Annotated in this window: 44 protein-coding genes (1 of these 44 cut by a window edge); 23 read left to right on the forward strand and 21 right to left on the reverse strand. The window is 70.8% G+C overall.

Going from position 1 to position 42,816, the window contains the following annotated elements:
- The 9 genes in view from A37W_RS0108110 to A37W_RS0108150 are tightly spaced (at most 26 nt apart) and all read right to left on the reverse strand, a layout consistent with a single transcriptional unit that may run on beyond the window.
- A protein-coding gene (locus A37W_RS0108110) for a cytochrome P450 (protein ID WP_018302533.1) crosses the window boundary here: on the reverse strand, nt 1–889 show its 5' portion. It extends 332 nt beyond the left edge of the window; the window shows 889 of its 1,221 coding nt (coding positions 1–889); it begins with the start codon at nt 887–889; the stop codon falls past the left edge of the window.
- Between the two features lie 26 nt (nt 890–915).
- Nucleotides 916–1,656, reverse strand: coding sequence for a TIGR04290 family methyltransferase (locus A37W_RS0108115; protein ID WP_018302534.1), 741 nt, complete (start codon nt 1,654–1,656; stop codon nt 916–918).
- Nucleotides 1,653–2,663, reverse strand: coding sequence for a UDP-glucuronic acid decarboxylase family protein (locus A37W_RS0108120; RefSeq protein ID WP_018302535.1), 1,011 nt, complete (start codon nt 2,661–2,663; stop codon nt 1,653–1,655). Before A37W_RS0108120 ends, A37W_RS0108115 begins: the two co-directional genes overlap by 4 nt.
- A gap of 11 nt (nt 2,664–2,674) precedes the next feature.
- A complete protein-coding gene (locus tag A37W_RS0108125) occupies nt 2,675–3,760 on the reverse strand; it encodes a CgeB family protein (RefSeq protein ID WP_018302536.1) in 1,086 nt (361 codons plus the stop codon).
- Nucleotides 3,757–4,839, reverse strand: coding sequence for a CgeB family protein (locus A37W_RS0108130; protein ID WP_018302537.1), 1,083 nt, complete (start codon nt 4,837–4,839; stop codon nt 3,757–3,759). The genes A37W_RS0108125 and A37W_RS0108130 overlap by 4 nt, the downstream gene beginning before the upstream one ends.
- A complete protein-coding gene (locus A37W_RS0108135) occupies nt 4,836–5,936 on the reverse strand; it encodes a CgeB family protein (RefSeq protein WP_018302538.1) in 1,101 nt (366 codons plus the stop codon). Before A37W_RS0108135 ends, A37W_RS0108130 begins: the two co-directional genes overlap by 4 nt.
- Nucleotides 5,936–7,054: a glycosyltransferase family 4 protein gene (locus A37W_RS21240; protein WP_018302539.1), complete on the reverse strand. Its 1,119-nt coding sequence runs from the start codon at nt 7,052–7,054 to the stop codon at nt 5,936–5,938. Before A37W_RS21240 ends, A37W_RS0108135 begins: the two co-directional genes overlap by 1 nt.
- Nucleotides 7,051–9,045: an SDR family NAD(P)-dependent oxidoreductase gene (locus tag A37W_RS0108145; protein WP_018302540.1), complete on the reverse strand. Its 1,995-nt coding sequence runs from the start codon at nt 9,043–9,045 to the stop codon at nt 7,051–7,053. Before A37W_RS0108145 ends, A37W_RS21240 begins: the two co-directional genes overlap by 4 nt.
- On the reverse strand, nt 9,042–10,142 hold the full coding sequence (locus A37W_RS0108150; protein ID WP_018302541.1) for an NAD-dependent epimerase/dehydratase family protein: 1,101 nt from the start codon (nt 10,140–10,142) through the stop codon (nt 9,042–9,044). The genes A37W_RS0108145 and A37W_RS0108150 overlap by 4 nt, the downstream gene beginning before the upstream one ends.
- Nucleotides 10,143–10,351: 209 nt before the next feature.
- On the opposite strand from A37W_RS0108150, the gene A37W_RS0108155 reads away from it, so the two are divergent.
- The 4 genes from A37W_RS0108155 to A37W_RS0108170 all read left to right on the forward strand — a co-directional run bounded on the left by A37W_RS0108155 (nt 10,352) and on the right by A37W_RS0108170 (nt 13,901).
- Nucleotides 10,352–11,329: an MDR/zinc-dependent alcohol dehydrogenase-like family protein gene (locus A37W_RS0108155; RefSeq protein ID WP_018302542.1), complete on the forward strand. Its 978-nt coding sequence runs from the start codon at nt 10,352–10,354 to the stop codon at nt 11,327–11,329.
- Nucleotides 11,323–12,330 carry a Gfo/Idh/MocA family protein gene (locus A37W_RS0108160; protein WP_040753700.1) on the forward strand — a complete coding sequence of 336 codons (1,008 nt, stop codon included), beginning with the start codon at nt 11,323–11,325 and terminating at the stop codon, nt 12,328–12,330. Before A37W_RS0108155 ends, A37W_RS0108160 begins: the two co-directional genes overlap by 7 nt.
- Nucleotides 12,331–12,669: 339 nt before the next feature.
- Nucleotides 12,670–12,954, forward strand: a complete 285-nt coding sequence (locus A37W_RS21245; RefSeq protein WP_018302544.1) for a DUF2934 domain-containing protein — start codon at nt 12,670–12,672, stop codon at nt 12,952–12,954.
- A gap of 416 nt (nt 12,955–13,370) precedes the next feature.
- Nucleotides 13,371–13,901, forward strand: a complete 531-nt coding sequence (locus A37W_RS0108170; protein ID WP_018302545.1) for a sigma-70 family RNA polymerase sigma factor — start codon at nt 13,371–13,373, stop codon at nt 13,899–13,901.
- Nucleotides 13,902–13,998: 97 nt separating this feature from the next.
- Here A37W_RS0108170 and A37W_RS0108175 read toward each other — a convergent pair whose 3' ends face one another.
- The 5 genes from A37W_RS0108175 to A37W_RS23685 all read right to left on the reverse strand — a co-directional run bounded on the left by A37W_RS0108175 (nt 13,999) and on the right by A37W_RS23685 (nt 17,614).
- Nucleotides 13,999–14,772, reverse strand: a complete 774-nt coding sequence (locus A37W_RS0108175) for an SDR family NAD(P)-dependent oxidoreductase (protein ID WP_018302546.1) — start codon at nt 14,770–14,772, stop codon at nt 13,999–14,001.
- On the reverse strand, nt 14,765–15,547 hold the full coding sequence (locus A37W_RS0108180) for an SDR family NAD(P)-dependent oxidoreductase (protein ID WP_018302547.1): 783 nt from the start codon (nt 15,545–15,547) through the stop codon (nt 14,765–14,767). Before A37W_RS0108180 ends, A37W_RS0108175 begins: the two co-directional genes overlap by 8 nt.
- A complete protein-coding gene (locus tag A37W_RS0108185; RefSeq protein WP_018302548.1) occupies nt 15,544–16,731 on the reverse strand; it encodes a zinc-dependent alcohol dehydrogenase in 1,188 nt (395 codons plus the stop codon). The genes A37W_RS0108180 and A37W_RS0108185 overlap by 4 nt, the downstream gene beginning before the upstream one ends.
- Nucleotides 16,732–16,742: 11 nt before the next feature.
- Nucleotides 16,743–17,381 (reverse strand): SRPBCC family protein, encoded by a 639-nt coding sequence (locus A37W_RS21250; protein ID WP_018302549.1) that lies wholly within the window; start codon nt 17,379–17,381, stop codon nt 16,743–16,745.
- 80 nt (nt 17,382–17,461) lie between these two features.
- Nucleotides 17,462–17,614, reverse strand: coding sequence for a hypothetical protein (locus A37W_RS23685; protein WP_018302550.1), 153 nt, complete (start codon nt 17,612–17,614; stop codon nt 17,462–17,464).
- A gap of 244 nt (nt 17,615–17,858) precedes the next feature.
- On the opposite strand from A37W_RS23685, the gene A37W_RS0108200 reads away from it, so the two are divergent.
- From A37W_RS0108200 to A37W_RS0108245, 10 genes are all read left to right on the forward strand, one after another.
- The gene (locus A37W_RS0108200) at nt 17,859–18,560 is read left to right on the forward strand and encodes a GntR family transcriptional regulator (protein ID WP_211206625.1); all 702 of its coding nucleotides are present in this window, start codon (nt 17,859–17,861) and stop codon (nt 18,558–18,560) included.
- Nucleotides 18,560–19,330, forward strand: coding sequence for a sugar phosphate isomerase/epimerase family protein (locus A37W_RS0108205; protein WP_018302552.1), 771 nt, complete (start codon nt 18,560–18,562; stop codon nt 19,328–19,330). Before A37W_RS0108200 ends, A37W_RS0108205 begins: the two co-directional genes overlap by 1 nt.
- Nucleotides 19,327–20,184, forward strand: a complete 858-nt coding sequence (locus A37W_RS21255) for an NAD(P)-dependent oxidoreductase (RefSeq protein ID WP_018302553.1) — start codon at nt 19,327–19,329, stop codon at nt 20,182–20,184. The genes A37W_RS0108205 and A37W_RS21255 overlap by 4 nt, the downstream gene beginning before the upstream one ends.
- Before the next feature lie 37 nt (nt 20,185–20,221).
- Nucleotides 20,222–21,496, forward strand: a complete 1,275-nt coding sequence (locus A37W_RS0108215) for an ABC transporter substrate-binding protein (RefSeq protein ID WP_018302554.1) — start codon at nt 20,222–20,224, stop codon at nt 21,494–21,496.
- 68 nt (nt 21,497–21,564) lie between these two features.
- Entirely contained in the window at nt 21,565–22,545 is a 981-nt protein-coding gene (locus A37W_RS0108220) for a carbohydrate ABC transporter permease (protein WP_018302555.1), read from the forward strand.
- Nucleotides 22,545–23,387: a carbohydrate ABC transporter permease gene (locus tag A37W_RS0108225; protein ID WP_018302556.1), complete on the forward strand. Its 843-nt coding sequence runs from the start codon at nt 22,545–22,547 to the stop codon at nt 23,385–23,387. The genes A37W_RS0108220 and A37W_RS0108225 overlap by 1 nt, the downstream gene beginning before the upstream one ends.
- A gap of 33 nt (nt 23,388–23,420) precedes the next feature.
- The gene (locus tag A37W_RS0108230; protein WP_018302557.1) at nt 23,421–23,813 is read left to right on the forward strand and encodes a cupin domain-containing protein; all 393 of its coding nucleotides are present in this window, start codon (nt 23,421–23,423) and stop codon (nt 23,811–23,813) included.
- Nucleotides 23,814–23,860: 47 nt separating this feature from the next.
- A complete protein-coding gene (locus A37W_RS0108235; protein ID WP_018302558.1) occupies nt 23,861–25,084 on the forward strand; it encodes a Tm-1-like ATP-binding domain-containing protein in 1,224 nt (407 codons plus the stop codon).
- A complete protein-coding gene (locus tag A37W_RS0108240; protein WP_018302559.1) occupies nt 25,071–25,901 on the forward strand; it encodes a phosphoenolpyruvate hydrolase family protein in 831 nt (276 codons plus the stop codon). The genes A37W_RS0108235 and A37W_RS0108240 overlap by 14 nt, the downstream gene beginning before the upstream one ends.
- A gap of 10 nt (nt 25,902–25,911) precedes the next feature.
- On the forward strand, nt 25,912–26,982 hold the full coding sequence (locus A37W_RS0108245; RefSeq protein WP_018302560.1) for an ABC transporter ATP-binding protein: 1,071 nt from the start codon (nt 25,912–25,914) through the stop codon (nt 26,980–26,982).
- 106 nt (nt 26,983–27,088) lie between these two features.
- Here the strand turns inward: A37W_RS0108245 and A37W_RS0108250 are convergent, their stop codons facing one another.
- Both A37W_RS0108250 and A37W_RS0108255 read right to left on the reverse strand, forming a co-directional pair.
- Complete coding sequence (locus tag A37W_RS0108250; protein WP_018302561.1) at nt 27,089–27,811, reverse strand: response regulator transcription factor; 723 nt, start codon at nt 27,809–27,811, stop codon at nt 27,089–27,091.
- Nucleotides 27,808–29,010 carry a sensor histidine kinase gene (locus A37W_RS0108255; RefSeq protein WP_018302562.1) on the reverse strand — a complete coding sequence of 401 codons (1,203 nt, stop codon included), beginning with the start codon at nt 29,008–29,010 and terminating at the stop codon, nt 27,808–27,810. The genes A37W_RS0108250 and A37W_RS0108255 overlap by 4 nt, the downstream gene beginning before the upstream one ends.
- 220 nt (nt 29,011–29,230) lie before the next feature.
- Between A37W_RS0108255 and A37W_RS0108260 the strand changes: the two genes are divergently transcribed.
- From A37W_RS0108260 to A37W_RS0108280, 5 genes are read left to right on the forward strand one after another with little or no spacing between them, the layout of a single operon-like run.
- Entirely contained in the window at nt 29,231–30,262 is a 1,032-nt protein-coding gene (locus A37W_RS0108260) for an ABC transporter substrate-binding protein (protein ID WP_018302563.1), read from the forward strand.
- Nucleotides 30,263–30,268: 6 nt separating this feature from the next.
- Nucleotides 30,269–31,708 carry a sugar ABC transporter ATP-binding protein gene (locus A37W_RS0108265; RefSeq protein WP_018302564.1) on the forward strand — a complete coding sequence of 480 codons (1,440 nt, stop codon included), beginning with the start codon at nt 30,269–30,271 and terminating at the stop codon, nt 31,706–31,708.
- Complete coding sequence (locus A37W_RS0108270) at nt 31,705–32,634, forward strand: ABC transporter permease (RefSeq protein WP_018302565.1); 930 nt, start codon at nt 31,705–31,707, stop codon at nt 32,632–32,634. The genes A37W_RS0108265 and A37W_RS0108270 overlap by 4 nt, the downstream gene beginning before the upstream one ends.
- Complete coding sequence (locus A37W_RS0108275) at nt 32,631–33,569, forward strand: ABC transporter permease (protein ID WP_018302566.1); 939 nt, start codon at nt 32,631–32,633, stop codon at nt 33,567–33,569. Before A37W_RS0108270 ends, A37W_RS0108275 begins: the two co-directional genes overlap by 4 nt.
- Nucleotides 33,566–34,471 (forward strand): SMP-30/gluconolactonase/LRE family protein, encoded by a 906-nt coding sequence (locus A37W_RS0108280; RefSeq protein ID WP_018302567.1) that lies wholly within the window; start codon nt 33,566–33,568, stop codon nt 34,469–34,471. Before A37W_RS0108275 ends, A37W_RS0108280 begins: the two co-directional genes overlap by 4 nt.
- A gap of 218 nt (nt 34,472–34,689) precedes the next feature.
- Here A37W_RS0108280 and A37W_RS0108285 read toward each other — a convergent pair whose 3' ends face one another.
- Complete coding sequence (locus A37W_RS0108285; RefSeq protein WP_018302568.1) at nt 34,690–35,868, reverse strand: LysR family transcriptional regulator; 1,179 nt, start codon at nt 35,866–35,868, stop codon at nt 34,690–34,692.
- A gap of 113 nt (nt 35,869–35,981) precedes the next feature.
- On the opposite strand from A37W_RS0108285, the gene A37W_RS0108290 reads away from it, so the two are divergent.
- The 3 genes from A37W_RS0108290 (at nt 35,982) to A37W_RS0108300 (ending at nt 39,200) form a co-directional block, all read left to right on the forward strand.
- Nucleotides 35,982–36,710, forward strand: a complete 729-nt coding sequence (locus A37W_RS0108290; RefSeq protein WP_018302569.1) for a PIG-L deacetylase family protein — start codon at nt 35,982–35,984, stop codon at nt 36,708–36,710.
- 31 nt (nt 36,711–36,741) lie between these two features.
- Nucleotides 36,742–37,707, forward strand: a complete 966-nt coding sequence (locus A37W_RS0108295) for a VOC family protein (protein WP_018302570.1) — start codon at nt 36,742–36,744, stop codon at nt 37,705–37,707.
- A gap of 113 nt (nt 37,708–37,820) precedes the next feature.
- Nucleotides 37,821–39,200: a hypothetical protein gene (locus tag A37W_RS0108300; RefSeq protein WP_018302571.1), complete on the forward strand. Its 1,380-nt coding sequence runs from the start codon at nt 37,821–37,823 to the stop codon at nt 39,198–39,200.
- On the opposite strand, the gene A37W_RS0108305 is transcribed toward A37W_RS0108300, so the two are convergent.
- Entirely contained in the window at nt 39,197–40,006 is an 810-nt protein-coding gene (locus A37W_RS0108305) for a division plane positioning ATPase MipZ (RefSeq protein WP_018302572.1), read from the reverse strand. The two genes, A37W_RS0108300 and A37W_RS0108305, sit on opposite strands and share 4 nt — an antisense overlap.
- Nucleotides 40,007–40,149: 143 nt before the next feature.
- On the opposite strand from A37W_RS0108305, the gene A37W_RS0108310 reads away from it, so the two are divergent.
- A complete protein-coding gene (locus tag A37W_RS0108310) occupies nt 40,150–40,830 on the forward strand; it encodes a DUF4386 family protein (protein ID WP_018302573.1) in 681 nt (226 codons plus the stop codon).
- Here the strand turns inward: A37W_RS0108310 and A37W_RS21260 are convergent.
- From A37W_RS21260 to rplS, 3 genes are all read right to left on the reverse strand, one after another.
- On the reverse strand, nt 40,827–41,459 hold the full coding sequence (locus A37W_RS21260; RefSeq protein WP_018302574.1) for a hypothetical protein: 633 nt from the start codon (nt 41,457–41,459) through the stop codon (nt 40,827–40,829). The two genes, A37W_RS0108310 and A37W_RS21260, sit on opposite strands and share 4 nt — an antisense overlap.
- 109 nt (nt 41,460–41,568) lie before the next feature.
- Complete coding sequence (gene rpmE / locus A37W_RS0108320) at nt 41,569–41,790, reverse strand: 50S ribosomal protein L31 (protein WP_018302575.1); 222 nt, start codon at nt 41,788–41,790, stop codon at nt 41,569–41,571.
- A gap of 11 nt (nt 41,791–41,801) precedes the next feature.
- Nucleotides 41,802–42,185, reverse strand: a complete 384-nt coding sequence (rplS, locus tag A37W_RS0108325; RefSeq protein WP_018302576.1) for a 50S ribosomal protein L19 — start codon at nt 42,183–42,185, stop codon at nt 41,802–41,804.
- Nucleotides 42,186–42,816: the final 631 nt, after the last annotated feature.

The raw sequence follows: 42,816 nt of genomic DNA on the forward strand, positions 1-42,816 counted from the left end.
GGCCCTCGTGCGACAGCGCGCGGGTGGTGACGCCGGCCACGAAGGGGAAGAACGGCGAGTGCCGTCGCACTTCCTCGGCGAAGGTGCGGCGTGCTTCGGGGTCGGCGAGAGACGCCCCGGAGGCGGGATCGGCGGCGAGGTGCGCGGCGGCGAAGGCGACGTAGCGGCCGACGGCGACGATGGGGCGGAGCAGGTTCAGCAACTCCACCGCCGCCTCGGCATCGTCCAGCGGCCGCCCGTCGGGGTGCGTCGCGTGGGCGAGCCGGCCGAGCGGCGTCTCCGCCGAGCCGCCCCGCGCCTCGGCGACTTCGCGCCGCAGCCGCGCCTCGGCGCCCCGCCGCCGCAGCAGGCTTGCCGCCGTCGCGGGGGTGAAGCGGCCGGCCTTCGCGCTCATCAGGAACAGCGTGCGGCGGAACCGCGCGTCCTGCGTCAGCCCTTCGGGCAGGCCGGCCCAGCGGCACGCGACGCGGGCGAGGCTGTCGGAGGCCGAATCGATGACAATCGCCTCGTCCTCCCCGGCGAGGGTCGCCCGCCAGTCGGCGGCGAAGGCGCGGGACAGATCCACCGCCGCCGGTCCTTCGATCAGCAGGTCGGTGAACAGCCGCTTCCGGTGATGGTGCGCCGTCCCTTCCATCTGCTGCACGCTGCCCTTGTCCTGCAGCAGGTGCAGCGCCGTCGGCGGCAGGGCGCCCTGCCGCGTCAGTCCCTCGGCACCGTACAGCAGCCGCACGCCGCGCGGCCCGCGGAGACAGATGGCGGAGCGCAGCATCAGGCGCGTGCGGAACACGTCGCTCCCCAGCCGCTCGCACCGGTTGGAGATGAAGCGGTAGCCCTCGCGCAGGAGGGCGAGCGTCGCGTCGGGCGACGGGTCGCGGGGGATCTCTCTCATCGGCTCCCCTTTCGTCGGAGCGATCGTCAGGCGGGCGCGATCCGTGGCGGCGGCTCCACCGCCTCGCCCCTTTCGGCACGGCGGCAGAGGTACACCTCCGGCTCGGGGTGCGCCTCGATCGCGAAACCGGAGGAGCGCAGCATCGCCTCGGCCGCGGCGCGGTTCGGCACGAACCAGTTCGTCGGATCGGCCGCATAGCGCCGCTCCACGAAGCTGAGCCGCGGCCAGCCCGGCTGCAGGAACGGCGCCTCGTCCTCGAACGGGTAGTCCGGGGCGGGGACGGCAGGCTCGGCGCTTCCGCGCTGCATCGACTGGAACAGCATCCGCTCGCCCACCGCGTGCTCCCACAGAAGGTCGAGCGCGAGCAGAGGGTGGCGCAGGTGGTAGAGCACGCCCATGAAGATCACCAGGTCGAACCGCCGGCCGAGCCGGGCGACGTCGTAGACCGACATCAGGTGCAGGTCGATCCTCGCGCCCTCCACCTCGGCGGCGAGCGTCGCCTGGGCGAGGTAGCGCGGGTCGCTGTCGATCGCCGTCACCTCGGCGCCGCGGCGGGCCATCTCCAGCGCGTAGAAGCCGGCATTGCAGCCGACGTCGAGGACGGTCCGGCCGCTCAGGTCATCCGGCACCACCTCGGCGAAGCCCCGCCACTTGAAGCGGGGATAGTCCCCCAGGGGGTGGTCCGGCGCGGTCTCGATCCCGTCCAGCGTCAGGTTGTGGAACCACGGACCGAGGCGGTCGATGCGCTCTTTCAGGGCGACGGTCATCGCAGCCGCGCCCCGATCGCGCTGCCCGTCTCCGCCCGTGCGGCGGGCGGCGGCGCCTTCTTCATGTCGAGCGCGAACCAGCTGACGGTCAGGGGCAGCCCCTGGGCCAGCGGCACCGTCGGCTCCCAGCCGAGCAGCTCCTTCGCGCGCGAGATGTCCGGCCGGCGGCGGCGCGGGTCGTCGACGGGCAGGGGGCGGAACTCGAGGGGCGAGACGGTCGGAACGATGCGTCGCACCTCCTCCGCCAGCTGCAGGATGGTGAACTCGCCGGGATTTCCGAGGTTCACCGCGCCCTCCGGCGGCTCCGCCCGCTCCATCAGCGCGATGAAGCCTGCGACGAGGTCCGAGACGTAGCAGAACGACCTCGTCTGGCTGCCGTCGCCGTAGATCGTCATGGGAGTGTCCGTCAGCGCCTGCACCACGAAGTTCGACACGATGCGCCCGTCGTCGGCCCGCATCCGCGGCCCGTAGGTGTTGAACACCCGCGCCACCCGGACGTCTGCGCGGCCCGCGCGCAGGTAGTCGAAGCACAGCGTCTCGGCCGCACGCTTGCCCTCGTCATAGCAGGCGCGGGGGCCGGTGCAGCTGACGTTGCCGTGGTAGTCCTCGGTCTGGGGGTGGGTCTCCGGGTCGCCGTAGACCTCGGAGGTGGAGGCCTGCATCAGCCGCGCGCGGTGCCGCTCGGCCAGGGCGAGCAGGCGGCCGGTGCCGACGACGTTCGTCATCATCGTCTTCACCGGGTCGGCCTGGTAGTGCGGCGGCGAGGCGGGGCTGGCGAGGTTGTAGATCCGGTCGATCGGCCCCGGCAGGTCCTTCACCTCGGTGACGTCCGCCTCGATCAGCGTGAACCGGGGGTGGTTCTCGAGCGCCGCGACGTTCGACCGGCGGCCGGTGTGGAAATTGTCGATGCAGGTCACCCGCTCGCCGCGGGCGAGTAGCGCGTCGCACAGGTGCGATCCGACGAAGCCGGCGCCGCCGGCGACGAGAGTTTGGACGGGACGTCCCATGGCAGTCTCCTTCACGGGCGGGCCGCCTCGGCGGCCATCGGGGTGAGGGCATCGGCCAGCTCGGCCGCCCGGGCCGCGCCGGTGTGGGCGGCGAGGATGCGGCCGCGGGCGGCGGCGGCGAGAGCGTCGCGGTGGGACACCGGCATCTCGAGCGCGCGCAACACGTCGCGGGGCCCATCGGCGATCACGATCGCCTCGCCCTCGGGCAGAAGCTCGGACAACCCTTCCCACCGGTCCGAGATCACCGGCGTTCCGCAGGCTGCCGCCTCGAACAGCCGCACCGACGGCGAGTGGCCGAGCTGCCGCATCGGCGCCCGCGTCAGGTTCAGCGTGAAGCGCTGCGAGGTGTAGAAGGCGACGTGCCGCTCGGGCGGGATGTGGTCGAACCGCTCGACATTGGGCGGCCAGTCGATGTCGTCGGGGTATTGCGGCCCGGCGACCACGAAGGACAGGTCCGGCCGCGCCCTCGCCGGCGCCAGCAGCAGCCGCTCCAGCCCCGCCCGCCGGTCGTCGGAATGGGTGCCGAGATAGCCCAGATCCCACACCGGCGCCCCGCCTCCGGGGCGGTAGGCGTCCGCGTCGACAGAGCAGTAGAGCGGCCGCGCCTCCCGCGCGCCGTGCTCGCGCTGCAGGATGTCGAGGGCGCGGCCTCCGGCGAACGAGAAGATCGTGCGGAACAGCGGCACCTGCCGGCGGGCGAGGTAGGGTGCGTCGCCGCGGGACAGGTGGTCCAGCGTGACCGGCGTGTCGATGTCGTAGAAGTGCAGCGACGGCAGATTCATCGCGGCGAGCGCGTCGATCAGCTCCACCGCTTCGGGAACGTACGAGCCGACGATCACCGCGTCCGCCCGGTCCAGCCGCTCGCGGTGCCGGGCGAGCACGGCAGCGGTGTCGTCGTACAGCTCCAGCGTGCAGAAGCCGGGGTCCGGCAGGTCGCGGTGGGGCGCGTACCAGGGCTGGTCCTTCTCAAGGAACAGAACCCGATGGCCGAGCGCATCCAGGCCGCGCAGGAGCGACCGGTAGGTCGTGGCATGACCGTTGCCCCAGGACGAGGACAGGGTCAGGCCGAAGATGACGATGTCGAGGGGCCGGCTCATGCCGCCGTCTCCGCCGCCGCGCGGGCGAACAGCGCGTCCACCTCCCGCGCGCGGTGGGTGTAGAGATGCTCGGCCCGCACCCGCGCCAGCGCCGCGGCGCCGATGCTGGCGGCGTCGACGGTCGGGTCGGAGATCAGGTCGGCCACGTCCTGCCCGTCGCGGGCGACCAGCACCTCGCGGCCCGGCGTCAGGAAGGTCTCGACCCCCTCCCACGCGTCGGTGACGAGGCAGGCACCCGCGCCCGCCGCCTCGAAGACGCGGGTCGCGGGCGAGAAGCCGGTCTCGGCCATCGAGTCGCGGGCGACGTTCAGCACCATCCGCGGCGAGCAGTTGAAGGCATTGTGGTCCCTCGTTCCGACATGGCCGAGCGCCGTCACGTTGTCCGGCAACGCCCCCTGGTCCCACCCGGATCCGCCGAGGAGGAACCGCGCCTGCGGCCGCAGCGCGGCGGGGCGCAGGAAGAACTCCGCCACCCGCGCCTCGCGGTCGGGCAGGCGGTTGGCGAGGAACGACAGGTCCGAGAAGAACTTCTCCTCGGTCGGGGCGGGATGGTGGATGTCGGCGTCGAGGGCGTTGTAGATCGGCACGCACTCGCGCGCGCCGAGGGTCCGGTAGGCGCGGACGACGGCGTCGCCGCCGCCGTAGGTCAGGACCATGTCGATCCGCTCCAGCCAGCGGTGCAGCGGATGATCGGCGTCGGTGCGCAGCATCGCCAGGGTTGCCGGCGCATCGACGTCCCAGAACACGCGCACCGCGTCCGGCCTCGCGGCCGAGAAGGCGCCGTCGATCACTCTCTCGTCCTCGTAGCCGATGCCGGAGGCGACGATGACCACGTCGGCGTCCGCCGCCCGCGTCACCTCGGCCGCGAGCCCCTCGAGGCTGCCCTCCCAGACCCGGACCCGGGCCCAGTCGGGCGGGTCGATGTCGCGGTGGGCCGCGCGGTCCCAGACGTCGGGCTCATGAAAGGTGACGTCCCAGCCGAGCGCGTCGAGCGCGCGGACGATGCCACGGTAGTAGGTCGCCGCTCCGTTCCAGTAGGACGACAGCAGCGACGAGCCGTAGAACGCGATCCGCTTCATTCGGCGGCCTCCCCGTAGGTTCCGAGCCGGGCGACGATGCCCAGCAGTTCGTCCGCGCGGTGGCGGCAGGTGTGGCGGGCGCGGATCGTCTCGAGCCCGCGGCGCGCCGTCTCGGCTCTGAGGCCCTCGTCCTCGAGCAGCAGGCGCAGCTGCGTCTCCATCTCGTCGCCGTCGCGGGCGGTGAGGTAGTCGCCGGGCCGGAACAGGCCTTCGGCGTCGGACCACGGAGCGGAGACGAGGGGGATGCCGCAGGCGAGCGCCTCGAAGACCCGTATCGTGGGGATGCCGGGCAGCGACTCGACATACGGCCGCCGCGGGACGTGGACGGTGAGACGGGCGCGGGCGAAGGCCTCGGGCACCGCAGCGTTGGCGATGGAGCCGCGGAAGTCGATGCCCGCGTCGCGCAGCCGCTCCAGCGCCTCGTCCGGGTAGCGCACGCCGTGGATGCGGGCGCTCAGACCGAGGCGCCGGACCGGCTCCACCAGGAACTCCGTCAGCTCGGCAGAGCGCTCGCCGTCGCCCCAGTTGCCGATCCAGACGAGGTCGCGATCGGTGGGGCGGTCCAGCGGCCGGAACAGGCTGTCGTCGGCCGCCTCGTGCCAGACATGCACCTGCCGGCCCCAGCCGGCGGCGAGGTAGCGCTCGCGCAGCGCGGCGCCGAAGGCCAGGACGCCGTCGTATCCGGACAGGTCCATGCCCGCGATCTTGCCCTCCGCGCTGACGGCCCGGTGGTGGGTGTCGTGGAACAGCAGGGCAAAGCGTCCGCCGCCGGAGCGGGCCCGGCCGATGTGGGCGACGAGGGCGGGGTCGGTCCATTCGTGGACGACGACCACGTCCGCGCCCGCCAGCTCCGCCTCGTGGTCATGGTCTGCCTCGTAGACGTCAGAGCGAAGGTCGGGAAAGGCGGCGAGGAAGTCCACCTCGGCCGCCGGGCCGCGGTCGGCGAGGAGTTGCTGGCGGCTCCACCCGTCCGCCGGCTCCAGCGCGCGCGCGTCGTGACCCGCCCGGATCAGAGCGCGCATGACGCCGCGCAGGAAGTGCGCGTTGCCGTGGTTCCAGTCGGAGACCAGTGAATGCGTGTAGAAGAGGAACTTCATCAGGCACGCACCTCCCGGGGCGGCGTGGCGTCTGCGGGCGGGGCAGGGGCAGGGGCAGCGGAGTCCCGCGCCGCCTGCCACACCGCCGTCATCGCCTTGCGATGCTCGGCCGGCGTGTACCGCGCCGCTCGCTCGCGGGCCGCCTCGCCCAGCTTGCGGCGCCAGTTCGGCGCATGGACGAGGTCGGACAGGGTGCGCGACAGCGTGTCGGGATCATCGGGCGGAAAGAACACGGCCGCGTCGTCCCAGAGCTCGCGGTAGGTCGGGATGTCGGCGAGGACGAGCGGCCGGGACGCGCGCGCCGCCTCGAGCGCGGCGAGGCCGAACGGCTCGTACCGCGAGGGAGAGACGAAGACCGCCGCGCGACCGACCCGCCCCAGCGCCTCGTCGTGCGGCATCGACCCGGCGGCCCGGGCGTGGTGCAGGGGGACGCTGCGGAAGTCGGGGCCGATCCGGTCGCCGATCATCGTCACGTCGAGGGCGCGCAGGCCCGCCGCTTCGTCCAGCACGGCGGCATTCTTGCCCTCGTCCCACCAACGGCCCACCGCGAGGATGCCCTCGCCCTCGGACCACTCCCGCTCGGGCGCGTGGCTGGCGTTGTGGACGACGCGGACGCCCGTGGTGCCGTAGACCCGCGCCATCAGCCGGGCATGGCTTCCCGAGGGCGAGATCACGGTCCCCGCGGCGGCGCAGCCTTCGGCCGTCACCGTCCGGTGCCAGCCAAGGTCCGGCGGCAGCGGCAGGTTGCGCATGACCGAGAACCAGGTGGCGAGGCACGAGTGGCAGGCGGCGACGACTGGCCGGCCCCCGGTCAGCCCGCGCGCCTGCGACGGCAGGTTGAGGTGCAGGAGAGCGACCTCGTGCCGGTCCGCGATCCGGTCGATCCAGCCGGCCACCGGGGCCAGCGCGTCCAGCCCGTCGGCCATCCAGTCGAGGGGGGCGTCACCCCACTCGAGCGGCCCGAGCGCCCGCGCTTCGGCCGCCTGCGCCGCCGACGGCGCCGGACCCAGGCCCGCAAAGACCGGCCGATATCCGGCCTCTGCCGCAATCCGGCCGAGGTCGAGCGCGTAGCGCCAGATGCCGCCCACGGCGTCGAGGGTGATGAGCAGTCCGCTCACGCCGACAGCCTCGCCGGTTGCGCACCCGTGACCCGGTGCGCCCGCAGCCAACCGTGCAGCCGCCCGACACCCTCGCGCCAGCCGGTGCGGGGCATCCAGCCGGTGACGTCGGCCAGTGCCGTCGTGTCGGCCACGAACCACGGCTGGTCGCCCGCCCGCGTCGCTTCGTGGGCGAGCGCCATGGGGCGGCCGGTCAGCCGCTCGATCTCGGCCACCAGGCGGTTCAGGCTGATGGCGTTCGCCGGCCCGCCGCCCAGGTTGAAGGCGCGGCCGGAAAAACGCTCGATCCCATCCAGCACCGCCCGGTAGGCGGCCACCGCATCGCCCACCTCCAGCACGTCGCGGACCTGCCGTCCGTCGCCGAAGATCGTGACCGGCCGCCCCTCGAGCGCCCGGATCAGGAAGTGCGCGACCCAGCCCTGGTCCTCGGTCCCGAACTGGCGGGGGCCGTAGATGCAGGACATCCGCAGCACCGCCGCCGGAAGTCCGTAGCTGTGCGCGTAGTCCAGCACGTACTGGTCGGCCACCCCCTTGGAGCAGCCGTAGGGCGTGCGGAACTGCAGCGGCCGATCCTCGTCCACGCCGCGGTCGCGCAGGGCGGCGTCCAGCGGCAGACTGGCGTCTCCCGTCCCGCTCACCTCGACGTCGGCGAGGTCGCCGTAAACCTTGTTGGTCGAGGCGAAGACGAGCGGCGTGCGGTCGCCGAGGGCGCGCAGCGCCTCGAGCAGGTTCAGCGTGCCTCTCGCGTTCACGTCGAAGTCGTCCACCGGCGCATCGAGACTCGTCGTCACCGCGGTCTGCGCGGCGAGGTGGATCACCGCCTCGGGCCGCGCCTCGGCGACGGCGCTGCGCACCGACCGCCCGTCCCGCAGGTCCAGCGGCAGGGTCTGCGCCTTCGCGCCGAAGCGCGACGTCAGATCCTCGAGGTTCTCCTCGACGCCTGCGCGGGAGAGGTTGTCGAGAAGGACCACCTCGCGCCCGTCGTTCAGGAAGCTCTCCGCCAGGTTGGCGCCGATGAAACCGGCGCCGCCGGTGATCAGGACCGGCCGCCGCGCCCGCCGCACGGCGGGCGCGCCGAGGCCCGCGATCGCCCGCAGCCGCGCCTCGCCCCCCTCGGCCAGCAGCCGGGCGGCGAGCTTGGGCCTACCGTCCGCCCGCGCGATCCCGAGGTGGTAGTGGCGGGGGTCGAACCACAGCCCCTCCTGCACCGCGATGTCGGCCGCGAGATCGCTGTAGCCATACCAGTAGAGCCGGTCTGCCGGAGCGTCGATCGCGTCCACCAGGCGCCGGGCCTGCTCCAACTCGTCGCCGCACCAGGTGGAATAGCCGGCCTCTGTGATCCAGATCTCCGCGGCCGGGTTGTAGCGGTCCAGCTCGCGCCGCATCTCGCCGACGTGGTCGGCCCAGCCGGTCCAGTGCGCCGCCTCGCTGTCCCAGGTGCCGGGGAAGCCGTGGAAGCCGACGGCGTGCATCATCTGCAGAAGGCCACGCTGGCCCATCAGGTCGAGCCAGGCGGGATCGAAGGGGCTCGGCCCGCCGAGGACCGGCTTCCAGCCGCGCTCGCGCACCCAGTGCGCCGCGTCGCCGATCATCTCGCTGAACCACAACCACTCGGCGTCGGCCCGCCAGTCCCAGTCGAGGAGGTTGTTCGGCTCGTTCCACAGCTCCACCGCCTCGAAATGCTGCCCGTGGCGGGTCAGCAGCATGTCGATGAAGTCGGCGTAGTCGCGCAGGCGCTTCGGCGCCCCGGTGGTGCGGCCGTTCCGCGAGAGGGACGGCGGCGTGTAGTGGACGCAGGGCAGCAGCTCGACCGCCTCGCCGAGGCGGGGGATCAGCCAGTCGTACCACTCCCCCCCGCCGTCCGCGTGCCAGTCGGCCCAGGAGACGTGGGTGCGTAGGCGCCGCAGGCCGGTGGCCTGCAGACCGGCGAGGACCTTCTCCACCCGGTCGTGCTCGCCCGGGCGGAACCATTCGACGACGCCGAGGCTCATGATACGAGGCCCCGTGCTTCCAGCTCGGCCCGCATCCGGCCGCCATTGTCGGTGAAGGTCTCGGCCTCCACCCATTGCGCGAACTCGGTCAGCGAGTCCTCCAGCCGTCGCGTCGGCCGGAAGCCGAGCGCCGCCTCGGCCGCGGAGATGTCGGCAAAGCAGTTGCGGATGTCGCCGGCCCGGAACCGCCCCGTCACCTCGGGCTCTAGGTCGGGGCGACCGAGCGCCTCGCTCACCATCCGGGCTACGTCGAGGATGGAATAGGATCGGCCGGAACCGATGTTGAGCGCCCGGCCGCTTTCGTCCGCCTCCAGCGCCTGGGCGAAGGCCGTGGCGACGTCGCGGACGTGGACGAAGTCGCGCCGCTGCCGCCCGTCCTCGAACACCGTCGGCCGCTCGCCCTTGGCCACGCGCGAGGCGAAGTTGGCAAGCACGCCGGTATAGGGGTTCGACAGCGCCTGGCCGGCGCCGAAGACGTTGAACAGGCGGAGCGCAGTGGCGTTCATCCCGTAGGCGTCGGCGAAGATCAGCACCGCCCGCTCCTGCGCGTACTTGGTCAGCGCGTAGATCGAGGCGAGGTCGGGCTGCTTGTCCTCGGCCGTCGGCTCGGGCGTCAGGGGCTGGCCGTCCGGGCCCCGCACCTCCCAATCGCCGCGCTTGAGGTCGGCGCTGCGGCGCAGCCCGGCCGCGACGGGGGCGCCCTGCGCGTCGCGGTAGCGCCCCTCGCCGTATATCGACATCGACGACGCGACGACGATCCGGCCCACGTCCGCAGCCGCGATCGCTTCAAGCAGCACCGCCGTGCCGAGGTCGTTGGCGCCGACGTAGCGCGCCACTTCGTACATCGACTGGCCGACGCCCACCTCGGCGGCGAGGTGGATCACGCCGTCCACGCCCTTGAGTGCGCCGTCGAGCGCATCTCGATCACGCACGTCGCCGCGCACCAGCTGTGCCCCGTCCGGCAGGCGGACCGGATCGCCGTGCACCTGCGGGACGAACGCGTCGAACAGCCGGACGTCGTGGCCCCTCGACAGCAACTCCTCCGCGACATGGCGGCCGATGAATCCGGCTCCTCCGGTGATCAGGGTCGTGGGCATGGGCGTCTCCGTTGCAGTCGTCGTCCGACCACTTAGGAACAAGGTTCCTCGGAGAATGTTCCTGCAAAATCCGCCGCTTGCCGGCGGGCCATAAAAAAAGGTGCTTCTTCAGAGGCTTGTATGACATCTTCCATGACTTCTTCCGGGGCGATGGAACATGCTGCCGCTGCAGCGGTTTTGCCCGTTCCAGACTGAAGCGGGAGGCGGGGATGCCCGACGGGACGAGACAGGCGGTGCTGCGCGCGGCGGAAGCGACGGCGCCGGGCGAGGTGCGGATCGTGGAGCGGCCGCTGTCCGGGCCCGGGCCGGGCGAGATCCGGGTGCGCCTCGAAGGATGCGGCGTCTGCGCGTCGAACCTCGAGCCCTGGGCGGGCCAGCCGTGGATGTCCTGGCCGCTCGCCCCGGGGGAGCTGGGCCACGAAGGCTGGGGTCGCGTCGAGGCAGTGGGCGACGGGGTAGGGACTTTCGTTCCGGGCGACCGCGTCGCGATCCTCGGCTACCGCTCCTACGCCAGCCACGATACCGTACCCGTCGATCGCGCGGTGCCGCTGCCGCAGGCGCTGGACGGACAGCCGGTGCCGGGAGAGGCGCTGGGCTGTGCCGTGTCGATCTTCCGCAAGTCCGGGATCGGGGCCGGTGACACCGTCGCCATCGTCGGAACCGGCTTCATCGGCCTCCTCCTCGTCCAGCTCGCCACCGCCGCCGGTGCCAGGGTGATCGCGCTGGCCCGCCGTGACGCGGCCCTGGACCTCGCCCGCGAGATGGGTGCGGTCGAGACGGTCCGGACGGACGACCACGGCGCGACCATCGCGCGGGTGCGCGAGCTGACCGGGGGCAAGATGGCCGACGTCGCCATCGAGGCCGCGGGTCACCAGTGGCCGCTCGACCTCGCCGCCGAGCTGACGCGGATGGGTGGCCGCCTGGTGATCGCCGGCTTCCACCAGGGGCCGCGGCAGGTGAACATGCTCGACTGGAACTGGCGCGCGCTGGAGATCGTGAACGCCCACGAGCGCGACGAGGCGAAGGTCGTGGATGCGATGCGTGAGGGGATCGCGCAGCTGGCGGAGGGCGCCCTCACCCTCACGCCGCTGCTGACCCACGATTATCCGCTGGCCGAGGTCGGCCGCGCGCTCGACGCGACGCGGGACAAGCCCGATGGCTTCGTGAAGGCGTGGGTCCGGTGTTGAAGCGGGTGGAGGCGCGGACGCCGCGGCTGGGTTTCCTCGGCCTCGGCTGGATCGGCCGGCACCGGATGGAGGCCCTCGCCAGCAGCGGCGCGGCCGAGGTGGCGGCGCTGGCCGACGCCGACGACGCCGCGCTCGAGGCCGCGGCCCGGATCGCACCGGACGCCGCCCCCTGCGCGGGCCTGGACGAGATGCTCGCGGCGGGTCTCGATGGCATCGTCATCGCCACCCCCTCGGCCCTGCACGCGCCGCAGGCGATCGCGGCCCTCGAGGCGGGGCTCGCCGTGTTCTGCCAGAAGCCGCTCGGCCGGACCGGGGACGAAGCGGAGCAGGTGGTGGAGGCCGCGCGCCGCGCCGACCGCCTGCTCGCGGTGGATCTGTCCTACCGCCATACAGCCGCTTTCCGGGCGCTCAAGGCCGAGATCGACGGCGGGGGTCTCGGCCGGCCGCACGCGCTCGACCTGACGTTCCACAACGCCTACGGGCCGGACAAGCCGTGGTTCCGCGACCGGACGCTGTCGGGCGGCGGGTGCCTGATCGACCTCGGCGTGCACCTCGTCGACGCCGCCCTGTGGCTGACGGGATCCGAGGGCGCCACCTGCCGGTCGGCCGCCATGTTCCACCAGGGACGGCGCCTCGGTCCGGGGGAGGAGGATGTCGAGGACCTCGTCTATGCCACGCTCGACCTTCCGGGCGGAGCGGTGGCCCGCATCGCCTGTTCGTGGAACCTGTCCGCCGGAAACGACGCGGTGATCGGAGCCGAGATCCATGGCGTGGGCGCAGGGGCGATCCTGCGGAACGTCGGCGGCTCGTTCTTCGATTTCGAGGCTCACCGGACCCGCGGCACAGCGCGCGAGTCGCTGTCCGCGCCGCCCGACGACTGGGGCGGACGGGCGGCCGTTGCGTGGGCGCGGGCGCTTGCCATGGACCCGGGCTTCGACCCGGCGGCGGAGGGGCTGGTGCGCCTCGCCCGGACTCTCGACGCGATCTACGCGGCCGCGTGAGCCAGGCCGGCGGATGAAAACCGTGGTGGTCCACGGGTTGCCCCGTTGACTGGTGGGAGGTCCGTAGACGGTATCGCCACTGCCGTCGTGGATGAGGTCGAACTCGCAGGTCGTAGCTAATCCCGCCCCGTGTTGCCGCCGGTCCGCCAGCGCTCCGGCGGCTAGGTCGAGATGCCGAAATCGCCACCCTCCATCCCGGCGTACGGCGGCCCGTGTCTCCCGCCGATCGGCACGACCCCGGCACATCACGTCAGGCGCGCGGGTCTGCTTTTTAGCGGCATCCTGCGGGAACAATTGACGTCCCGCCGGGTTCGGGGAGCGGATAGGAGGACACCCATCATGCGACACGATCTGCAGGAACGGATTGCCGAGCGGGCCCACCGTCTGTGGGAGGACGCAGGCCGCCCGGACGGTCATCACGATGCGCACTGGCACCAGGCCGAGGCCGAGATCGCTTCAGAAGAAACCGGCGGCGACGTCGCTTCCGACGACGCGGCGGCCAGCGGAGCGGGAGACATCGCACCGGCTGCGTCCGAGCTTCCGTCCGATCCGCCCCCGCCGGGCGAACCGCCGGCGCAGCCCGTCGGAGGGCCGGGCGGCGCGAGCCGCCGCAAGGGACGCTAGTCGCGAAGATCTCCGATACCGGGCGCGGCTCCCAGGCGACCGGTCCGGCGGTGTTATGTCTCTCCCCCGCCTGCCAAGGGTGACCTGAACATCAGGTCGCCTTCTCGCACTGCCCTCGGCGGCACCACAAGCTGGTCCCGTCACCACGGTCGGCGTTCATCGGCATCCTCGTCGGGCAGTCCCTCGCCCGGCGGGAGGCGGCGGCCGGCGCCATCCCGTTAGAGCAGTGTCAGACGCTCGTCCTCGGCGCGGTGCCGCCGACCGTCGTGACCGCACGGATGCGCTCGATCGGTGTGCATCATGCCTGATCGTCGGATGGACGATTCCGTACCCGAGCGCGGCAAGAGCGACTTCACAGGGAACAGCCCCCGCGCGCCAGGTTTTGACCTTCCGAGAAAATCCAGGGGCAGTCATCCGTGGAGAAGATCCGGCGCGACCGCCTCAGCGACGACATCATCGACTGGATCCCGGCGCTCCGGGCATTCGCCTGGACGCTGTGCCGCAAGCAGCAGGAGGTGGACGACCTGGTACAGGAGACCCTCTTGAAGGGCATCGCCGCCTTTCACCGGTATCGACCAGGAACCAACCTCCGCGCGTGGCTCTTCACCATCATGCGCAACACGTTCTACAGCGCCTCCGTCAAGACCACCCGCGAGCGGCCGGCGGCGGCGGACTGCGCTTCGACAAGCGTGGTCGTGCCCGCGACCCAGGAATGGAGCGTGCGCGGAGGCGAGGTCTGGGCGGCCGTGGGACGATTGCCGCGGCATTATCGCGAGGTCATCATTCTGATCGGCATGCTGGGCGAAAGCTATGAAAGCGTTGCCGCGATCTGCGGCATTCCGATGGGAACGGTGAAGAGCCGCCTGAACCGCGCCCGCGCCATGCTGTTGGCGGAGATGGGCGAGACGGTGCCGGAGCCGCACGCAGCCCGGAAGTCAGTCGACTGACGAACGACCAAGGCAATTGCGGCTTGCGACTCCTGACGATGCGTTCGCTGTTCCGCTTCGACAATCATCCACCGCCGATCGCCAAGTGTCGCTGCGTCTAATCGGGCTCCGCACCGGCGCGGTGGATGCGGGTCTTCAGCGCCTCGGGGACGAGGCCGGACACCATCTTCACCACCTTGCTCCCGAAGTCCGGCGTCGCGCCTCGCTCGCCGGCCATCAGCGCGTCGTAGCCGGCGCGGGCGACCTCTGCGGGATCGGCCTTCTGCTTCTCGGTGATCGGGGCGTCGCGCAGTCGGTTCTGGCCGCGGGTGAAAATGGGCGTTTCGGTCGGGCCGGGCATCAGGCAGGTGAGCGTGACGCCGTTGTCTCGCCACTCGTCCTGCAGCGCGTAGCACAGGCTGTCGAGGTAGGCCTTCGTCGCGTCGTAGACCGCGTCGTGCGGGCCGGGAACGAACCCGCCGATGGAGCCGGTGACGAGGATGCGCCCCTCGCCGCGGGCGGCCATCTTGCGCCCGACCTTGTGCAGGACGGAGGTCGTCTGCAGCACGTTCAGGTCGATCCGCGTCTTGATCTGCTCCCACGTCTGCTCGTCGAAGGCGTGGCCGAGGGCGCGGCCGGCGTTGGCGAAGAACAGGTCGATGTCCCGGTCCGCGATCCGCTCCCACAGCGCGTCGACGCCGTGGCGGGTGGACAGGTCGACAATCAGGGTCTCGACCGTCGCGCCGAGGCGGCGCAGCTTCTCCGCCGCGTGCTCGATCTCGGGCTCGTCGGCGCAGATGAACAGGCGGTGCCCGTCCTCGGCCGCCCGGCGGGCCAGTTCGTAGCCGATGCCGGTGGAGGCGCCGGTAATGACGGCGAGGGTGTCAGCCATGGGAATTCCCCTCGGGCTCGGCCATCTCGCGGTGCATCCGCGCGAGCACCTCTTCGGGGAGGATGCCGGCCATCGTCTTCTGCAGCTTGTTCATGAAGCCCGGCGTGACGCCCGACGCACCCCGCCGCATCGCGCGCCAGCCGGCGCGGGCGACCTTGGCCGGGTCGGCCTTGTCGTCCTGTCCGACCGGCGTGTCTTCCATGTGGGCGCGTTCGAAGAACTCGGTCTCCGTCGGGCCCGGCATGAGGCATGTGACGGTAACGCCGCTGTCCCGCAGCTCGTCGCGGATGCCCCAGGAGAGCGTGTCGAGATAGGCCTTCGTGGCGTTGTAGACCGCCTGGAAGCTGCCGGGCATGTAGCCGGCGATGGAGCCGGTAATGAGGATCCGGCCTGCGCCCTGCGGCTTCATCAGGTGGACGGCGCGGTGCAGGGCGGCAGTCGTGCCGGTGACGTTGGTGTGGATCACCTCCTCGATCTCGTCCCAGTCCTGCTCCAGGAACGCATGGCCGAGGCCGCGGCCGGCGTTCGCGGCAAAGATGTCGAGGCGCCGGCCCTCGATCGCGTCGAACAGGGCCGCGACGCCGTGGGCCGTGGCGAGGTCGCAGGTAATCGCCCGGACCTCCCCGTCGCCGGTGCGCAGCTTCGCGGCCACGTCCTGCACCTCCGGCTCGTCCGCGGCGAGGAGAAGGTCGCACCCAGCCGCCGCCGCACATCGGGCGAGTTCCAGCCCGATACCGGTCGAGGCGCCGGTGACGACGGCGAACTCCCGGCTCATGCCGTCGCCTCGGTGCCGGGCTTCAGCACGACCTTGGTCCACTCGTTCTGCTTGTAGCGGAAGTTCTCGTAGCCGCGCGCCGCCTCTTCCAGCGGCAGGCGGTGCGAGATCAGGAACGTCGTGTCGATCTCGCCCTCGCCGATCTTGTGCAGCAACTCCTTGAGGTACTTCTGCACATGGGTCTGGCCGGTCCGGATCTGGACGCCCTTCTCCATCACCGCGCCGAGGGGAAACTTGTCGAGGAAGCCGCCGTAGACGCCGGGGATCGAGATCCGGCCGCCCTTGCGCACCGCCAGGATCGCCTCGCGCAGGGCATGCGCGCTGTCGGCGCCCATGCCGACATTCTGCTTGATGTTGTCGAGGATGGTGTCGGGGGCGAAGCCGTGCGCCTCCATGCCCACGGCGTCGATCACCGCGTCGGGGCCGAACCCGCCCGACATCTCCATCAGAGCCTCGAGGACGTGGGTCTGCTTGAAGTCGATGACCTCGGCGCCGAGCTTGCGGGCGAGGTCGAGGCGGGTCGGATACTCGTCGATCGCGATCACCTTGCCGGCGCCCATCGCCAGCGCAGACTGGATGGCGAAGAGGCCCACCGGCCCGCAGCCCCAGACGGCGACGACGTCGCCCTCCTCGATGTCCGCGTTCTCGGCCGCCATCCAGCCGGTGGGCAGGATGTCCGACAGGAACAGCACCTTGTCGTCCTCCAGCCCGTCGGGGATCACGATCGGGCCGACATCGCTGAACGGCACGCGCACGTACTCGGCCTGCCCGCCGGGATAGCCGCCGGTGAGGTGGGAGTAGCCGAACAGCGCCGACAGGGCGTGACCGTAGAGCGGTTCTGTCAGGTCCTGCTTGTCGGCGGGGTTGGAATTGTCGCAGGCCGAGTATAGCTGCTTCTCGCAGAAGAAGCACTTGCCGCAGGAGATGGTGAACGGCACCACCACCCGCTGACCCTTCTTCAGCGTGCTCTTCGGACCGGCCTCGACCACCTCTCCCATGAACTCGTGCCCGAGGATGTCGCCGGACATCATGCCCGGAATGACTCCGTCGTAGAGGTGCAGGTCCGAGCCGCAGATCGCGGTGGAGGTGACCTTGAGGATGGCGTCGCGGGGATTGACGATTTCGGGGTCCGGGACCGTCTCGACCCGCACGTCGTGCTTGCCTTGCCAGGTGAGTGCGCGCATCGGGGGCTCCTTCAGGCGGTCTTGCGGTTGTGATTGGTGGCGATCTCGCCGGTCTCGAACAGCATCTTCAGCCGCTTGAGGTCGCGCCGGCCCTGCAGCGCCGGCTCGGCCTGGAACGCCTTGGCGACCCAGCGGCCGAGCTCGCCGTAGGGCGGCACGTAGGCGATCAGCGCCTCGACCTCGGTGCCGCGGCCGGCGGGGGCGTCGCGGAACATGACCTTTCCCCGGGTCTCGATCTCCGAGGCGTCGGTGGAGTGCCAGGCGATCTGCTCGCCGTCCTTGTCGTTCACCACCCGCGTCTCGAGCCGGACCTCGCCCATGGGGGAGGGGACGGTCCAGCGGGTCAGCTCGCCCGCGACGGCGACGTCCTTCACGTTCTCCATGAACTTCGGCAGGTTGGTGAAGTCCCGCCAGAAGGCATAGAGCTCGGACCGGGGCGCGTTGATCGTGACGGTGCGGCCGACAACCGCAAACTCGTCCTGTCGCCCTCGGCGCGAGACACGGCCCGGAGCGCTGTCAGGCGGGCGGTACCCGACGCGGTTGCGGGTCCGCTGCTGGTACAGCGCGACGCCGACCGCACCGGCCAGTGCGCCGAGGCCGAGCAGCACGTAGGGGTGAGGCGGCCGGGGAAAGTCGTGATCGTGGGGCATGACGGCTCCTTCCGCGAACGGGTCAGGGAGCAAACCGCGCGCCGGCCCGGATGTTCCCGTCGCGGCTCGCTATCGCCAGGTCAGGTGCAGGCGGGGATCCTCCCGTGCTCGATCTCGACCAGCGAAAGAAGCCGGCGGGTCGCATCGACCATGCTCGCCAGACCGTCGATCGAGGCCGGTTCCCGGCGCAGCGTCGCTTCGAGGATGCGGGCCGCGGCATGAAAATCATGCACAGCTGCGCGTCCGCAGTCGCAGGACCGCCAGGACAACCTCCACGGTCTGCTCGGGGACGCCCGAAGACGGTGTCTCGCTTCGGTTTGACCGCCACGATCCGTCCCTCGACGCCCGTGGCCAGGGTGTCGCGCTCGATCTGTCCATCGCCGGCTTCCGCGTCGGGCGAACCCGCCTCGCAAAAAGATACTTTACACAAAACATTGCATACAATACGCAGGGTACAGAAGAGAGAGACGGAACATGATGATCGAGCACCTCACGATACGGGAGCGCACCTACAACGCGCTTCTCGAGATGATCACCAACCGCGAGCTTCAGGTGGGCCAGGTGATCGACGAGGTGAGCCTCGCCCGGATGCTGAACGTCAGCCGGACCCCGTTGCGGGAGGCCATCCGGCAGCTGGTGATCGAGGGTCTGGTGACGGCGCGGCCCTATCGCGGCCACGCCATACGCTCGCTCACCACGAAGGAGCTGAACGACCTCTACAGCGTCCGCAAAGAGCTGGAGGTCCTGGCGATCCGCGGCGCCGTGCCGCGGATGACGGACGAGGACATCGCCGAGCTGGAGGGGCTGCTCGACCGGGGCGTGCAGGCCCTGCGGAACGGCGACCTGCCCGCCTACGCCAACCTCGACAAGGCGTTCCACGGCCGCATCGCCGAGCTGTCGGACAACGGCACCATCGTCGAGACGCTGAACCGTCTGGCCCTGCAGATCCAGCTGTGCCGAGTGATGGCGAACGAGGACCCCGCGCTCGCCGAGCACGCCGCCGAAGAGCGCGAAGCGATGGTCCAGGCGTTCCGCGCCCGCGACGTCGACCGCGCCGGAGAGCTCATGCGCGCCCACATCGCCGGCGTCCAGAAGGCCGCGGTGGAGCGCATGGAGGCGGCCGAGCCGGCGATCGGCCCTTCCGCGCCGGTGGTCCGGCTGGGCAAGCGGGGCGCCTGATGGCCGCGTTCGCCCTTCCTGGCCGGTTCGCGGCGAGCCCGACGCTCGATCCGCGGGCGCCATTGGGCCGCGTTCTCGATCTCGCGCGTCAGAACGGATTCCGCAGTTTCGAGGCGATGACGGACTGGGCGGAGGCGGCGTTCGACGTCGGAGCGCCGGCGGCGACCTATGACGGCGCGCTGCGCGACGCCGGGCTGTCGCTCGCCTCGCTCCACCTGCCGCGGGTGAAGGCGGGCGACCCGGTCAGCCTGGCGGCGGCTTTGGACGGCATCGGAATGGCGCAGGCGCTGGGGGCGTCGGTCGTCATCTACAAGGCGGATGCCGTCGAGACCTACGCGCGCCACGCCGGCGAGGTCGTCGGTGCGGCCCGCGATGCGGGCCTGGACATCGTCATCACCAACCACCGCGGCAGCGCCATCGAGACGGTCGCGGGCATGGCGCGGGTACTGGACGCGTGCGGGACGTCGGAGCTGAAGACGCTGCTCGAGGTCGGCCACTACGTGGCGGCCGGCGAGTCGTGGGAGGCGGCGATGGACGCCTTCGCAGGTCGGATCGGGCTGGTTCACGTGAAGGACATCAAGGACGCCGCGCCGGTCCCCTATGGCGAGGGCGAGGTGGACTTCGACGCGCTGTTCTCGCGGCTGGCGGCGACCGGATACGACGGCCCGATCGTCGTCGAGATCGAGAAGGTGCCGCAGGACCGGATCGAGGCCGACCTGGCGCGCGCCGTCGCCCACGTCGCGGCGGCGGCTGAAAGGGCGGGCCTGTGAGCGGCGCGGTCGCCATCGTGGGACTCGGCGCGATGGGCGGCGGGCTGGCCCGCCGGGCCATCGGGCGAGGGCTGACGGTCCATGTCCTCGACGCCGATCCGGCGCGGGTGGCCGACGCCGTGGCGGCGGGGACCGAGGCCGCCGACGACCTGCCGACCCTCGCCCGCAGCGGGGCGACCGTGCTGCTGAGCCTGCCTTCGCCGGAGATCGCCGAGGAGGTGGCGACGGCGCTGCTCCCGCACCTGTCGCCGGGACAGATCGTGGCCGACCTCGGGACGATGACCCCGACCGCCTGCCGGCGGATCGCGGCTGCCTATTCCGAGGCCGGCGCCCGTTTCATCGACGTCCCCGTCACCGGCGGCCCCGACGGGGCCCGGGCCGGCACCTTGCGACTGTTCGCGGCCGGCGACGCCGCGGCGGTCGATGAGGCCGCGCCGCTCCTGTCCACGTTCGGCGAGGTCGTTCCCTGCGGGGGCAGCGGAGCCGGACAGGCGACAAAGCTGGTGAACCAGATGGGCATGGGCTTGGTAAATGCGGTGCTGCTGGAGGCGCTGGCCTATGGCCGTTCGGCGGGCCTTGATCCCGCCGATCTGGGCCGCGCCGTCGGGGGCGAGAGCGGCTGGCGGGCCGAGTTCGCCGCGCTGGCCCGCCGGGTGGCGGACGAGACCGCGCGCGGCGTCGGGATCAAGCACGGTCAGCTGGCCTACGTGCTGGGCGAGGCGGACACGGTCGGGCAGGCGCTGCCGACGACCCGTGCGGCCTTCGAATTCTGCGAGGGGAGGGAGGCGACGATCCGGGAGGCGAACCGGATGTCCCCCTCGTACTGGGATGCGCTGCTGACCGCGGACGCATGACGGCCGGCGAATGCCGGCGCTAAGGGAGGAAGAAACGATGAACAGAAGAACGCTTCTCGCGATCACGGCGGCGGCCGGCGCGGTTCTCGCCGGATCGCCCGGCCTCGCCCAGGACGAGGACATCACGCTGCGGATGTCGTGGTGGGGCAACGACGCCCGCCACGCGCTCTACAACGGGCTGCTCGATCTCTACGAAGAGCAGAACCCGAACATCACCGTCGAACGCGAGTTCAGCGGCTGGGACGGCTACTGGACCAAGCTGTCGACCCAGGCGGCCGGCGGCAACCTGCCTGACCTGATCGTCCAGCACCTGAGCTATATCAACGAATACGCCGATCGCGGTGCGCTCCTGCCGCTGGACGACATGGTCGAGGCGGGCACGCTCGACCTCGGCGACTTCTCGCAGGGCGCGCTGAATGCCGGGATGGTGGACGACACGCTCTACATGGTCACCCTCGGCCTGACGCCGCGCGGCCTGATCTACAATCCGCGCCTGTTCGAGGAGGCGGGGGTGGAGCCGCCGACCGAGGACATGACCTGGGAAGAGTTCGCCGACAAGGCCGCGGCGATCAACACGGCCCTGGGCGACGGCGTGTTCGGCGCGACCGACCAGGGTATGGACGGGCTGCCCTTCACCATCTTCCTCGGCCAGCGTGGCAAGGCGATGTATGACGGCGAGGGTCTCGGCTTCGACGAAGACGACCTGCGCGACTACTGGGGCCTGTGGCAGGGGATGCGGGACGAGGGCGCGCTGCCCTCGGCCGATCTGGTATCGGACATGGCCTCCACGAACGACGTGCACGCCGACAGCGCGCTCGCCAAGGGCAACCTCGCGATGTGGATCGCCCCCGGCAACCAGTTCCCGCTGTTCCAGAACTACGCCGAGGACGAGCTGGAGCTGACGACGCTGCCGCGCAGTTCGGAAGAGGGCGCGCAGCCGTTCAACTTCGCGGGCGGCGCGTTCATGAGCATCGCCCAGAATTCGGAGCACCCCGAAGAGGTGGCGCGGCTCATCAACTGGTTCGTCAACGACCCCGAGGCCGGCAGGATCTACGCCGGCGAGCACGGACCGCCGGGTTCGCGCGCGATCGGGGCGATGCTGGCCGAGAACCTCGCACCGGCCGATGCCAAGCTCTACGCCTTCAGCGACCGCGTGTCCGACTACATGCGCCCGCAGGCCCAGAGCATTCCGCAATCGAGCGAGATCGAGGGTGCGTTCGGGCGCATCTACGACGAGCTGCGCTTCGGGCAGATCACCCTCGACGAGGCGGTGGAGCGCTTCTTCGAGGAGGTCGAGTTCATCCTCGGCTGACGTGACGGCGGGGCGCCGGCCGGTCCGGCGCCCCGCCCCTTTCCATCAGTGCAGATCGGCAGGACCGCATGACCAGCGAAGACACGACCCTCGGGACGGTCTCGACCCCGCGCCGCCGCTGGCGGTTCTGGCGGGCGCCGGCCACGGGCGAGATGGGCGTGAACGCCGAGGACAACCTGTCCGGCTTTCTGTTCATGCTGCCCTGGCTGATCGGCTTCGTCGTGTTCATGGCCGGCCCGCTGCTGGCGTCGCTCTACCTGTCGTTCACCCGCTACGACCTGTTCACCGCCCCCGAGTGGCGGGGCACCGCGAACTACGAGCGGCTGTTCTTCCGCGATCGCACCTTCGCCGACAGCATGCAGGTCACGGTCGTCTACGTGCTGACGTCGGTGCCGCTGCGCCTCGGCTTCGCGCTCGCCGTGGCGATGCTGCTGAACCGCGGCGTCCGGGGGCTGCCGCTCTACCGCGCGATCTACTACCTGCCGTCCCTGATCGGCGGCAGCGTCGCCATCGCGATCCTGTGGCGCGAGCTGTTCGGCTACGAGGGGCTGATCAACGACATCCTCGTTCCGCTCGGTTTCGAGCGGATGAGCTGGATCGGCTCGCCCGACACGGCGCTGTCGACGCTCGTCGTCCTCGCGGCCTGGCAGTTCGGCTCGCCGATGGTGATCTTTCTCGCGGGGCTCAAGCAGATCCCGAAGGAGCTGTACGAGGCGGCCGACATGGATGGCGGCGGGCCGGTGCAGAAGTTCTTCTACATCACGCTGCCGATGCTGACGCCGGTGATCTTCTTCAACCTGCTGATGCAGATGATCTCGGCCTTCCAGGCCTTCACGCCCGCCTACATCGTCTCCGAAGGGACGGGCGGGCCGGCGGGATCGACGCTGTTCTACACGCTGTACCTCTACCAGCAGGCCTTCTCGTTCCACCGCATGGGCTACGCCTCGGCGATGGCGTGGGTGCTGCTGGCGATCGTGGCGACGGTGACGATGGTCAACTTCGTCCTGTCGCGCCGCTGGGTCTACTACGCCGACGGGGGGAGGGGCTGATGATGGACGAATATTCCGTCCGGCAGCGGATGCTGCTGCATGCCGTGCTGCTGCTGGGGGCGGTGGCGATGTGCTACCCGCTCCTGTGGCTGCTCAGCGCCTCGCTCAAGGACCAGGCCGCGATCTTCGCCGATGCGGGATTGATCCCGGCCGACCCGAGCCTCGACAACTACGTGCACGGCTGGTCCGCCCTCGGCGTCACCTTCGCGCGGTTCTTCCAGAACTCCCTGGTGATGTGCGCGATCGTGGTGGTCGGCACGGTCCTGTCCAGCTCGCTGACCGCCTACGCCTTCGCGCGCATCAACTTCCGCTTCAAGCGGACGATGTTCGCGCTGATGCTGCTGACGATCATGATGCCGGGCTTCGTCACCGTGATCCCGGAATACATCATGTTCCAGTATCTCGGCTGGGTGAACTCGATCCTGCCGATCACGGTGCCGAAGTTCTTCGCCACCGCCGGCTTCTTCGTGTTCCTCAACGTCCAGTTCATCCGCGGCATCCCGCGCGAGCTGGACGAGGCGGCGATCCTCGACGGCGCGAACAAGTGGCAGATCTACTGGTACGTGATCCTGCCCTCGACCAAGCCGGCGCTGATCACCACCGCCATCTTCTCGTTCGTGTGGACCTGGGACGACTTCTTCGCCCAGCTCATCTACCTCAACGACATCCAGCTCTTCACCGTGCCGCTGGCGCTGCAGAGCTTCATGGACTCGATGGGCGAAAGCTCGTTCGGACCGCTCTTCGCGATGTCCGTCCTGTCCCTCGTCCCGGCGTTCCTCTTCTTCGTCTTCGCGCAGCGATACGTGGTCGAGGGCATCGCCACCACGGGTTTCAAGGGCTGAGGCCCCACCACCACCGAGACGGAGTACCGCGTTGTGAGCGAAACGATCCAAGCCGCCGGCTACCTGGCCCGACAGGCCGACACGCCCGAAGTGCGCGAGGCCTGGGGCACCCTCTTCTGGATGGTCGGCGAGAAGGAGATGCCGGGAGCCGAGCAGACGCTGGGCGTGGTCGAGATCAAGCCGGGGCAGCGCAACCCGCTGCACTCGCACCCGAACTGCGAGGAGCTGCTGTTCGTGCTCTCCGGCACCTGCGAGCACCTGCTGGGGGACGAGACGTTCCAGATGGGGCCGGGCTCGGTCATCCGCATTCCGCGCGGCGTGAAGCACTGGGCGCGCTGCACCAGCGACGAGCCGCTGCGGGCGGTCATCGCCTTCTCGGCGCCGGACCGGCGGGCGATCAACCATGAAGGCGAAGGGTCGGCCTGAGCCGACCGGAGGCGAAGGGTCGGCCCGACCGGCCGGGGGAGGATACGATGGGCGGAGCGGTATTCGTCGCGGGCACCTGGGACACCAAGGCGCCGGAACTGGGCTACATTCACGACAGCCTGACGGCCGCCGGCGTGACGGCGCTGAAGGTCGATCTCGGCACCACGCCGCACGGCAACGCGGTCGACGTGACGGCGCAGGAGATCGCCGGGCACCATCCCGAGGGCGCCTCGGCTGTGCTGGGGCTGGACGACCGCGGCCGCGCGGTCGGCGCGATGGCCGTCGCGTTCGAGCGCTACGTGACGGGACGAGGCGACATTGCCGGCATCATCGGCGCGGGCGGCACCGGCAACACGGCGCTCGTCGCGCCGGCGATGCGGGCGCTGCCGGTGGGGGTGCCCAAGGTCCTCGTCTCGACGGTGGCCAGTGGAAACGTCGCGCCCTACGTCGGCCCGTCCGACATCGCGATGATCTACTCCGTCACCGACGTGCAGGGCCTGAACCCGATCTCGCGCAAGGTGCTGGGCAACGCGGCTCACGCCCTCGCCGGGATGGTGCGGAACGAGATCGCGCCGGCGTCCGGCGCCGAGAAGCCGGCGGTCGGCCTGACCATGTTCGGCGTGACCACCCCTCTGGTGCAGTCTCTGGCGAAGGCGCTGGAGCCGGAGTGGGAGCCGCTCGTCTTCCACGCCACCGGCATCGGCGGCCGGTCGATGGAGAAGCTGGTGGATTCCGGCCTCATCTCCGCCGTGATCGATTCCACGACGACCGAGGTGGCCGACCTGCTGATCGGCGGCGTCTTCGCCGCGACCGAGGACCGCTTCGGCGCCATCGCGCGAACCCGCGCGCCCTACGTCGGCTCCTGCGGCGCGCTCGACATGGTGAACTTCGGCGCGATGGACACGGTGCCCGAGCGGTTCCGCGACCGTAACCTCTACGTCCACAACCCGCAGGTCACCCTGATGCGCACCACGGTCGAGGAGAACCGGGAGATGGGCCGCTGGATCGGCGCGAAGCTGAACGCCTGCGAGGGCGAGGTGCGCTTCCTGCTGCCCGAGGGCGGCGTGTCGCTGATCGACGTCGCCGGCGGCCCGTTCGACGACCCGGAGGCGCGCGAGGCGCTGTTCGCGGCCATCGAGGAGACGGTGGAGCAGACCCCGCGCCGCCAGGTCGTCCGCGTCCCCCACGCCATCAACGAACCCGCCTTCGCCGACGCCATGCTGGCGGCGTTCCGGGACATCACGACGGAGACCGCCCATGCCCGCCATTGACCGCCAGGAGATCCTGAAACGCCTGCGGGACACGATCGCCGCCGGCCGCCCCATCGTCGGCGGCGGCGCCGGCACAGGCCTGTCGGCGAAGTGCGAGGAGGAGGGCGGGATCGACCTCATCGTCATCTACAATTCCGGCCGCTACCGCATGGCCGCCCGCGGCTCGCTCGCCGGCCTGCTCGCCTACGGCAACGCCAACGACATCGTGGTCGAGATGGCGCGCGAGGTGCTGCCGGTGGTGAAGGACACGCCCGTGCTCGCCGGGGTGAACGGCACCGATCCGTTCATGCTGCGCGAGCCGTTCCTGCGGCACCTCAAGGCGCTCGGCTTCTCCGGCATCCAGAACTTCCCGACGGTCGGCCTGATCGACGGCACCTTCCGCCAGAACCTCGAGGAGACGGGCATGGGCTTCGCGCTGGAGATCGACACGATCCGCGCGGCGCACGAGCTGGACCTGCTGACGACGCCTTACGTCTTCGGCCCTGACGACGCGGCCGAGATGACCCGCGCCGGCGCCGACGTGGTGGTCTGCCACCTCGGCCTGACGACGGGCGGCAACATCGGCGCTCAGACGGCGCTGAAGCTGGAGGATTGCCCCGCGCTCATCGACGAGTGGGCCGAGGCCGCCCGCAAGGTCCGCTCCGACGTCATCGTTTTGTGCCACGGCGGACCCGTCTCGTCGCCCGAGGACGCGGCCTTCGTTCTCGGACGGACGGAAAACTGCCACGGTTTCTACGGCGCCAGCTCGATGGAGCGGCTGCCGACAGAGCGCGCCCTGGTCGAGCAGACCCGCGCCTTCAAGTCCATCACGATCTGAGGAGGGGCCCATGGCGACGGTCGAACTGAAAGTTGTCCGCAAGTCCTACGGCTCGGTCGAGGTGATCCACGGGGTCAGCTTCGACATCCGGGACGGCGAGTTCCTCATCATGGTGGGCCCGTCCGGCTGCGGGAAGTCGACGCTGCTGCGGATGATCGCAGGGCTGGAGGGCATTACCGGAGGGGAGGTGACGCTGGACGACCAGGTCATCAACGCCGTGCCCGCCAAGAAGCGGGACATGGCGATGGTGTTCCAGAACTACGCGCTCTACCCGCACATGACGGTGGCCGAGAACATGGGTTTCTCGCTGAAACTGGCCGGCCGGCCCAAGGCCGAGCGGCGGCGCCGGGTCGAGGAGGCCGCGCGCATCCTGGGGCTGGAGCCCTATCTCGACCGCCATCCCCGCCAGCTGTCCGGCGGACAGCGGCAGCGGGTCGCGATGGGGCGGGCCATCGTCCGCGATCCGAAGGTGTTCCTGTTCGACGAGCCGCTGTCGAACCTCGACGCCAAGCTGCGGGTGCAGATGCGGGCCGAGATCAAGGGCCTGCACCAGCGGCTGAAGACGACGACGATCTACGTCACCCACGACCAGGTCGAGGCGATGACGATGGCGGACCGGATCGTCGTGATGAACGGCGGCAACGTCGAGCAGATCGGCACCCCGCTGGAGCTTTACGACAATCCCGCCAACACCTTCGTCGCCGGCTTCATCGGCTCGCCCTCGATGAACCTGATCGAGGGGACGGCCACCGCGGAGGGCTTCCAGGACGACGCCGGCACGCGCTGGCCGATTCCGGGCGGACTCGGGGTCGAGACGGGGCGGCGGATCGTCTTCGGCGTCCGGCCCGAGGACCTGGCGCCGGGGCCGGAGGGCGTGCCGCTCGAGGTCTCGCTGACCGAACCCACGGGGGCGGAAGTCCAGATCAGCGGCCACGTCGGTCAGACCCCGCTCGTCTGCGTCCTGCGCGAACGCGTGGCGGCCGGGCCGGGCGATACCCTCCGGATCGTTCCCCGACGCTTCCACCTCTTCGACCGCGACAGCGGCCGGATGCTGGCCCCGAAAGCCGCCGCTGCGGCTTGATCTTCGACCCGACCGGCGCACCGGCGCCGTACCGGCCTGCGCCCCGAGATACGGGTTGCGGAGCCGGAGCCGAATGGAGCCGGCGAGCGATCAGCTGGCAGGGCGATCAGTCACCGTGCGCGCGCTCGTCCAGCCATCGGTCGAGGTCGACCTGTGCGGCGTTGAGGGTCTCGACGTTGAGGATGCGGGTGCGGAGGGCCCGGTTCAATGCGCCGACCCGCTTGTTGAGGGCCGGCGCCGGGGTGCAGTCGCCGACGCCGAGCTTGTCGTAGAGACTGAGCAGCCGGTTCTGCACGGTGCGCAGCGACATGTTCCGCCGCTCCGCGATCAGCTTGTCGGGGAGGCCCAGGGCGAGGTCCACCAGCACGGCATACTCGCTGTCGTTCAGCGCGTTGTCCGGCGGGTCGGTGCGGCGCGACAGGGAGTGGAGCTGCCGGTCGACCATGATCTGGCCCTCGACCAGCACCGCGCGGAGCGCGAGCACCAGGCGCTCGCGGCTCGAGGTCTTGATGACGTAGCCGTAGGCACTGTCGTCGGGCACGATGCGCGAGATGCCGCGCAGGTACGCCTCGTCGGCATAGTTGGACCAGAACAGGATCCGCGTCCCGGGTCGCTCCTGCCAGATGGTCCGGGCGGCCTCGATACCGTTGCGGCGGGGCAGCTGGAGGTCCATGACGACGGCTTCGAAGCCCCCGGTGCGCCCCTCGGCCTCGCCGCGCGCCCCGTCGGTGGCGTGCAGCGTCTCGGTCACCTCGGGCAGCGTGTCCGAAATCGCATCCTGCAGGTAGCTCGCATGGAACTGGTCGTCCTCGACGATCAGGACTCTCATGATGCCGCCTCCGGCAGGGTCACCGTCACCGACGTGCCGTCGTTGCCCAGGATGTCGATGTCGGCGCCGATCAGGTCGGCGCGCGTGCGCATGTGGGCGAGGCCCGAAGGGGGAAGCTCCCCGGCCAGCGCCAGCCCGCGCCCGTCGTCCCGCACCGCGATCGTGAGACGGCCGCCCGCGTCGTGGCTGAGGACGACGGTGATCCGTGTCGCGCCGGAATGGCGGGCGGCGTTGTTGATCGCCTCCTGCGCGATGCGGAAGACGGCCGTCCGGGTCGTGGCGTCGAGCAGGTCGACGGCGCCGCCCGAGTCGTCCTGGACCTCCGTCGCCACGGCACGCTGGCCGACGGCGCGTTCGAGATGGACGCCGACTGCGTGCACGAAGCCGAAAAGCTCGAGGAGTGTCGGAACGGCCATGTCGATGATCCGCCGCAGGTCGCGGATGCAGTCGCTCAGCCGGTTCGCGAGGATCTCGCGGGGGAGGGCGGGCGACTCGTCGGAAACATCGCGCAGGAGCCGGGTGAGGTCGGCCAGCGTCTGGTCGTGGAGGTCCATGCCGATCCGCTGCCGCTCGGTCTCGAGCGCCTGCGTGAGTTCCAGCGCGCCCTGCCGCAGCCCTTCCTCCCGCGCCTTCGCGTCGGCGCCGACCCGGGCCGCGCGCTGGGCCTTCTCGCTGGAATGGAGCGCGTGGAAATAGGGGGCGAGAGCGTCCGCGAGATGGAAGGCCTCCGCAGCGACACGCTCGTCGTACAGGCCTTCGATGCTGTGCGAGAGGTTCAGCGTCCCGATGATCCGCCCCATCACCCGCATCGGCACGTTCACCCGGCTGCGCATCGCGTGGTTCAGGATCGGCTCGCAGCAGGCGCCGGGCCAGACGTAGCGCGGATCCTCCATCGCGTTGGCGGTGAGCATCAGGGACGTGCGCCCCAGCAGCAGGTCGCGCACCGGCGAGTAGTGGATCCGGGTCCGCATCCGCGACCAGCGGGTGCGGATGCCGACCTCGTAGCTGACCACCCAGCCGGGCGCGTCGATCAGGCAGATGTCGGCGTGGGTGAAGGGGATGATCTCCGCGATCTCGGTCGCGACGGCGGCGAGCGCGGAGCGCGGCTCGACCTCCTCGGCGAGGTGCGACGCGATCCGCAGGAACAGGTCCCGCCCCATCGACGGCTCCGTCGGCCGCCCCGTCGCCGGCTGCGCCACCTCGCGTCCTCCCCTTGCGCGTCTCCGCAAGTCTGCCCCCGGCGGCGGCCGCGGCAAACCCCCTTTCCCGCAGACGGCTTGCGGGAACCCGCACCAGATGTGCGGTTGCCCGGCTTTACAGGCGACATGGCGCACGAAACGATGGCGCAGGCGTTCGTGGAGGACGAGCGTCTCTTCGGGACAGCGCGACGGCGAAGGCCGCGCGCGGAGGGAGGATGACATGAGGATTTCCACCTGGCTCGGCGGGGCGGCGCTGTGCGCCGTCGCCGGTTCGGCGCTCGCCGAGGCGCACATGACCGACACGTCCGATGCGCGCATCGCGCTGTCGAACAACTACGCGGGCAACTCCTGGCGGCAGGCCATGCTGCAGAGCTGGGAGGACGTGACCGGCCCCGCGGTGGAGGAGGGCATCGTCGCCGCCGCCGACGCCTACACGACGTCCGAGAACCAGGCGACGGAGCAGGCCGCGCAGATCCAGAACATGATCCTGCAGGGCTACGACGCGATCGTCGTGAACGCCGCCTCGCCGACCGCGCTGAACGGCGCGGTGAAGGAGGCCTGCGACGCCGGCATCGTCGTCGTCAGCTTCGACGGCATCGTCACCGAGCCCTGCGCCTGGCGGATCGCCGTCGACTTCCACGAGATGGGCCGGCAGGAGGTGGAGTACCTCGCCTCGCGTCTGCCCGAGGGCGGCAACCTTCTGGAGATCCGCGGCCTCGCCGGCGTCTTCGTCGACGACGAGATCTCGGCCGGCATCCATGCCGGGATCGAGGAGTTCCCGCAGTTCGAGATTGCAGGGTCGGTGCACGGCGACTGGGCGCAGGACGTGGCGCAGAAGGCGGTCGCGGGCATCCTGCCCTCGCTGCCCGAGATCGTGGGCGTCGTGACGCAGGGCGGCGACGGCTACGGCGCGGCCGAGGCGATCCGCGCGGCAGGCCGCGACATGCCGATCATCGTGCTCGGCAACCGCCAGGACGAGATGCTGTGGTGGCAGCAGCAGCGCGACGAGAGCGGTTACGAGACCATCTCGCTGTCGATCGCGCCGGGCGTCAGCACGCTGGCCTTCTGGGTCGCGCAGCAGATCCTCGCGGGCGAGGAGGTGCCCAAGGACCTTACCGTGCCGTTCCTGACGGTGACGCAGGACACGCTGGACGAGACGCTGGCGAATACCCCCGAGGGGTCGGTCGCCAACGTGGAGTACAGCCTCGAGGACGCGCAGGCGGTGATCGCCGAAGCCCAGGGCGAGATGTAGCCCTGCATGACGACAAGCGCGGCGGACAAAGCCGCGCCGCTGGTCGCCCTGACCGACGCCCGGATGCAGTTCGGCGCGGTCAGGGCGCTCGACGGCGTGAGCCTCGAAATCCGGGCAGGGGAGTGCCTGGGGCTGGTCGGCCATAACGGGGCCGGCAAGTCCACGCTGGTGAACGTCGTCAACGCCGGGCTGACGCCGACGGGGGGATCGGTGTCGTTCCCCGCCTCCGGCGCGCCGAGCGCACGGGGTGCGGGCGTGCGCTCGGTCTTCCAGGAGCTGTCGCTCTGCCCGAACCTCACGGTCGCCGAGAACCTCAAGATCGCGCACGAGGGCCTGAAGGGCCTGCGCTGGCGCGGCGCCGCCAGGGCTGAGATCCGCGAGAGCCTCGACCGGGTCTTCCCCGGCCACGGCATCGACGCGGACGCCGAGGTCGACACCCTGTCCATCGCCCAGCGCCAGATGGTGGAGATCGCGATCGGCTTCGCGCCGCGCGGTCAGGCGGCGCAGCTGGTCATCCTGGACGAGCCGACCTCGTCGCTCGACGGCGGCATCGCGCAGCAGCTGCTGACCCACGTGCGCCGGTTCTGCGAGGCGGGCGGGGCGGTGATCTTCATCTCGCACATGCTGGGCGAGATCTTCGAGGTGGCCAGCCGCGTGATCGTGATGAAGGATGGCAAGGTGGTGGCCGACCGCCCCGCCGGGGAGTTCACCCGCAAGGGGCTGGTCGACGCGATGGGCCACGTCGCGCCCGAAGGGACCGGCGCCGCGGCCGCTGAGCGCCGGATCGGGGTCGAGGTCGTGCGCACGCCCGAGGGCCTGACGGCGCGGGAAGGCGAGATCGTCGGCCTGTCCGGCCTGGCCGGCCACGGACAGGCCGAGGCGCTGGCGCGGCTCTACCTCGACACCGCTTCGGCCTGGCGCCGGCCGGGCGCGGCGCGGATGGTCTTCGTCGCGGGCGACCGGGGGCGGGACGGCGTCCTGCCGCTCTGGTCGATCCTGCGCAACGTCAGCGTCTCGATCCTGCCCGAGATCGCGCGCCGCGGCCTCCTCGACCGCACGCGCGAGGCCGCGGTCGCTAAGGACTGGAAGCGGCGGATCGGCATCCGCACGGACGACGTCGCCAACCCGATCCTGTCGCTCTCGGGCGGCAACCAGCAGAAGGTGCTGTTCGCCCGCGCGCTCGCCTCCGCCGCTCCCGTCGTCGTGATGGACGATCCCATGCGCGGCGTGGACGTGGGCACCAAGCAGGACGTCTACGCGATGATCCGGGCCGAGGCGGCGAAGGGGCGGACGTTCCTGTGGTACTCGACCGAGACCGAGGAGGTGCGGCAATGCGACCGCGTCTTCGTGTTCCGCGACGGCGCGATCTCGGCCGAACTGACCGGCGCGGACATCACCGAGGAGAGGATCCTCGAGGCCAGCTTCGAGATGCAGGACGCCGGATGAACTTCCTCGCCCGCCACAGGATCGTCCTGCCGATCGTCTCGCTCGCCGTGCTGCTGGCCGCGACCTTCTGGATGCAGCCGCGCGCGATGAGCTATTTCGGCGTCAACCTGCTGTTCAATCTCGCGGTGCCGATCGCGCTGGCGACCATCGCGCAGATGCTGATCATCATGGTCAACGACATCGACCTCAGCACCGGCGCCTTCGTGAGCCTCGCCGCCTGTGTCACCGCCACGCTGCTGAACGACGCGCCCCTCTTCGGTGCGCTGGTGCTGGCGGGGCTGGTGCTGGCCTACGCGGTGCTGGGCGCGGTGATCCACGCGCTGGCGCTGCCGGCCATCGTGGTCACGCTCGGCATGTCCTTCGTCTGGGGCGGGCTGGCGCTGGTCCTGCTGCCCTCGCCGGGCGGCGCGAGCCCCGGCTGGATCCGGACGCTGATGACGGTGAAGCCGCCGCTGGTGCCGATGGCCGTGGTGGCGGCGATCCTGATCGCGGCGGTCACGCATCTTCTCGTAATCCGCTCAGGGATCGGAACGATGCTGCGGGGCGTCGGCGGCAACGCCCGCGCGGTGGCCCGCTCGGGGGGAAGCGTCATGCGGCTGAAGGCGCTGGCCTACGGGCTGGCCGGGCTGTTCAACGTGCTGGCCGGCATGGCGCTGGTCGGGCTCACGACCTCGGCGGACGCGAACATCGCGCTGCGCTACACGCTGCTGTCCATCGCGGGGGTGATCCTCGGCGGGGGAGAGTTCACCGGCGGCAAGGTCTCTCCCACCGGCGCGGTCATAGGGGCGCTGACCCTCACGCTCGCGGCGTCGTTCCTGAGCTTCCTGCGGCTCTCGCCGGACTGGCAGATCGGCGCGCAGGGCGCGATCCTGATCCTCGTCCTGACGGCGCGGCTGCTCTTCACCCGGCGGAGCGGGCCGGCATGAGCGCGCTGATCGCCCGCCCGTGGATCTGGTCCTGGCTCGCCGCGGCGCTGGCCTTCGCCCTCACCGTGTCGCTGACCGGCGGGCGCGGGGCGGGGGAGCTCGCCTACGCCGCGCTCAGCTTCGGCGCGTTCGCGGCGATCGTGGGGATGGGCCAGATGCTCGTCATCACGCTTGGGCCCGGCAATGTGGACCTCTCGATCCCTGCGACGATGACGCTCGCCGGGACGCTGGCGCTGAAGGCGATGGGCTCGGACCCTGGCACGGCGGCGATGGGGCTCGCCATCGCGCTGGCGGTGGGTCTCGGCGTCGGGCTCGCCAACTTCGCGCTGATATACCTGCTGCGCCTGCCGCCGATCATCGCCACTCTCGCGGCGTCGCTGATCTATCAGTCGCTGGCGATCTGGTCGAACCGCGGCCTGCGGATCAAGCCGCCCGAGGGGCTGGCCGATTTCTCCACCGGCCGCACGCTCGCGGTCCCGAACGTCGCCTGGGTCGGGCTCGCCATCGCGGTCGTCGTCTGGGTCGTGCTGGAGCGCTCGACCTGGGGCCGCTGGCTGATGGCCACGGGTCAGAACATGCGCGCGGCGCGCCTCGCCGGCGTGCCGGTCCAGCGGGTCCGTTTCGCAACCTACCTCGCCGTCGCCGTCCTCGCGGGGCTGACGGGCTACCTGTTGGCGAGCTTCTCCGGCGGAGCCGCGCTCAACATGGGGCAGGAATACCTGCTGATGTCCATCGCCGTCGTGGTGATCGGCGGATCCTCCATCGCGGGCGGCTACTCGAACGTGCCGGGCGTCTGGGGCGCGGCGCTCTTCATGTTCCTCGTGGTCTCGATGCTCAACTCCTACGGCGCGCCCGCGGGCCTGCGCCTCGTCCTGACCGGGACCATCATCATCGGCATCGTCATCGCGGCCAGCACCAGGAGGGTCCGGACGTGATAGAATCGCCGTCCCATCTCGACATCCGCGACGACCGCTTCCGGGCGCTGACACACCCGATGGCGCGGCTGGAGCGGATCGCCGAGGGCTTCACCTGGACCGAAGGTCCGGTCTGGTTCGGCGACCACGCTTGCCTGCTCTTCTCGGACATCCCCTCCCAGCGGATCATGCGCTGGTCCGAGGCCGAGGGCGTGAGCGTCTTCCGCCAGCCCTCGGGCTTCAACAACGGCAACACGCGCGATCGGCAGGGGCGGCTGATCGGTTGCCGCCACGGCTTCCGCGACGTGGTGCGGACGGAGGTCGACGGGTCGCTGACGGTGCTGGCCGACAGCTGGGACGGCAAGCGGCTGAACTCCCCGAACGACGTCGTGGTCTCGCGGGATGGCGCGGTCTGGTTCACCGACCCGACCTACGGCCGCATCTCGAACTTCGAGGGCCACCGCGAGGCGCCCGAGCAGGAGGCCCGCCACGTCTTCCGCATCGACCCCGATACGGGCGAGGTCGCGCCGGTCATCTCGGACTTCGTCCAGCCGAACGGTCTCTGCTTCTCTCGCGACGAGCGGCGGCTCTACATCGCGGAAAGCGGGTCCAGCCACGACGATTCCGTGCCCTCGATCATCCGGCAGTTCGACCTGGACGGCGGGGCGCTGAGGGATGCGGGCGTGTTCGCCGAGATCGACACGGGCCTGCCCGACGGCATCCGGATCGACGCGGAGGGCAACCTCTGGTCCTCGGCGGGCGACGGGGTCCATTGCTTCGCGCCGGACGGGACGCTGCTGGGCAAGATCCTCGTGCCCGAAACGGTGTCCAACCTCTGCTTCGGGGGCAGGGACGGCCACCGGCTGTTCATCACGGCGACGACCTCGGTCTATCGCGTCTTCGTCGACGTGGAGGGAGGCTGAGGCGACGGACGCCACATTGCAACGGGTCGCCTCGACCCATAGCCACGACCGCTCTCTTGCCGTCAGGCTCGGAACCTTACCAATCAGAACCGTGTCAGGGAGAAATCTGCCAGCCGGGCAGCCGGCGGACTGAAGCGGCGCATTCGACGCCGTGTCGTTTCCGGCGAAGCTGGCGCAGCTTCTGCGGCGCAGGTTCGAGGCGGGGGCTGGGCCGCTCACTACCCGCCGTTCCGCTCTGCTGCTGCGGCCCGGACGAGGTCGAGAAGCAGGCGCTGGGGCGGGGTCGGGATCCATCCCGTCCGGGTCGTCAGTCCGATGGGGCGGGGTCGGTCGCCGACGGTGACGTCGAGGCGCGTCATCAGGCCGTGGGCGACCTCGGCGGCGGACTGGGTGGTGGAGACGCAGCCGATAAGGTCCGAGCGGGCGAGAAGCTCGCGCATCATCAGGACGGAGCCGGTCTCGACGATCCCCGCTACAGGGCCGATGCCGGCGATCCAGGCGTCGAACTGCGCCCGCGCCGGCGCGCCGGGGCGGGGGAGGACCCAGCTGCGATCCGCAAGGTCGGAGGGCGCGACCCGCGCCAGCCGGGCCAGCGGGTGGTGGTTGCCGACGAGCAGGCTGAGGCCGTCGCGGAACAGTTCTTCCTGGGTGACGTCCGGCGCGGGCAGGGGATCGCGCAGGGCGCCGACGATGACGTCGACAGTGCCGCCGCGCAGGCCCGCCAGCAGCTCGTCGTAGCTGCCCTCGACGAGGCTCACCGCCTGGCCAGGCCGTGCCTGCCGGAACCTCGCCAGCGCCTCGGGCAACACCGCCGCCCGCGCCAGCGGGAGCGTGCCGAGGACGATGCGCCCATGGCTGCCGCCCCGCGCCTCGGCCAGCTCCGCCTCGGCCTGGTCGATTTCGGCGAAGGCGAGGCGCACCGCCCGGGCCAGCGCCTCCGCCGCACGCCGCGGCGCCAGACCGTGGGGCGTGCGGTCGAGGAGGGGCCGTCCCGCCGCGCGCTCCAGCTGGGTGATGGCGCGGTGAACTGTGGGCTGGGCGAGACCCAGCCGTTCCGCCGCGCGGGTGAAGCTGCGCGTCTCGGCCACCGCCGCGAGCGCGGTCAGCTGGCTCGTCGTCGCGACGGCCTCGAGCCGCGGGGCGACGGCGGCGAGGGCGGGCGACAGCAGGGCCAGGGCGCGGTCCACGCGGGCGGAGAGGAGGGCCCCGGCCTCGGTCGGCGCGAAACCGGCCGGCGTCCGGCGGAACAGCGGCTCCCCCGCCGCCGCCTCCAGCTTGGCCAGCGCCTGCGTCACGGCCGACTGGGTGACGAGGCAACGCTCGGCCGCCCGGGTGACCGAGCCGGTCGCGGCGGTGGCCGCGAAGACGCGCAGATGGCGCAGATTGCGCGGGATCACGGACGCTCCTCCCCGGACGGCGACATAGCCACAGCTAATGCGCCGGGCCGGATATTGAAATTGCCTGTGCGCGGCTCTGCGTGGGATGCAGTCCGCACTTAGGGAGGACGACAATGCCGAAGACCGCGCTCGTCATCTCCGCCCACGCGGCGGACTTCGTCTGGCGCTGCGGTGGCGCGATCGCGCTGCACGCCGAGAAGGGGTACGAGGTCACCGTCCTCTGCCTCTCGTTCGGTGAGCGCGGCGAGAGCGCCAAGCTGTGGAAGCAGGAGGGCATGACCCTGGACCGCGTCAAGGACGCCCGCCGGGCCGAGGCCGAGCGGGCGGCCGAGGCGCTCGGCGTCCACGACCTCGTCTGCCTCGACCTCGGGGATTACCCGCTGGAGCTGACCCGCGCCGACAAGGACCGCGTGGTGGAGGTGCTCCGCCGCGTGCAGCCGTCCTTCATGCTCAGCCATTCGCAGTACGACCCCTACAACACCGACCATTCCTATGCGACGCAGGTGGCGCTGGAATGCCGGATGATCGCCCAGGCCTGGGGCCACGAGCCGGGACAGAAGGTCCTCGGCGCGCCGCAGCTGTACCTGTTCGAGCCGCACCAGACCGAGCAGATGGGATGGAAGCCGGACACGTTCCTCGACATCACGCCGGTGTGGGACCGCAAGCGCGCCGCCATCGAGTGCATGGAAGGGCAGGAGCATCTGTGGGACTACTACACCCGCGTCGCGCAGAACCGCGCGAACCACTTCAAGCGCAATTCCGGCGGCCAGTCCGGCGGGCGCGACTGCAGGTACGCAGAAGGCTTCCAGTCGATCTTCCCGCGCACCGTGGACGAGCTGTAGACGGGCCGCGCCCGACGGACGGAGACATCTGATGACCGAACCGACCATGCCCGTGGCCGACCTCGCCCATCTCGGCCATGTCGAGGTGCTGACCGATCGCTACGACGAGAGCCTCGATTTCTTCACCCGCGTCTACGGCCTGAAACTGTCGGCCGAGGAGGGCGACAGCGCCTATCTGCGGGCGTGGGAGGATTACGAGTTCTGCTCGCTCAAGCTGACGCGGGCCGAGACGACGGGCATCGGCCATATCGGCTACCGCGTCGCCTCGCCCGCCGCTTTGGAGCGGCGCGTGGCGGCGATCGAGGCGTCGGACTACAAGGTGCACGGCTGGACCGACGGCGACCTCTCCCACGGCCGCGCGTTCCGGTTCGAGGATCCGTTCGGCCATGTGTTCGAGCTCTACTGGGACACGGTGAAGTACAAGGCGCCGCCCGAGGACGCCTCGGCGCTGAAGAACCTCTCCAGCCGCTACCACGCGCAGGGGATCAGCCCGCGCCGGATCGACCACGTGAACCTGCTGGGCGAGGACGTGCGGGAGTTCAAGCGCTTCGTCGATACCTGCCTCGGCATCCGCTGCACCGAGTACATCCAGCTGGACAACGGACGGATGGGGGGCTGCTGGTTCAGCTGCAACAACAAGACCTACGACCTCGTCTGCTCGGAGGAGCGGGGCGGCGGCAACGGGCGGTTGCACCACGTGACCTTCGCCACCGACACGCGCGAGGACATCCTGCGGGCGGCGGACATCTACCTCGAGAACGGCGTCCATATCGAGACCGGGCCGCACAAGCACGCGATCCAGGGATCGTTCTTCCTGTATGCGTGGGAGCCGGCGGGCAACCGGATCGAGCTGGCCAACGCCGGCGCGCGGCTGATCCTCGATCCCAGCTGGGAGCCGGTGGTCTGGACCGAGGCGGACCGCAAGAAGGGCCAGGCCTGGGGCCTCAAGACGATCGAGACCTTCCACACCCACGGCACGCCCCCCGTCGAACGGTAGCGCGACCGCTCCACAACCCTGCCGTGTCCGGAAATGGTGCGCGGCCCGTCCCTGTTCCGCCGCAATCTTCACCCACCCTCCCGGTGTCACGAACACCTTGGAGGATGGGCGGGGTGCTGAATTTGCTGATGCGGGCCCTGAGCCTGTCGCCGGTGATCCTGTTCGGGCTGGCCGCGCTGATCGGCGGGGCGGGCGTCTGGGCCGAGATGCAGGTCCGCGACGGCAACGCGCGGCGTCTTGCGGCGCTGAACGCCGGGCCGCCGCCGATCATCGACATCGCGCAGTACGACGCGGCCGTCGACGGCCGGCCGTTCGAAGAGGTGTACCTGCGGGTCCAGCTCGACTTCGCCCTGGACTACGAACTCACGCTCGAGCGGCGCCGGGGGCCGGACCTGCACGCCTACATGATCCCGATCTACGGCGAGCGGGCGATGGCGGGGGATGCCCCGCTGGGAGTGCTGTTCTACGACCGGCCCGGTCAGGCGCCGGACGAGGTCGACCCGCTGACCCTGTTCGAGGAGGCCAAGGGCATCGGCGCGATCGGCCCCGTCCTCGCGATCAACGGCGACGACCGCGGCCTCGGCCGGTGGAGCGGGATCGTCGCCGACGCGCTGCGCGATCACGGCCTGCAGCTGCCGCCGGACGCGGTGATCCTGCGGCCCTTCGACGGTGGCCGCGCCGCGGGGCTGGCGCCGACCCCGCTGTGGGTGACGGGGATGCTGTTCTGGGCCGTCGCGGCATTCTTCGTCCTCTTCGCCGTCGCCCGGATCGTCATCGGCCGCAGCGTCCGGGCCGAGCAGGGCGGGACCGTCCGCCCCGCGACCCCGGCCGTCGCACCGGCCGAGGCGATCCGCCGCCCGACCTACTACGAGGTCCCGCAGTCGCAGGAGGCGCCGGTGGCCGAGTGGCAGCGGCGCCTCGCGGCGAAGACCAGGGCCGGTACCATCGGCGCGAACCGGCTGGTTCCCGGCGGCGGGGCCGACGACGTGTCACGTGACCGGCGGCTCTTCCGCCGCGCCTCGCCGCGGGCCCGGATGCCGCAGGGCGGCATGCGCGTCAGCTCGATCCTCGTGGCCGCTCTCTTCGGGATGTTCGTCCTCATCGCCGTCGCCGGCTCGATGTCCTCGGGAGAGGGCGTGAAGGGCGCGATCACCGTCAGTTTCACCGAGGCGATCGCCGAACTGCCGATCGAGGGCCAGCAACGCTTCGTCGCCGCAGGGGTCGCGACGTACGCCGATCTGGCGCAGGCCAGTGCCCGCGCGGCCGCGGAGGAACGGCTCGACACCGTGCTGATCGACCTCACGCCCGTCGCCGCCTGGCTGCTGACGAAGGGCTGGGCGGCCTATACCGGGGACGCGATGGCGCTGCTTCAGCTGGCCGTCGCGGTCGGCGCGCCGTTCGCCGCCCTCTTCGTCGCCTTGATCTACGTGCGGCTGCGGCGCGCCTTCACGCCGAAGGTCACCGGCCGCATCGGGTCGATGGGGATCAACTAGAAGTCGACGGTCACGCCCGGCAGCTCCAGCGCGCGGACCAGATCCCGCAGCTCCTGCCGGGCCGCCACGTTCGAGATGTTCAGCTTCTCCACGCCCACGTCCCGCAGGTCGAGAAGCGTCAGGCCCCGCGGGAACAGCTCGCGGAAGATCACCCTCTCGTTGAAGCCGGGGGCCGAGCGGAAGCCGATGCGTTTGGACAGCTTGCCGAGCGCGGCCTCCATCTTCTGCTTGTTGACCATCGCCTGCGCGCCGACGCGGTTGCGCACCACGACCCAGTCGATCGGCTCCAGCCCCGCCTGCGAGCGCAGCTGCCGGGCGTTCCAGACCATCTCGGAATAGACGGACGGGCCGCGGATCGTCTCGCCGTCGGTGTCGATGCGCGCGAGCAGGTCGAAGTCGATGAAGCTGTCGTTCAGCGGCGTGACCAGAGTGTCGGCGAGGGAATGCGCCACCTGGCTGAGCCGGGTGTGGCTGCCGGGGCAGTCGATCAGGATGAAGTCGCTGTCCGGTTCCAGCCCCGCGACGGCCGCCGACAGGCGATGGTCGAGCGCGTTCTCGCCCGGCGCCAGCGCCGCCTGGTCGATCTCGGGCAGATCGAGGAAGACGGGCGACGGCAGATCGAGCCCCTCGGAGGCGAGGTAACGCTTGCGGTTCTCCAGGTACCGGGCCAGCGTCTTCTGCCGCAGGTCGAGGTCCAGGCAGCCGATCTTGTGCCCCATCCGCGCCAGCGCGGTCGCGATGTGCATCGAGACGGTGGACTTGCCCGCGCCGCCCTTCTCGTTTCCCACGACGATGATGTGCGCCACTGCCCGGCCCCATTCTTGTTGCGGCCACTATATGTTGAGATTGCCGAGCGGGGAAGGCCGAGCGTCCCGGTCCGTGCGACTGTCCATGAGACTGTGTTCACGCTACCGTGACCGCGGACTTCACCAACCCCGGGACGACCCTCATGACCGATCTCCATCGCGCCGGCGGCCTCGCCGCCCTCGTCTGCGCCGCCACATACATCTTCGGGTTCGCGTTCCTCTTCGCGGTTCTCCTGCCGGCGGGGTTCGGTATCGACGGCGCCGAGGCCGAGGCCACCCTGGCTGCAATCGCCGGGGCGCGGGGCGCGGTGACGCTGTGGTACTTCGTGATCTACGTGGTGAACGCGCTCGCCCTCGCGATCCTCGCTGCCGCGCTGGCCGAGCGGATCGCGATAGCCTCGCCTGCTCTGGGGCGGCTGACCTTCGGCTTCGGCATCGTCTGGACGGTGCTGGTCCTCGGCGCCGGGATGGTGATGAACGTCGGTCTGGGCCGGGTCCTGCCGCTGCACGAAGCCGGCGATCCCGCGGCGCTGGAGCTGTGGCGGGTCGTCGATCTGGTGGAGAACGGCCTCGGCGGCGGCAACGAGATCGCCGGCGGCGCCTGGGCGCTGGCGCTGGGCATCGCGGGTCTCGTCACCGGGCGGCTGCCGAAGGCGCTGTGCTGGGGCGGTCTCGTCATCGGCGCCTCGGGCCTGCTGACGGTCCTGCCGGGGATCGGCGAGGTGCCCGGGGCGGTGTTCGGCCTCGGCTACATCGTCTGGTTCCTCGGCGCGGGCGTGGTGCTGCTGCGTGGCCGGTCGGCCCGGTCCGGCGCGCCGGCCTAGACGCCCCGATCCTCCGCCAGCCCGAGGCGGCGCTGCGCCTCCGGCCCCGGCTCGATGCTCTCGGCCCAGCCAGACCAGTCGCCGCCGGCGCCCATGTAGCCGCTGTAGAGCTTCGCCACGAGGCGGCGGTCGGCGGCGATCTCGTCCCACGCCATCCCGCGCAACTCGGGATGGCGCTGCCGCAGCTGCTCGAGGATCGCCGCGACGCCCCAGCGGGCGAGGCCGGGCTGCTCGGCGAAATAGGCGAGGGCCTGCAGGACGTGCTCCTCCGGCGCGCCCTCGACCACCAGATAACCGTTCTCGACCGCCCACGGCAGCAGCGACTCGATCGTGCTCGCCTTGATCCGGTAGGGCCCGACCGACAGGTCCAGCCGGTAGGTCAGGCCGGGGCCGAGGAAGGTGAGCAGGTCCTGCGCCTCCTCGGACCAGACGAGGAGCAGGCCGCGGTCCGAGTAGTAGCCCGCCTCGGCCTCGCGCACCGCGGCGAGGATCTCGGCCGGGACCTCGGGGTAGACGAGGCGGAAGTCGATGGCGGCGAGCCAGCGGGCCCGCTCGTTCAGGTAGGCCCCCGTGGCGACGGAGCCGGCGAGCGCGGCGATCAGCGCGGTGAGGACGAGGCGGGCGGGCATGGCGGCACTCCGGTGCGGCCCGACCATGTCGCGCCGGCGCCCCGGCTGCAAAGCAAAAACGCCGCCCCGGGAGGGGCGGCGTCCGGCCGGTCGGCGCGGGCGCGTCGGCTCAGAAGCCGAGGCCGGCGTACTTGTTCTTGAACTTCGACACGCGGCCCCCGGTGTCGAGGAGGCGCGACTGGGCGCCGGTCCAGGCCGGGTGCGACAGCGGGTCGATGTCGAGCGACAGTGTGTCGCCTTCCTTGCCCCAGGTCGACTTCATCTGCACGACGGTGCCGTCGGTCATCTTGACGTCGATCAGGTGGTACTGCGGATGGATGTCGGTTTTCATCGGTACGATCCTCAGGCCTCGGCGCCCGCTTTGGGCTTGTAGTTGCTGTCCTCGGTGATCCGGGCGGATTTGCCGCGGCGGGCACGAAGGTAGTACAGCTTGGCGCGGCGGACCTTGCCGCGGCGGACCACCTCGATCGAATCGATGTTGGTCGAATAGAGCGGGAAGACACGCTCGACACCCTCGCCGAACGAGATCTTGCGGACGGTGAACGATCCGGCGATGCCGCGGCCGTGCTTGCGCGAGATGCAGACGCCCTCGTAGGCCTGCACGCGGGTGCGGGTGCCCTCGGTCACCTTGTAGCCGACGCGCACGGTGTCGCCGGGCTTGAAGTCGGGAATCTGCTTCCCGAGGGAGGCGATCTGTTCCGCCTCGAGTTCTGCGATCAGGTCCATCGACCGATCTCCTGTCTGTTGCGCGGTTTTCCCGCGGGTGATGTCCCGACGCCGTGGCCGGCGCGGCTGTTCTTTACTCGCAAAGCAGAGCGCCCCGGACGGGCCGGGGCGATGCGTGGCGCGCTGTTAGACCGAACGGGCGCGTGACGCAAGGGGGAGGCGGGGGCGCATGCCTCCCTGGCGACCCGCCCCGGCCTTGAGCCGGGGCCTCGCGCATTCTGGCGCGTCGCCGCGTCGGGCCCCGGCCCCAGGACCAATACGGAGGATTTGCGGGCGACGCATGCGCCTTGCAACCCAGGTCACCCGCCCCGGGCTTGACCCGGGGCCTCGCCCGGCAGGCGCGTCGCCGCATCGGGGCCCCTGTCTAACGAAATCATGTCAATGTGCTGGTGGCGGACGGCATCCCGTGAGGTCCCAGGGCTTGGAGCCCGCGAGCCGGCGCGGGAGCCGTCCGCCTTTGGATCGTCAACCTGAACAGTTGCTTGGGGCTGCGTGACCAGACCCCGCACCGACAGGGACAGGAGAAGATCATGACAGAAGAGTGCATCGGCGTCGACGTCTCGAAGCGGTGGATCGACGTGCATCATCCGCAGACCGGACCGGCCCGTCTGGCCACCGAGCCCAAGGTCCT

It is taken from the genome of Wenxinia marina DSM 24838 (genome assembly GCF_000379485.1).
GTDB classification, from domain to species: domain Bacteria; phylum Pseudomonadota; class Alphaproteobacteria; order Rhodobacterales; family Rhodobacteraceae; genus Wenxinia; species Wenxinia marina.

Bases quoted from the DNA above. Each gene is read 5' to 3' on its own strand.
- A37W_RS0108135 (WP_018302538.1), bottom strand. From the start codon at position 5,936: ATGAAGTTCCTCTTCTACACGCATTCACTGGTCTCCGACTGGAACCAC.
- A37W_RS0108295 (WP_018302570.1), top strand. From the start codon at position 36,742: ATGACCGAACCGACCATGCCCGTGGCCGACCTCGCCCATCTCGGCCAT.
- rplS (WP_018302576.1), bottom strand. From the start codon at position 42,185: ATGGACCTGATCGCAGAACTCGAGGCGGAACAGATCGCCTCCCTCGGG.
- A37W_RS0108145 (WP_018302540.1), bottom strand. From the start codon at position 9,045: ATGAGCCTCGGCGTCGTCGAATGGTTCCGCCCGGGCGAGCACGACCGG.
- A37W_RS0108120 (WP_018302535.1), bottom strand. From the start codon at position 2,663: ATGGGACGTCCCGTCCAAACTCTCGTCGCCGGCGGCGCCGGCTTCGTC.
- A37W_RS0108175 (WP_018302546.1), bottom strand. From the start codon at position 14,772: ATGGCTGACACCCTCGCCGTCATTACCGGCGCCTCCACCGGCATCGGC.
- A37W_RS0108130 (WP_018302537.1), bottom strand. From the start codon at position 4,839: ATGAAGCGGATCGCGTTCTACGGCTCGTCGCTGCTGTCGTCCTACTGG.
- A37W_RS0108205 (WP_018302552.1), top strand. From the start codon at position 18,560: ATGGCCGCGTTCGCCCTTCCTGGCCGGTTCGCGGCGAGCCCGACGCTC.
- A37W_RS0108200 (WP_211206625.1), top strand. From the start codon at position 17,859: ATGATCGAGCACCTCACGATACGGGAGCGCACCTACAACGCGCTTCTC.
- A37W_RS21250 (WP_018302549.1), bottom strand. From the start codon at position 17,381: ATGCCCCACGATCACGACTTTCCCCGGCCGCCTCACCCCTACGTGCTG.
- A37W_RS0108125 (WP_018302536.1), bottom strand. From the start codon at position 3,760: ATGAGCCGGCCCCTCGACATCGTCATCTTCGGCCTGACCCTGTCCTCG.
- A37W_RS0108275 (WP_018302566.1), top strand. From the start codon at position 32,631: ATGAGCGCGCTGATCGCCCGCCCGTGGATCTGGTCCTGGCTCGCCGCG.
- rpmE (WP_018302575.1), bottom strand. From the start codon at position 41,790: ATGAAAACCGACATCCATCCGCAGTACCACCTGATCGACGTCAAGATG.
- A37W_RS0108215 (WP_018302554.1), top strand. From the start codon at position 20,222: ATGAACAGAAGAACGCTTCTCGCGATCACGGCGGCGGCCGGCGCGGTT.
- A37W_RS0108290 (WP_018302569.1), top strand. From the start codon at position 35,982: ATGCCGAAGACCGCGCTCGTCATCTCCGCCCACGCGGCGGACTTCGTC.
- A37W_RS0108260 (WP_018302563.1), top strand. From the start codon at position 29,231: ATGAGGATTTCCACCTGGCTCGGCGGGGCGGCGCTGTGCGCCGTCGCC.
- A37W_RS0108155 (WP_018302542.1), top strand. From the start codon at position 10,352: ATGCCCGACGGGACGAGACAGGCGGTGCTGCGCGCGGCGGAAGCGACG.
- A37W_RS0108220 (WP_018302555.1), top strand. From the start codon at position 21,565: ATGACCAGCGAAGACACGACCCTCGGGACGGTCTCGACCCCGCGCCGC.
- A37W_RS0108265 (WP_018302564.1), top strand. From the start codon at position 30,269: ATGACGACAAGCGCGGCGGACAAAGCCGCGCCGCTGGTCGCCCTGACC.
- A37W_RS0108150 (WP_018302541.1), bottom strand. From the start codon at position 10,142: ATGCCCACGACCCTGATCACCGGAGGAGCCGGATTCATCGGCCGCCAT.
- A37W_RS0108310 (WP_018302573.1), top strand. From the start codon at position 40,150: ATGACCGATCTCCATCGCGCCGGCGGCCTCGCCGCCCTCGTCTGCGCC.
- A37W_RS0108185 (WP_018302548.1), bottom strand. From the start codon at position 16,731: ATGCGCGCACTCACCTGGCAAGGCAAGCACGACGTGCGGGTCGAGACG.
- A37W_RS21260 (WP_018302574.1), bottom strand. From the start codon at position 41,459: ATGCCCGCCCGCCTCGTCCTCACCGCGCTGATCGCCGCGCTCGCCGGC.
- A37W_RS0108250 (WP_018302561.1), bottom strand. From the start codon at position 27,811: ATGAGAGTCCTGATCGTCGAGGACGACCAGTTCCATGCGAGCTACCTG.
- A37W_RS0108180 (WP_018302547.1), bottom strand. From the start codon at position 15,547: ATGAGCCGGGAGTTCGCCGTCGTCACCGGCGCCTCGACCGGTATCGGG.
- A37W_RS0108115 (WP_018302534.1), bottom strand. From the start codon at position 1,656: ATGACCGTCGCCCTGAAAGAGCGCATCGACCGCCTCGGTCCGTGGTTC.
- A37W_RS0108235 (WP_018302558.1), top strand. From the start codon at position 23,861: ATGGGCGGAGCGGTATTCGTCGCGGGCACCTGGGACACCAAGGCGCCG.
- A37W_RS0108240 (WP_018302559.1), top strand. From the start codon at position 25,071: ATGCCCGCCATTGACCGCCAGGAGATCCTGAAACGCCTGCGGGACACG.
- A37W_RS0108225 (WP_018302556.1), top strand. From the start codon at position 22,545: ATGATGGACGAATATTCCGTCCGGCAGCGGATGCTGCTGCATGCCGTG.
- A37W_RS0108270 (WP_018302565.1), top strand. From the start codon at position 31,705: ATGAACTTCCTCGCCCGCCACAGGATCGTCCTGCCGATCGTCTCGCTC.
- A37W_RS21245 (WP_018302544.1), top strand. From the start codon at position 12,670: ATGCGACACGATCTGCAGGAACGGATTGCCGAGCGGGCCCACCGTCTG.
- A37W_RS0108245 (WP_018302560.1), top strand. From the start codon at position 25,912: ATGGCGACGGTCGAACTGAAAGTTGTCCGCAAGTCCTACGGCTCGGTC.